Source organism: Rhodomicrobium sp. (genome assembly GCF_047605405.1).
In the GTDB taxonomy this organism is placed as follows: domain Bacteria; phylum Pseudomonadota; class Alphaproteobacteria; order Rhizobiales; family Rhodomicrobiaceae; genus Rhodomicrobium; species Rhodomicrobium lacus.
This window is the reverse complement of record NZ_JASGFR010000020.1, coordinates 1-57,468: the sequence shown is the minus strand read 5'-3', so window position 1 is coordinate 57,468 and position 57,468 is coordinate 1. Positions and strand designations below refer to the sequence as shown.

Below are 57,468 nucleotides of genomic sequence, written 5' to 3'. Positions count from 1 at the left end.
GAAACCTGATGACCGTGCGGCTCGCGCAGGATCTCGGCATGCCGATCGTGAGCGAATATGCGCGCCGTTTTGGCGTCTATGACGACCTTCCGCCCTTGCTTTCGATGGCGCTCGGCGCGGGCGAAACGTCGCTCATCCGGCTGACGACCGCCTATTGCATGTTCGTGAACGGCGGCAAGAAGATCAATTACACCTTTATCGACCGCATCCAGAACCGTATGGGTCAGACGATCTGGCGGCACGATAACCGCCCCTGCGACAAGTGTAACGCGGACTCGTGGAGAGGGCAGGACGAACCGCAGCTTGCCGACGAACGCGCACAGATCATCGACCCGATGACGGCCTATCAGATCACGTCGATGCTCGAAGGCGTCGTCGTGCGTGGCACCGGCTCCGTCGTCTGGAAGCGCGTGCAGAAACCGCTTGGCGGAAAGACCGGCACGACGAACGACGAGAAGGACGCGTGGTTCATCGGGTTCTCGCCCGACATCGCCATGGGCATCTTCATCGGATACGACAACCCGCAGCCGATGGGCCACGGCGAAACCGGCGGCGAACTGGCCGCGCCTATCTTTGCCGATTTCTTCAAGATGGCGCTGAAGGACAAGCCCGCGGTTCCGTTCCGCACGCCGGCGGACATCCGACAGGTTCGCGTCAACAAGCGGACCGGCCAGCGCACGGATCCAGCCGACCCCGACGCGATCACGGAATACTTCAAGCCGGGCACCGAGCCGCCGGAAGGCTACGCGACCGCCTCGGCCTCCTATCCCGCGGCGGGCGATCCGCAACCCGGCTATGGCGGCGGCCAGCCAGGAGGATACGGCCAACAGGGAGGCTATCCGGGCGAAAGCAGCGGAGGCTGGAGACAGCCGCCTCAGCCGCAGTCCGGCGGATGGGGCCAGCCGCAACCGACGCCTCCTGCCCAGCCGGGCACCGTGGGCGGCTATCCGCCTCCCTACGGCCGGACCGCGCCCAGCCCCGGAGGCTTGTACTAGCTTTTTGCCAACCCATCTCAGGTCGGTTCATTTTTCCTGACGCGTTTTTGCTCTCCCCTAGCGAATAGCGAAGATACGGATGCTCGGGAGCGCGCGGAACACTAGCGCCATGCAGGCTCAATCTTTACAGTTTTGAAATAGCGGAACCGGAGGCCCGTGGGGCACTCCGGCGCCAGCCCTCACAGACGGAACCTCTTCATGCGCCCTGAAACACAAGCCATCGTCGACGAAATCAAGCAGTCCCTCTCGCTCCTGCGGAGGTATCTTTGACTGGGATAAAGCGAAAGCCCGCCTCGCCAGCCTGAACGGGATCGTCGAAGACCCGACGCTGTGGGACAATCCGCAGCGCGCGCAGAAGCTCTTGCGCGAGCGGCAGCACCTCGACACCGCGCTCACCGCCTATTCGCAGCTCGCCGCGCGCCTCGACGACGCGGTCGGCCTCATCGAACTCGGCGAGGAGGAAGGCGACGAGGAGGTGGTCAAGGAAGCCGAGGCTTCACTCGCGGCGCTGCAAACCGAAGTGCAGAAGCGCGAAGTCGAAGCTCTGCTTTCGGGCGAAGCGGACGGCAACGACACCTTCCTCGAAGTCCATGCAGGCGCGGGCGGTACCGAGAGCCAGGACTGGACGGAGATGCTGCTGCGCATGTACATGCGCTGGGCCGAGGAGCAGGGCTACAAGGTCGAACTGATCGAAAGCGCGGCCGGCGAAGAAGCCGGGCTGAAATCCGCGACGATTCAGGTGAAGGGCTCCAACGCCTTCGGCTGGCTCAAGACCGAGTCCGGCGTGCATCGCCTCGTGCGCATCTCGCCCTACGACTCCAACGCGCGCCGCCATACGAGCTTCGCGTCGGTCTGGGTCTATCCGGTCGTGGATGACACCATCGACATCGCGGTGAACGAAAGCGACTGCCGCATCGACACCTATCGCGCGAGCGGCGCAGGCGGCCAGCACGTCAACACCACCGACAGCGCGGTGCGCATCACACACGTGCCCACCGGCATCGTGGTGCAGTGCCAGATGGAGCGTTCGCAGCACAAGAACCGCGCCACCGCGTGGAACATGCTGAAAGCGCGCCTCTACGAGATGGAACTGAAGAAGCGCGAGGATGCCGCGCATGCCGCCGCCGCGTCGAAGACCGACATCGGCTGGGGCCATCAGATCCGCTCCTATGTGCTTCAGCCCTATCAGATGGTGAAGGATCTGCGCACCGGCATCGTGAACACGAACCCGGCTGGTGTGCTCGACGGCGATCTTACGGCCTTCATCGAAGCGGCGCTGGCGCAGCGCGTCCATGGCGGCGGCCCCGCCAAGGTCGAGGATCTGGATTAGTGGCGGCGCAATCAACGCCGCGCCTCATCATCTTCGACTTCGACGGCGTCATCGCCGACAGCGAGGTGCTAGCCTGCGAGGCGCTCGCCGCCTACGCGGGCGACCTCGGCGCGCCCATGACATGGCAGGAGGCCGCGAAGCTGTTCGTCGGCAAGCGCGCTTCCGACGAAGTTGCCACCATGGAGGCGCTGGCAGGCCGCCCGCTGCCGGACTTCCTGCCCGAACTTGAACGCCGCACCTTCGCGCTGTTCGAGCGGTCGCTGCGCCCGATCCCGGGCGTTGCCGATTTCATCGCGCGCCATGCGGACGTGCGGCGCTGCATCGCGTCGTCGAGTTCGCCGCGCCGCATCGCCCTGTGCCTGCGCGTGATGGGCCTCGCCGACCGCTTTCCGTGCGGCATCTACAGCGCCGAGACCGTAGCGCGCGGCAAGCCGTTCCCCGATATATTCCTGAAGGCGGCAAGCGAGGAAGGCGTGGAGCCTTGCGACGCGCTTGTGATCGAGGACAGCGCGAGCGGCGTGCGCGCGGCGCTTGCCGCGGGCATGCGCGTGATCGGGCTTCTCGCCGCATCGCATCTGCCGCCGGATCATGGGGCGGCTCTCGTCGCGGCGGGCGCGACCTTCATCGCCCGCGACTACGACGAAGTTTCGAGCATCGTGGACGCGCTATAAAGCGCCCGCGATCTCCGCGACGATGGCGCGGGCGGCAGCATTCGGATCGGCGGCGCGGGTGATCGGGCGGCCGACGACGATATAATCCGCGCCCGCGGCGATGGCTTCGGCAGGTGTCGCTGTGCGCGCCTGATCGTCGCCCGCCACGCTCGCGCTTGCCGGGCGAATGCCGGGGGTCACGACCGCAAGCCGCGACCCGAACGCGTCTTTCAGCGCGCGCGCCTCCAGCGCAGACGAGACGATGCCGTGAAAACCCGCCTCTGCCGCAAAGCCTGCGCGCGTCAGCACGAGGTCGCTGGCGGATAGCGTTATCCCCTGATCGGCGAGACTTTCCGGCCTGGCGTTCGTAAGCAGGCTGATGCCGAGCAGCTTGAGCGGTGACCCCGCCGCTCCGCGCACTGCCGCCGCGACGGTCGCGTCGTCCTGCGCGTGCACGGTGAGAAACGCCGCGCCGAGCGCAGCAACGCGCGCTGTCGCACGCTCGACCGTGGCGGCGATGTCGTAAAGCTTCGCGTCGACGAATACGCTCGCGCCGCCTTCCGCAAGCCGCTTCACGAGCGCCACGCCGTCCGCCGTCATCAGAAGCTCAAGGCCGATTTTCGCCACCGCATGCGGCAGGGCAAGCCTGTGCCAGAAAGCTGCGGCTTCTTCCGCATACGGGAAATCCAGCGCTACGATCAGTTTCTTTTCGGCTTCGGTCTCGAACGACATCGGCATCCTCGCTTCGTTTTTCGCCAGCGTGCCGGAAAGGCGCGCACGAACCAAACGATTTCGAGCCCGATCATGGCAGCGATGAACGAAAGATGGAGGGCCGTTGCCTGCCACGACACCGCGCACTGCCCATCTCAAGTGCAATTCCTTTTTTTGAAGGACCGTGTCATCCTGAGGAAAAGGTGCTCGCCACCGTGAGAATAAAAGGGGGAAACCGCGATGCTTCTGACGCCGCAGCATGAGCAGTTGCGCGACCAGGTGGAGCGCTTCGTAAAGAACGAGATCAACCCGTTCGTGGATGAATGGGAGCGCGCGGAGGAATTCCCCTCGCACGAACTCTTCCGAAAACTCGGCGCGCTCGGCGTTCTCGGAACGAAATACGACGAAGCTTATGGCGGCTTGGGCCTCGACTTCTCCTATTCGGCGACGGTCGCGGAAGCGCTCGGCACCTGCGATTGCGGCGGCGTGCCGATGGCCATCGGCGTGCATTCCGACATGGCGACACCGGCACTGCATCGCTTCGGCAGCGACGAGTTGAAGCGCGCATGGCTTGCGCCAAGTATCGCGGGCGAGATGGTGTCCTGTCTCGGCGTGTCGGAACCGGGTGCGGGTTCGGATGTCGCGTCGATCAAGACGACGGCGCGGAAAGACGGCGGCGACTACGTCATCAACGGCTCGAAGATGTGGATCACCAACGGCATGAAGGCCGACTGGTGCTGCCTGCTCGCCAATACGTCCGACGACAAGCCGCATCGCAACAAGTCGCTCATCGTCGTGCCGATGGACGCGACGGGCATAACGCGGCAGAAGATCCGCAAGCTCGGCATGTTCTCGTCCGACACGGCGCAGCTTTTCTTCGACGATGTGCGCGTGCCGCAAACGAACGTCATCGGCGCGGAGGGCATGGGCTTCACCTTCCAGATGCTGCAATTCCAGGAGGAACGGCTCTGGGGCGCGGCGAACTCGCTCACGATGCTCGACCGGCTCATCGACGCCACCATCGACTACACGCGCCAGCGCAAGGCTTTCGGCAAGTCCATACTCGACAATCAGGTGGTGCATTTCCGGCTCGCGGAACTGCGAACGGAGGTGGAAGCGCTGCGCTCGCTGACGTGGCGCGCGGTGGAGGAATATGTCTCCGGCCGCGACGTGACGAAGCTCGCCTCGATGGCGAAGCTGAAATGCGGGCGGCTCATTCGCGAGGTGACGGATGCGTGCCTGCAGTACTGGGGCGGCATGGGCTTCACCTGGGACAATCCGCTGAGCCGCGCGATGCGCGACGGTCGGCTTGTCTCCATTGGCGGAGGCGCGGACGAGGTGATGCTCGGCATCATCTGCAAGCTCGAAGGCACGCTGCCGAGCGGGAAGAAGGACTGATGATGGCCGACGCTCCGACGACGCTCGCAATCGACCGCAAGGGGGGCGTGCTCACAATCCGGCTCAACCGGCCGGAAGTTCGCAACGCCATGTCGCAGGTTATGCTCGCCGAATTGCTCGCCGCGCTCGCGGACGCGGAAGCGACGGACGCGCGCGTGGTCGTGCTGCGCGGCTCGGACGGCCATTTCTGCGCGGGCGCCGACCTGCGCGACATGGCGGCGGCGCGCATGGCTCCCGTCGGCGAAACGGACCCGGTGGCAGCCTCGAACGCCGCGTTCGGTCATGTATGCGCCGCCTATGCCCGCTCGCCTCTGGCCGTCGTGGCGGTGCTGGAAGGCAGCGTCATGGGCGGCGGCTTCGGCCTCGCCTGCACGGCGGATGTGGCGCTTGCCTCGCGCGACGTGGATTTCCGATTGCCGGAAACGTCGCTCGGCGTGATCCCCGCGCAGATCGCCCCGTTCCTCGTCGAGCGGCTCGGCTATGGGCAAGCGAAGCGGCTGGCGGTGACGGGCGCCCGCTTCGGCGCCGATGAGGCGTATCGCATCGGGCTCGTGCATCGCGCCTGCGACACGGGTGCGGACCTTGACGCGGCACTCGCCGAAACGCTCCGTCAGATCCTCGCCTGCGCGCCGGGCGCGGTGGCCGAGACCAAAGCGCTCCTGCGGCGCGCGCGGTTCGAGGACGCGGGCGCGCTCGTGGACCATGCGGCCACCGTTTTCGCGAAGGCGGCGCGCGGCCCGGAAGGCGCGGAAGGGCTCGCCGCCTTTATCGAAAAGCGCAAGCCGAACTGGGCGGAGTAAAGACCGGCTAAACCTCGGCAGTCGCCGCGTCGAGCCACGCGCGGTCCGCGTCTTCGAGATGCGGCGAAAGCGCTTCGCGCACGCGCGCATGATACGCGTTTAGCCATTCGCGTTCGGCGGCCGACAGCAACGCCGCATCGATAAGCCGCCGGTCGAACGGCGCGAGCGTCAGCGTCTCGAAACCGAGCATTTCCGTTTCGCCGCCGTCGATCCCCTGCGGCAGCGTCACGGCCACGAGATTTTCCAGCCGGATGCCGTAATGCCCCTCGCGGTAATAGCCGGGCTCGTTTGACAGGATCATCCCCGGCTCAAGCGCCACAGTTCCGCGCGGCGAGATGTTCGCCGGGCCTTCGTGCACCGAAAGAAAGCTGCCGACCCCGTGGCCGGTGCCGTGGCCATAGTCCAGCCCCGCATCCCAAAGCGCGCGCCGTGCGAAACTGTCGATGCCCGCGCCCGTGGTTTTCGCCGGGAAGCGCGCCGCTGCGATACCGATATGCCCCTTCAGCACGAGCGTGTAATGGCGGCGCGCGTCCGCGCTCGGCTCGCCGATGGCCACGGTGCGCGTGATGTCGGTCGTGCCGTCGCGATACTGGCCGCCGGAATCGGTCAGATAAAGCGTACCCGGCAGAAGCGGCTTGTTCGTCTCGGGCGTCGCGCGATAATGCACGATGGCGCCGTTCGCCCCCGCGCCGGAAATGGTGTCGAAGCTGAGGTCGACGAGCTTGCCCGTGTCGCGGCGGAACGCTTCGAGCCTGTCCGATGCGGCGAGTTCATCGACTGCGCCTTGCGGCGCGTGCGCATCGAGCCATGCGAGGAAGCGCGCGACCGCCACACCGTCGCGCAGATGCGCCGCGCGCGCGCCTTCCAGCTCGGTTGCGTTTTTGGCTGCCTTGAAGCGGATGGTCGGGTCGTCGCCCTCGATGGCCTTCGCGCCGGCAACTTTCAGAATGTCGCCCACGTGAAGCGTCGTGTGGGCGGGATCGGCGATGACCTTCGCCGCCGCTCCCACGAGGCGCGGAAGGAGTTTCCAGAGGTCGCCGAGCGGATGCAACGCGGCCAGCGCTTCGAGGGCCGTCCGGTTCTCATCCGTCACGTGGCCCGGCGAGACGAATAGCGTCGGCTTGCCTTGAAGCGGCACATAGGCGCGAACGAGCGCAACCGGCGTATGCGCGACATCGCCGCCGCGAATGTTGAACAGCCATGCCACCGCGTCCGGCGCGCTCACGATGAGCCCCGTCGCCTTCCGCGCGGCGATTTCCTTTTGCACGCGCTCAAGCTTCGACGCCGTGCTTTCGCCCGCGAACGCCTCGTCATGGAAAACGATGGGTGCGAAGGACGGCGCGGGGCGATGCTCCCACAGCGCATCGATGGGGTTTGTCTTGATGGCGCGAAGCTCGAAACCGGCCTTTTCGGCCTCGGCCTTCAGCGGCTTGAAGCTCGCCTGCGTGAACAGCGACGGATCGTACCCCATCGCAGCGCCCTCGACCGCATGCTCGCCGAGCCACTTCGCGGGCGTCGTCTTCGGGAAAAGCTCGACCGCGTAAAGCGCCGCGTCCACCTGCGCCTTCGCCTGAAGCGTATAGCGGCTGTCGACGATGAGCGCGGCCTTGTCGGCGAGCACGACCGCCGTTCCGGCCGAGCCGGTGAAGCCCGTCAGCCAGGCGAGGCGATCCCAGCACGCGGGCACCGCCTCGTTCTGGAACTCGTCGCCTTTCGGGACGATGAAGCCGCTGAGCTTCTCGGCGACGAGAGCAGCGCGCAGCGCGGCGAGGCGGCTTTCGTGGGTGTGCGGCATGTGTGACCTTCGTGATAACGACCCATCTATTTAACGCAAACTTAATAAGTTAATTAGATGTTCTGCAGCTCAAACGCCATTCTTTTTCTATGGCTGCTAACTGCTCTTGCCACCACATCACAGCATCAAAAAATAAATCGCGACCATCTTCTCCTGTTTCGCAATGGGTAGGAATATCTTTCTCGCATATATTTGAAACACACTCATCACTGCTCGGCATGTGATCAGGCACTTGACCTACAAAAACACCTAATTTGAAAATTTTGAGAACGTTATTTCGCTCTTTTTCTATAAAATCCCAAAAAATCGCATTCTCTTGTCTATTTTCCTTCCACATGGCCCACTTAGAAGAAATAATACATCCCAACTCTGGGCTACCTACTGCATCCACCTTTTGAAGCACATGGCCCACCGTTCTTAAAAGCGCCACACCTCCAACCCAGAAAAGAACCCATTCGCGATGTTCGTCAAACTGATCATGATGATCAAGCAGTTCTAGCGCCGAATACGCGTATAGCAGGGGCTCGCGCGCCCGTAGTCGAAACTCGCATTCAGAAGACATTCGAAGAATCTCCCCGTCCATATAGAATCGACGCGCTAACCCACCCGCCGCAGCTTAAGCGTCGCCCAGCCTTCGAGGTCGCGGCGGCGCACGAGCACGAAGCCCGTGGCGCGATAGCGCGCCACGATCTCGCGGGCCTGCCCCGAGAGGAGCCCTGACAGGATCACCGCGCCGCCGATGCGGGTCAGTTCGCGGATGCGCGGCGCGAGATTCAACAGCGGCTTCGCGAGAATGTTCGCGACGACGACGTCGAACGGCGCCAGGGCATAGGCGTCGCGCGGCTCGTAGCCATCGCCGGTGAACAGCGCGATGTCGGCGCCCGCGCCATTGATGCGCACGTTTTCGCGCGCGACTTCCACCGCGATCGGATCGACATCCACGGCCACGACATGCGGCCCATGCGCCAGCGCCTTCGCCGCGCCGATGGCGAGCACGCCCGAGCCGGTGCCGAGGTCGAGCACGCGATGCACGCCAATGGGCGAAAGCCGCTCCAGCGCGAGCAGACAGCCTTTCGTGGTGCCGTGATGGGCGGTCCCGAAAGCGCGGCCCGCGTCGATCTCGATGGCCCATTGCGAGGCGATGCGCGCGCGGTCGTGGCTGCCGTGCACGATGAATCGGCCCGCGTGAACGGGCGGCAGCGCGCGCTGCGTCTCGCTCACCCAGTCGGCGTCGGGGATGGCCTCGACAGAGGCTGCGGGCGGTTCGATGCCCGCCTCCGCGAGCGCCGCCGTCGCCGCATCGCCCAGCGCGCCGTCGTCATAGATTTCGACCGACCAGCGCTTCCCGTCCTCGCTCTCAAGCGCAACGACAGGCGTTTCCTCGAAGGCGGGCAGTTCGCCGAGGATTTCGCTTGCGGCAACGGCCTCGCTCTCGGAGACGAAATTCAACACTGTCTTGTGGGTCAATCGCATGGGAAACCTGTTCGGATGGTTGGCGGCCTGCCGCGCCCTTCAGAAACGGGGAGCACCATTCGCCGAAGCTTTCAAGCGTCTCCGCCTTCCGCGCCCGCCAACAGCATCGAGCCGCAAACAGGACGTGGGTGCACGACGCATTTGATGCAGGCTGATCTAAGCCGATGTGGGGACGGCCCGCCAGAGGGTTTCGAGATGCTCGCGCGCGTCTTCCAGATCACGGATGCGGGGCGCTCCCGAGTCGTCGGCCACCAGCAGCCCGAGCTTGCGCAAATGGCGGCAGCCGTCTTCGATGTCGAAGTCGCAATTAAGGGAGAACTCGGTCTTCAGAAACCTTTCCGCCTCGGCCTTCGTGGCCTCAAGGCCGAGCTGGCCGTAGCGCAGGAGAAGGGCGTAGGTCAGAACGGCCTCCTTGATGTCCTCTTCTTCCGCGTCGTCATTCAGCGCGGCAAGAACGCTCTGATTGCTGGCGATGTTGTGGAAGTAAAGGCTCTGCGCGAGCTTCGCCATGTATCGCGTGCGCGTGTTGAGGAAGCTCGTAAAGCTGCGGATGATCGCACCCACGGCGCCGGCAATGGTGAAGATGACGAAGAAGACGCTGATCGCGACCGCTGCCAGGAATTTGAGCACGGCCATGGTGATGGCGAAGAGCGTGCTGCCGCCTGAGCCGACCCAGAGCCACAGCTTGTCCAGAAGGTTGAACTTGATCTTCGCGTTCGGAAACAGGATTTCGATGTCGCTTTTGGGGATGAGCCGGAAAACCTTGAGATGCAGCGTCTTGTCCGAAACGCCTTGCAGCATCTTCTGGTTACGGATCTTCCGGACGCGCTTTTCGGCCTTCCGGCGGGAGACTTTATCGACGCGCATGATCTCTGCGATGCGCGTCTCCTCCGGTTTCAGCTTCAAGCCGATGAACAGACGCCGGTAGGCCTCCACTTCGACCTCGCGCTCGACGAGCCACGCCGTCTTCCACGAGGTTGCCTTGACCTTGACCCGGACATCGCCACGATAAAAGAGAAGATGAAAGTCGAACTCCTTCAGGTCGACTTCAGCGGCGAAGCCCTGATGATATTCCTTGCCGAGAATGGCTTCCAGTTCGTCCTGATCGATCTGAATGTAATTGGCCGCCGTCGCCGACTCGATGATCTTCTTCCTGAGCTTGTCCAGTTGCTGCTTGATGGCCTCCGGACTCGGCTCGCCGATATTGACGGTTTCATCGTCGGGATTGAATGGGTCGTAAAGTTCGACGAGCGTGTCGAGCGACCGCGCCGATTCGACCTGCCTCAGCGCGCAGATATGCTGGAAAACGTCACCGGCAAGCACGCGCTGGCCCGTGTCGAAAAGTTTGTCGAGCGCGCGGTTGATGATCTGGCTGCGATCCACGGAGATGAACTTTTCGGCCACCACTGACGGGATGGCCTGCCCCGGCACGGTGTCGATGCCCGTTTCCGTCTCGATCTGAACGGGCGGAGCCTTCGTCGCCATGCGATCCGCCTCCAGTTGCCCGTCCATCCGCTGCCCTCCGGTTGCAACCATTTGTTTACCCTTTTTCACGGTCGTCAGCAACACGACCGGGGGAAACCGCGAACGATCAATTGGCTGGACGGGTCGGTGGCGCTTTCCCGGCGGAACTTGCCGGCTTGGCCGGTTCGGCCGCTTTCGAGTTGGAGGCTTGCGGGTTCTCGACCACGGCGGCTGACGGAGCGACAGCATCCACGATGATCCCTTCAATGCGCCAGACGTTGCCTATTTTCAGGAACAGGAGGTCGTATTGGATTTGCAGCGGCTTGGTCGGGAAATCGCCGACGAGGCGAAGCTGGTTCTGCGGCGTGAGTTCGGGGTTCCTGGAAAGATTGGGAGTGAGAACGAGCGCGGGGCTGAGGTTTACGCCGCGGTTCCGCAGGTTGGAGAAGATCGCCGTGAGCTGGGCCTGATCGAAGCGCTCGCGGAATACCGGCGATCCGAGGTCGCGAAGCACGGAATAATTGCCTGTCTGGTTCGCGTGTTGCAGCGCCGCGATGGTCGACTTGATGAGGATGACGACTTCGAGCGTATCGATCGTCATCTTGGGCTGCTCGGCCTGTACGGGCGGCTTTGCGGCGGGCGCGGGGGCCTTGGTCTGCGCCGATGCAGCCGCGACAAAACCTGTGAGGCACGCAAGGCTCAGGCAGAGACGAAACAGGCTCACTCGCATGAGTTCCCTCACAAACATAAAAAGGTTGCCGCAACGCGCGGCAACCTTAAACGGCTTTCGATCTTTGAAATCAACCTACCAGGTGAATTGCACGCCCGCGCGGCCACCGACATTGCTGCGCTCGGTGCTGACACCCACGCCGCCGGTCAGCGAAACGCGCTCCCCCGCGCCGAGAAGGTTGTTGCCGAGCACGCCCTGCAGACCGACGCCGAACGCATTCGCGCCCTCGAAGTTGCCCCAGTTCACGGACACGCCGAACTTTTCACCGGCGATGAGATCGGGCGTCTGGATCGCCAGCGCGATGGCAACGCCGTCGCGCACGTCCTTGATGCGGTTGTTCAGGACCGCGTCGTTGTAATCGACATACGCCTTGTTGGCAGCGTCGGTGCCGAGGATTGGGGCACCTACACCCTCGACTCGGTTCCCATTAAAGTTGGCACTTTCAGTCACATAGAGGTTTTTAGTGTTCACATCCTTGGCGTTGACTTCCTTGGCGTTGACTTTAACAGCATCAACTTCGAAAGCTTTAACTTTCTTGGCGTCGACTTCCTTGGCCTCGACTTTCACTGCGTTGACTTTAACAGCATCAACTTCGAAAGCGTTGACTTTCTTGGCGTCGACTTCCTTGGCCTCGACCTTCACTGCGTCAACTTTGAAAGCATCAACTTCGAAAGCGTTGACTTTCTTGGCGTCGACTTCCTTGGCCTCGACCTTCACTGCGTCAACTTTGAAAGCATCAACTTCGAAAGCATTGACTTTTTTGGCGTCGACTTCCTTGGCCTCGACTTTCACTGCGTCGACTTTGAAAGCATCAACTTCGAAAGCGTTGACTTTCTTGGCGTCGACTTCCTTGGCCTCGACCTTCACTGCGTCAACTTTGAAAGCATCAACTTCGAAAGCATTAACTTTCTTGGCGTCGACTTCCTTGGCCTCGACTTTGACGGCGTCGACTTTCACGGCGTCAACTTTAACAGCATCAACTTCGAAAGCGCTAACTTTCTTGGCGTCGACTTCCTTGGCGGTGACTGTTTGAGCAACCTCAAGCGAGCCGCCAACGCTCGCGTCATCCTGCACAGTGAGCGAACCAGTTTTGGTGTTGCCGCCAACCTTCAAGCTGCCGGTGGTTTCGATGCCACTGCCTTTGATTGAAGTTGTCTTGGCGTTGCCGCCGCTGCCGCTGCTGAAGGTCAGGCCGGTCACGTCCTGCTGTTGCCCTCCAAGTACGTTAGTAGCAACTAGTTTGCCGTTATCGAGCCGAACAAACCCCTGATCTCCTACGCCCTGAACCGAAACGCTATCGGCAAATGCGGCGCCGCTTAACAAAGCGGCCATGCTGACGCCAGCTACCAATGCGGTGAAACCACTTTTGTAAATCATTGGGATGCCCCTCCCTGAAAAAACTCGAGAATATGGATGTCGACTCGAAACGTCCCAATCCAACCCAGGGGCAACCTTGCGAAATAAGTCAGACTTGCGCAAGGTCGACAAAACGCCTTGCAATTGAATCAGCCCTCATGATGCAATACCGCAACATCCCTTCGGGTGAGGCGCGCACCCGCATCGCCGCCATTGCGATCTCGTCATTTGAACCGGACGCGCCGCGTTCTGTATGATCGGGCGATTCGCGCCGGCCCCCTCACCGCGCCGGCCCCCATCAGCGGAAGAGCGAGACACATGAAGTCCATCGAACAGCGGATTGCGGAAGAACTTGGCGTGCGCCCGGCGCAGGTGCAGGCGGCGGTCGATCTCCTCGACGGCGGCTCGACGGTGCCGTTCATCGCGCGCTACCGCAAGGAAGCGACCGGCATGCTCGACGACGCGCAACTCCGTACGTTGGAAGAGCGGCTGCGCTATCTGCGCGAGATGGAAGACCGCCGCAAGGCCATCCTCGACAGCGTCCGGGAGCAGGGCAAGCTCGACGATGCGCTCGAAGCGCAGATCATGGCGGCGGATTCGAAGGCGCGGCTCGAAGACATCTACCTGCCTTACAAGCCGAAGCGGCGCACCAAGGCCCAGATCGCGAAGGAGGCGGGGCTTGAGCCTTTGGCCGACGCGCTGCTGGCCGATCCATCGAAGCTGCCGGACGCCATCGCGGCCACGTTCGTCAATGCCGAGAAGGGCGTGGGGGACGTGGCCGCGGCACTCGACGGGGCGCGCGCGATCCTCGTCGAGCGCTTCGCGGAAGACGCGGACCTGATCGGCGGCCTGCGCGAAGAGATGTGGGGGCGCGGACGCCTCGCGGCCAAGGCGAAGGACGACAAGAAGGACACGCCCGAAGCCGCGAAGTTCGCGGATTACTTCGACAAGGCCGAGCCGCTCGCCAAGATGCCGTCGCATCGCATCCTCGCGATGTTCCGCGGCGAGAAGGAAGGCTTCCTCGAACTGAATTTCGAGCCGGAAGATCCGGCGCAGGCCGCGCCCTCCGGCCCGTCGCTGTACGAGGCGCGCATCGCGCGGCGCTTCAACATCGCCGACAAGGGCCGCCCCGCCGACAAGTGGCTTAACGACACGGTGCGCTGGGCGTGGCGCACGCGCATTCAGGGCCATCTGTCCGTGGATCTTCGCATGCGGCTCTGGCAGGCGGCGGAGGACGAGGCGGTGAAGGTGTTCGCGGGCAACCTCCGCGACCTGCTTCTCGCCGCGCCCGCCGGAACGCGCGCCACCATGGGCCTCGATCCGGGATTTCGCACGGGCGTGAAGGTGGCCGTCGTGGATTCGACCGGCAAGGTTGCCGCGACGGCCACGATCTATCCGCACGAGCCGAAACGGCAGTGGACGGAGTCGCTCGCGATCCTCGGCCGCCTCTGCAAGGAGCATAAGGTCGACCTGATCGCCATCGGCAACGGCACCGCCTCGCGCGAGACGAACAAGCTCGCGGGCGAACTCGTGGCGCTCGCGCCCGAACTGAAGCTCACCAAGGTGATGGTTTCGGAGGCGGGCGCGTCCGTCTATTCCGCCAGCGCCTATGCGAGCGCGGAATTGCCCGACCTCGATGTGTCGCTTCGCGGCGCCGTGTCCATCGCGCGCCGCCTGCAGGACCCGCTCGCCGAACTCGTGAAAATCGACCCGAAGTCCATCGGCGTCGGCCAGTATCAGCACGACCTGTCGGAAACGAAGCTGTCGCGCTCGCTCGACGCTGTGGTGGAAGACTGCGTGAACGGCGTGGGCGTGGATCTCAACACGGCGTCGGTGCCGCTTCTCGCGCGCGTGTCGGGCATCAGCGAGAGCCTTGCGAAGAACATCGTTGCTTATCGCGATCAGAAGGGCGCGTTCAAGCGCCGCGCCGAGCTTCAGGAGGTGCCGCGCCTCGGCCCGAAAGCGTTCGAGCAGGCGGCGGGCTTCCTGCGCATTCCGAATGGCGACGACCCGCTGGACGCGTCGTCCGTACACCCCGAATCCTATCCGGTGGTGCGCAAGATCGTGTCGGTGGCGAAGGTGGACATCAAGACGCTCATCGGCAACGCGCCGGTGCTGCGCGGCCTCCAGCCGAAACAGTTCGCGGATGAGAAATTCGGCCTGCCGACCGTGACCGACATCCTTCGCGAGCTTGAAAAGCCCGGCCGCGACCCGCGCCCCGCCTTCAAGACCGCGACCTTCCAGGAGGGCGTGGAGAAGATCTCCGACCTGAAGCCCGGAATGGTGCTCGAAGGCGTGGTGACGAATGTGGCCGCGTTCGGCGCATTCATCGACATCGGCGTGCATCAGGACGGGCTGGCGCATGTCTCCGCGCTGTCGAAGACCTTCGTGAAAGACCCGCGCGACGTGGTAAAGCCGGGCGACGTCGTGCGCGTGAAGGTCCTGGAGGTGGATGCGCCGAGGAAGCGCATTTCTCTGACGCTGCGCCTCGACGATCCGATCGGCGCCGAGGCCGCGCGCCCGCAGGGCGGCGGGCAGCGCCCCCCCGCGCCGAAGAAGATGACCGCCGCGCCGAAGGGCGGGCGGCCAGAAGCGGGCGGCGGCGCGTTCGCGGACGCCTTCCGCAAGGCCGGGCTTGCCGGGCGGAAGTAGCAAATTCCGGCGTCATCGCAACGGATCGAAGACTGATCTGAGCGGTGACGCCGTCGAAAGTTCGACGCCACAATCGGCCCCGATCGAGCCTCCTGGGCGGGAAATCAAGTCTAGTGGAGCGAATTTGACATTTGAGTCCCGGTGGCTGCGAGCTTTCGCTCAAATGTCAAATTCAAAAGCTCCACGAGAATCATGATGTTGCTAGTGGTCCTTTCGATTCCGACATTTGCTCGCAAGCGTGCTGCAAACGGATGCAAATGTCGGAATCGGACCACTAGCTGGCGCGCCTTGTTTGCGACCGGCGATACTGTCTCAAGGAAACGGCCGACAAGCCGGGTGCCTGATCCCGCTGTATCGCCACTTTCCAGGACGTATTTCCCCTGATCTCCTCGCATGGCAAAAGGTACTTCTGCCAGTCGGACGCGTGCTTTTTTTGATAGAACCCGGTTGGCGTCGGGCAAGTGAGTATCTTGTCGCCGGTGCGCAATTCTTTCACCAGCGCGCTCGGGGCGCCGACATCGATTGCGATCTCAAGCTGGGCGCGCATCCGATCCCGGCTGTTGATCCATGCGACGGTGACCTGACCCGTTTCGTCGACCAGCATCAGGCCCGGCGGCGATGGCAGGAGATAATGCTCGACCGCACCGATGCGCTCGGCGAACTTGCGGTACCAGTTCGCAATTGCCGGATCGTCGAGAAACGCCGTGTCCTCAAGCTTTGCGATAGGGTCCAGCGGCGCGGTGATGTCCTTGAAGTAGCGATGCTGAAGCTCTCCGATGATACGCCTCAGCTTCTCGGGCAGGTCTGGGTCTTGCTTGACCAAAAACAAGTTGATCAAGCCTTCGTTGAAGGCGGCGACCGCCGTCGAATCCCCGGTCTTGCCGGTAAGCAGCACCTTCTTGACCGGCAGGTGCTTGATCTTCCGGAGGAGTTCGACGCCTGTCATGCTCGGCATGGCAAAATCGACCACCACAACGGAAACACGTGAAAAGCGCGCGGGATCTCGCGCCATTGCGGCGATGCGCGATGCCGGCAGGCGAATGATGGGATCGGCAGTCTCCCCTTCGTCGACAGGGGCACGATTGGCTTCTTCGATGGTCAAGCCTGTCCGCTCCGCATCCTTCAGGAGGCGCTCAATGGCTTGCTCCAGACGATGCTCGGTTGCACACAGCGTAACATCGGCATAATTGTAGTCGAAGCTGTCGAGATAGAGCCGATCATCATCGATGACCAGGCATGTCGTCGGGTGGTAGAGCGGCAGCAAGGTGCTCATGAGTCCGGTCCTGATCCTGATGCCACGGCGCTCGCAATGTATTTTGCGCTGCTTGGAATAGGTCTTTATAATTTCCGCTCGCTATATCGTGCAAGTGAAAGTTCACACCGTGCGGCTTGGTATTATGATTAAACGCCTGAGGGGGCGGGCATTGCTCGTCAAATTGCGCTTCCTTGCGCGCCGTCTCCGTGTCGCTTATGTCGAGCATCATGCTGTTGCAGCGTACAAATTGCCCGCCACCGGGTTGCTCGGTGCTATTGCCTTCCCTTTTTATTATTGTATGTGGACGTATGTTTTTCCTCAACCTTACGAGAGCTTGCCGTTGAGGGCAGCAGGGGTGGCGCTTTGCATACCAATGGCTCTCCGAAGCTATTGGCCGCATCGCTTTATATCATATTACCTCGCCTATTGTTATTGGGCAATATTATTGGCGGGACCTGCATTCTTCACGCTGATGTTGCTCTTGAACGGCGTCAACAGCGTCTGGTTGATGTCGTACACCGCGATAATCGTATTCACGTTTTTGCTTTACGATCTTGCCAACGGTGTCTTTGTCTCCATTGTAGGTGCGCTGATCGGGCTGATCGGCTACTGGCTGATGTCAGGAGGAACTGAAGTCCCCACCGAATATCTGCTCGTCCTGCCTGTTTACGGCTTCATCCTGAGCGCGGTGGTCTTCCTCTCTCACAATGAACGAGTCATCTCTCGTGACAAGCTCATAGCGGCACGCGCTCTTGCGAGCAGCATCGCGCATGAAATGCGCACGCCACTTCTCGGCATCCGGCTCGACGCCAACAAGACCAGCGACCACCTCGGGCGGCTGAGCGCGGTCAATCAGTGGGCGAAAGAGCGCGGCTGCGACGACAGCCTGAGTGATCGCGAGATCGCTGCGCTGAGCAGTGCTCTGCAACGCATCGATAAACATGCCGTCGCCGCAAACCTTGTCATCGATATGCTTCTCACGAATCTGAAGGATGAGAGCTATTCACAAGAACGCATGAAATTCCATGCCGTCGCCAGCACCATCGACGAAGCGATCAACCGCTTTCAGTTCCGTCCCGGGGAACGCGAAATGATCAATATCAGCATCTGCGACAATTTCACGTATCGCGGTGTCGAGGTGCTGATGGTCCACGTCATCATCAACCTCATCAAGAATGCGCTCCGCGAGATCGCGTCATCGGGTGAAGGACAGATCGTCATAGAAGCAAAAACGACGCCTGCCGGTCATCTGCTTTCGATAAGCGACAACGGCCGCGGTCTCGACCCATCGATATTGCCTTATATCTTCGTACCGTTCGTGACCGGCCACGCTGAAACCGGCGGCACCGGCATCGGCTTATCCTTCTGCCGCCGCGTCGTCGAAGGTTTCGACGGCAGCATCCTCTGTTTATCAGAGCCCGGCAAAGGCACCACGTTCGAAATCAGGCTTCCCATCGTCGAAGCAAAAGCGCTGGACGCGGCTTATGCCGCGTCCAGCTTGTCACGCTGCGGTCAGGCCGCAAGTGCGACCGAAGGACGGGCCCCGCGAGCCTGACGGCCCCGGCGCCGTGTAGACGGCCACGATGCCAGCCCCACTTCGTCCCTGATTTCCGCGCACACTTCCAACACGCGATCAAGCTCCCCTTGGGTGAGGCTGCAATTCACCGTGAAGCGGATGATGCAGCGCTTCGTGGGCGTGGCCGGCGGCAGGAAGATCGCCCCGAAGACATCGCGTTTTTCCAAAGCATCGCGCAGCTTGACGGTCGGGAGGATCTCTCCCGCTTCAAGCGCTATGATCTGGGACTTGGACAGATCGACGTTGTAACCCAGGTCATCGAGGCCCTGGATGAGGTAACGATGATTGCTGTGGAGGAGACGCTGCCGCGAAGGTTCGTTGGCAAAAATGTCGAGGGCGGCATTATAGCCAGCCACCTCATGCGCCAGCACCTGGGTGCTGAAGATGACCGGTAGCGATTCGTAGCGCAGGAACTCGGCGTTGCGCTGCGAGCATATGACCAGGCCGCCGCGACTCGCCACGGCCTTGGACAAGCCAACAGTCCGAAAGTGAACGCGGTGGCTGAGACCGCGAGCCGCGACAAGACCGGCGCCGTCGGGTCCGTGCGTGCCGAAGGAATGCGTCTCGTCGACGATCAGCGCGCAGCCGCGCCGTTCGGCGACCTCGACGATGTCATCGAGCACGGCAATGTTGCCATCGATGCTGTAGAGGGCATCGATCGCGATGACGCCGGGGCCGAACTTTCTGATCAGGCGATCCAGATGCTCAGGATCGTTGTGGCGGAACGGCGTGGGCGTGGCCCCCGCGCTCTTCACCCCTTCCCAAAGCGACAAGTGCGCCTTGATGTCGAGATACACGGGCGTTTCCGGCCGGCAAATCGACTGGATCAGGCCGACATTGGCGCAATAGCCCGAATTCGCGAGAACCGCGGCTTCCGCCCCCATCAGCCGCGCCACGCGCTGTTCGAAGGCATTGAGACCGTCCGTTTCATGATGAACGAACGTTCGCGATACCGAGTCACCGTGACCGGCGGCTTGCAAGGCTCGGATTTCCGCCTCGATCACGCGGCGGTCGGAGGCGATGGACAGGTAGTCGTTGCTGCGCAGCTTGATCGCGGACCGCCCGGGGCTCATGCCCTTCAGCGGATGCACACCCTTCCAGGTCTCGCCGACACGGTCTCGATAATAGCATTCAACCCGATCAAACAAGAACTTGGGGTCAGCAGGAAGCCGCGTTTGCTGGAAATGAATCGTCATGTGTATGTTCCTTGTAAGCGTTACAGACAAGGAACAGAATAGCACTAAGCTGAGGTCAGGATTCGGCGGTCAAATCACATACCGACAACATCCAATGACATATCAACCGGCGTATAATTTTCTTGACTGATCGAGAAAAAAGCGGTTCGGCTTGGTCGATGGTCTACCACGGTAATTTATTCCTAACTATTGCAGGGGCTTCAGAAAATAATCACCGCGAGAACGCGTATGAAGCCGGTTGTGCAACTTCCCGGATCGACGTTCATCGGACTTCGCGCCGTTTCCGCCGATCTCGCGCGGGCTATTAGCGGCCTCGGTGTCCACGCGGCTTACGGCTCCGGCGCGTCTGCGCTTCTCTTTAACTCGCAAGTTCGCTCTCGCTCTTTTGTATTACTTCAATTCCAGGATGGGAGCGGTTCGCTCGCCCCGGAATTGCTTCAGGAAGCGCCCGTCTTCGCCAAAGCCTGCGGCGCAGCGGGAGCAGCGCTCCGCGTCGTCAGCAGCAACCCCGCTCCGATAATCGCGGCGCCGACGAAGGCGCGCGGTTCGAGCGGCGAGCCAAGCGCGATATTCGACAGGATCACCACCCAAAACGGGTTCAGCAGGTGATAGGACGCCGCGCTCGCCGCTCCGCTCCAGCGGATGAGGAGAAGCCAGAGCACCGTCCCGCCGATGCTCACGATGACGGTGAGATAGAGGATCGCAAGCGCCGCGGAGATCGTGATGGTCGGCGTCGGCACGCCTTTCACGGCAAGCACGGGCAGGAGCGCGAGCGCGCCCGCCGTCGATTGCCAGAAATTGAGTGGGAGCACGGGAAGCCCCGTCGCACGTCCGCGAAACATCACGGTGGCAATCGCGAAAGCGGTCGTGCCGCCGACCGCGAGCGCAACGCCGACGGCATCGCCCGAACTAATGTCGAAGCCGATGATGACGATCACGCCCGCAAAGCCGATCAGCACGCCCAGCGTCTTGATCGGGTCGAACCGCTCCTGCCTGAGCGCCGCGGAAAACAGGATCGCGAGGAACGGGGCGCAACTCACGATCACGCCCACCACGGCGGCCGAAGTGAAGGCGAGGGCGGAGAAATTCAGGCCGAGATAAACCGCGTTGTTCAGCAGGCCGAAGATGAGGCCCGTCTTCACGATGCGGGTGTTCCACGCCACCCCGTTCACGAGGCAGAACGGCGCCATGATCGCGGCGCTCAGCGCGAAGCGGATCACCAGCGTCAGCACGGGGTCTACATCGCGCACGGCAATTTTGCCCGCCACGAAGGCGGAACTCCAGATCAGGCTGAAAAGGAGCACGAAGGCGATGAGGGCAGGGCGCGATATCTGTGTCATGAGCGAAGGATCGCAGGCCAAATGCTCATTGCAAAATTAATAATGACGACGCAATAATAAGCGCAATTGATATGTGCTCGCGGCGTTGGGCCTTGCTTGAGCCAGGCGCGTCGGGAAACAGCGAAGGAATCGCACCTTGGCCAATATCGCCGATACCGCGGCAACCCTTACCGACCGCCGCATCACGCTCGAACAGCTGCGCGCCTTCGTGATGGTGGCGGAAGGCGGCAGCTTCGCCGGCGCGAGCCTCGATCTCGGGCGCACGCAATCCGCCGTGACGCAAAGCCTGAAGAAGCTGGAACAGATCCTCGATTGCGTGCTTCTGGAGCGTCGCCAGGGGCATTTCGCCGGGCTTACGCTTGAGGGCGCGCGGTTCCTGCCGATGGCGAAGGAAATTCTCGCCCGCCTCTCCGACGCGGTCGGCTCGTTTCAGCGTCCGCCGCTGGCCGGGCGCATCAGGCTTGGCGTGCCCGACGATTTCGACGTGCTGGACATCCACGGCGTCCTCTCGCGCTGCCTCGACATGAACCCGGACCTTCGTATCGAGGTGACGTCCGCCATGTCCGCCGCCGTCGTTGACATGTTCAATGCGGGCGAAATCGACGTCGCGCTGCTCAACCGCGCGCGCGGCGAAAGCCCGAATGTCGGCGGCGCGCCGCGAAAGGTGCTGCGCAGCGAGCCGCTGTTCTGGGTCGGCCGCGAGAAAACGCCGCTCGGCCAGTTGTCAACGGTGCCGCTGGTCGGCTTCCCCGACGGCTGCACCTACCGCAAGACGATGCTGCTCGCCATGCAGCGCGCGGGCAGACCTTGCTACCTCGCCTACACAAGCTCGTCTTACGAGAACATCCGCAAGGCGGTTTCGGCGGGGCTCGGCATCGCGGTGCTGCCGCGCGGCTCGGTCGGTCGCGATCACGCGATCCTCGGCGCGGAGGAGGGGTTTCCGCCGCTGCCGGAAGCGGAACTCGTCATGGTCGCGAACGCGCGCGACGAGCTTTACCGCAAGTTCGCGGCTTTCCTCGAACGCTCGCCGAGCGTCGCCGACGCCGTGCAGCGGCTTGGGATGGTAGCCTAGGTGGATGGCATTATTTTGTGTAGCTACGAAAGCTGTTGCCGCTTTGAAGTAGAGCACCCTTCTTTCATTTCTTTTTGTATCGAATCGATTTATTCTGGTTGTTATTCTGGAACATGTCTCCAGTGTAATCTTCCCAAGTATTATAGTTGCCGACGCACAGCCTCTCTGGATAATCCCTTGCTTCCAATTCCCTCTCCAACTCGTTATTACGCTTATAGGCCGCCGCAATCCCGTCTTCCAAGCTACTGATCTTTCTTGAAATTTTATTCAAGATTGATATATCTCGATGGCAAGTGGACCTAATTTGAATTATAATATCCTTATTTTTCTGACCTAATATACGCGTTATTATATCGACTAGTTCGATGAGATTTTTATATTTTCCAGCAAAAACTTTTACGGCTTCTGATAAATTATTTCTTTCCATGTTATTTGGAAGATTATTTTCAATTTTTTCTATAAATTTAGACGCTTCGTGCATTTCCGCTTTCGTCTTTAATAGTTCGTTTCCGATATGGACTCCGTCCTCTCCGGCCATCCGCTTAATAGAATTCAGTGATTCCAATATGCGCATCTCTAATACTTTTATCTCTTGCCGTAAACCTGCCTCAGTTAAAGATCCCTGTTTAAATAGATCGAATTGACGATCCTCAAATTTTTTGAATTCCTCGATGATGCGTTTTTCATCGAGTCGCTTTTCGATATCTTCAGCAACTGATACGTATCCCAAGGCATCCTCCTAAGGGGTAAAGTAGCTAATCATAAAATTTGATAATCGATAAACCATAAGCGAAGCTGATCGTGATCATACCGCTCAGCTCTGCAAATGGCCTCGTCGTCTCCCCACCCACCCCGAGCGAAACGCCGCAAGCGGCGTTATTCCCCTCCGCCGCGTCTCCTGATAAAACAGCCGCTTCATCTCCCGGATTGCGAGAGGAATGGCCTTGCTGGAACGCTGGTCGAGTTCAGCGCTGGAAACGTGGGCGCGCGCGCAGGACACCGCCGCCCAGATGTTCGCGCCGTCCGTGCGGCTCGGCGTGACCGGGCTGTCGCGCTCCGGCAAGACGGTGTTCATCACCTCGCTCGTGCATAATCTCATGGCGGGCAACGCCCTGCCGTTCTTCGAGCCGCTGGCGCAGAAGCGCATCCTGCGCACCTATCTCGAACCGCAGCCGGACGACGCGGTGCCGCGCTTCGATTACGAGGGCAATCTCGCGAAGCTCACCGCCGCCGAGCCGGAATGGCCGGAGGGCACGCGACAGATCAGCGAACTTCGCCTCACGTTCGAATATGCGCCGGGCGCGATGATGCGGCGCGCGCTTGGCGCAACGCGGCTGATGCATCTCGACATCGTGGATTACCCCGGCGAATGGCTGCTCGACTTGCCGCTGCTCGACCTCTCCTTTGAGGAATGGTCGCGGCAATCCATCGCCATGGCGCGCGAGGCGAGCCGCGAACCGGCGGCGAAGGAGTGGCTCGCCTTCCTCGGCAACACGAACCCGCTTCAGAAGAAGAACGAGCAGACCGCGAAACAGGGCGCGGAGATTTTCACGCAATATCTGCGCAAATGCCGCGACGACGCGCTGTCCTTCTCCAGCCTCACGCCGGGCCGCTTCCTCATGCCGGGCGATCTCGCGGGCTCGCCCGCCTTCACCTTCTTCCCGCTCCAAGCGCCGGACGGCTCGACGCCGCCCGACAACAGCCTTTGGGCGATGATGTCGCGGCGCTTCCGCTCCTACAAGCGGCACGTCATCCAGCCGTTCTACCGCGATCACTTCGCGCGGCTCGACCGCCAGATCGTGCTGGCCGACGTGCTGACGGTGGTCAACGCGGGCGCGGATGCCGTCGCCGACCTCGAACGCGCGATGACCGACATCCTCGGCTGCTTCCGTCACGGCCAGAACCCGTGGCATGCCATGTTCAGCGGGCGGCGGATCGACCGCATCGTGTTCGCCGCGACGAAGGCGGATCACCTGCACCACACGAACCACGACCGGCTTGAGGCGATCCTCGGCCTCATCGCGAAGAAAAGCGCTGCGCGGGCGAATTTCAGCGGCGCGGAGGTGAAGGCGTTCGCGCTCGCGAGCGTCCGCGCCACGGGCGAGGCGGAAGCGCGGCAGGGCAACGACCGGCTGCCATGCATCGTCGGCGTGCCGCTGAAAGGCGAGCGCCTCGGCGCCCGCGTCTTCGACGGCAAGGAGCAACTTGCGATCTTTCCCGGCGACCTGCCGGAAGATCCGGCGCTCGCGTTGTCGCCCGAATGGCTGAAGATGGGGCATTCGGCGGCGCATTTCGTGCGTTTCCGGCCGCAACGCCAGCGCGCGCTCGGCTTCGGCGAAAGCCCGGTGCTGTCTCACATCCGGCTCGACCGCGCGTTGAACTTCCTTATCGGCGATAAACTCTCATGACCGGCGAACCGAAAGGCCGCGCGCCCGCGGCATTCAATCTCGACGATCCCAGGCTCTCGGCGGATCTGCCGCTGCGGGATGAAGCGCCCGCGCCCGGGCCGGATGCGCCAAAAGCGCCGCATGCATCGTCGCGCGTGGAACCCGAACAGAACCGCCCCGCTGCCGCCGCCTCGCAGGGCGCACAGCCGGGCGCGAAGCCGCGCGTTGCCGGGCCGCAGCCGAACGCGGCGGCGCCCGCCCCGGCTCCCTTGGATCAGCCTTCCGCAACAACGGCGGAGCCGCCCGAGAAGGCAATCTCGCGTACGCGGAAGTGGGGCGGCCTCTTCCTGTCGGCTGTCGGCGGGCTCGTCGTGCTCGCCGTCCTCATCTGGGTGCAGGACACATTCCTGACGCTTCTCGGACGCCAAGACTGGATCGGCTGGGCAGCAACGATCCTGCTGGCGGTCGCCGTCTTCTCCTTCGCCATGATCCTCGCGCGCGAAATCGGGGGACTTGCCCGGCTGTCGGCCATGACGACGGTCCGCAAGCGCGCCGACTCAGCGCTCATGGTCGAAGACACGAAGCAGGCGCGCGTCGCGGCAGGCGAAATCCGCGCGATCTTCGCCGAACGGCGCGAACTCGCCGACGGCCTCGCGCGGCTCAAGAAGCACGAGCGCGACATCATGGACGCGAAGCAGGTTCTGAGCCTGACGGAGCGCGAGCTGCTGGTGCCGCTCGACAAGCTCGCGCGCGTCACCATCGGCTCGTCGGGCCGCCGCGTGCTGACCGTGACGACGCTGTCGCCCGCCGCGATCATCTCGGTCGGTTTCGTCGCCTACGAAAATTTCCGCATGCTCCGAAACCTCGCCTCGATCTATGGCGGCCGGCCCGGCTTCTTCGCGATCCTGAAACTGATGCGGCTGATCGCGGGGCACCTCGCGCTCACGGGCGGCATCGCGTTTACCGACGACATCCTGTCTCAGGTACTCGGCCACGGACTGACCGCGCGCGTCTCGAAGCGCCTTGGTGAGGGTCTCATCAACGGCGGCTTCACTATGCGCATCGGCCTCGCGGCGGTGGAGGTGCTGCGGCCGCTGCCCTATGTGGAGGCGAAGCAGCCGCGCTTCCGCGAGTTCGTGTCCGAGTTCCTGAAGGTCGGGCACCGCTTCGCGGGGGAGATCACGCCGGAAGGGAAAGAACGAGGGCGAGGCTGAATGCCGCGATGAAAACGCTCGCGCAGGCGGCCAAAGCCAGAGGGCGCAGACCCTTCGCCGCGAGCTTGCGGAAACTCGTTTCCAGCCCCATCGCGCCGAGCGCCATGGTCAGCAGTACCATCGTCAGCGTGGCGAAACCGCCCCGCACCTCCGCCGGAATATCCACTACGCTGTTGAAGAGCGTGAGGGCAACGAAGCCGAGCACGAACCAGGGCATCGGCACCGAGGCGCGCGCGCCATCTTCGCCCGCCGAGGCGCGCCGCGAGGCGATGAAACCGAGCGTCAGAACGAGAGGAGCCAGCATCATCACGCGGCTCAGCTTGGCTATGGTTCCATACTCGCCCGCTTGCTGGCCGGACTGGAACGTGGCGGCGACCACCTGGGCGATCTCGTGGATCGACGCGCCCGCCCATAGGCCATAGCCCTGAGGACCCAGGCCGAGCATCGCAGGCAGCATTGGATAAACGAACATTGCGATGGAGCCGAACAACGTGACGCAGGCGACCGCGTAGGCCACGTCTTCGTCATGCGCGTTCGTGACCGTGTTCGTGGCTATGACCGCCGAAGCGCCACAAATAGAAGTGCCCGCCGCGATCAGTTCGGCGAGCTTCCGCTCCACGCCGAGCATGCGGCCAAGCCATTTCGTGAAGACAAACGTCGCGACGAGCGATGCTGCTATGATCGCGACACCGGCACCGCCAACTGCCGCGAGCTGACCGACCGTGAGTTGAAGGCCGAGAAGCACGATGCCTATGCGCAGCAGCTTGCGCATGGAAAACAGCACACCTTCCCTTGCCCGCGATGGCGTACCGAACAGATTGTGAAACGCCATACCGAGCACGATGGCGAGAATCAGCGGGCTGAAGGTTTTGACGCCCGGAATTTCCCGCAGCGCAAAGGACGCGCCCGTGATCGTTCCGACGAGGAACAACCCCGGCCAGATGGTTTGACCGGCGTGATGCCGGAGGCTGCGGTGCAAGCGATGAAAGCGACGAGCTTTGCGCAAATCGCCTTCATCTTGAAATACAGTTTCGATATTCGCCACAATTGACCTCAGGAGTTTCCTTAATGGTCGCTCATGCGAAATGATCGTTCCAACAAATTGTTGGCGTCGTTTTGATCTGAAAATGAGAACGATCAGAGGAAAGGAGTCTCTACTCGACCAGATCCAGCAGCGCGCGTTCCGCCCGGCTGATACTCCGCTCCTTGTGCCGGGCGACGTAAAACGGGCGTTCCGGTAGCGGCAGAGATACGAGCGCGAGCGTGCCTGCGCTCAGGAGCGGCTCCGCCACAAGGTCGGATATCGCCGCCGCCCCGGCACCGGCACGAACCGCCGCACACACGGCTTCGTTCGATGGCAGTTCCATTGCCACCTTGAGAGACGTGGCCTCCACGCCAAGCCCCCGCAAAGCATCCAGAAAGATCGCGCGCGTGCCGGAGCCTGGCTCACGCATCACCCACGGACCTTGCATCAGTTCTTCCGCGGCCACGTTTCGACCGCTCCATTCGTGCCGGGGACTGACGACGACCACCAGCCTGTCACCCTTCACAGCCTTCAGCCGCAAGGCCGGATTGTCGATGTTGCCTTCCGCAAAGCCGATATCGGCAAATCCCTCGCTCACAGCCGCAGCCACCTCTTCCGTATTACCGATTGCAAGCTGGACCGAGACCCCTGGATACGCCACGCGAAAGCGGTGGAGTAACGGCGGCAGCCAGTAATTCGCAATGGTCTGGCTTGCAAACAATGACAAGGTGCCCGCCATGCACCCTGCAAGATCGTGCAGCACGCGTTCTGCTGCGGCGCTTCGCGCCAGCACTGCGCGCGCCTCGGAGAGGAAAAGACGCCCCGCGTCCGTCAGTTCGATGCGCCGTCCGATGCGATGGAAAAGCCGGGTATCATAGCGGGCCTCCAGCGCCGCGATGGCCGCGCTTGCCGCAGACTGGGTGATATGAATCGCCTCGGCTGCGCGCGTCATGTGCTCCCGCTCGGCCACGGCGACGAAAATGCGTAATTGCTCAAGTGTCATGTCAATGCCGCCGCTTTCCGTTGCCGGGCCATTGTATGGTGCTCCCGGAAACAGATACAGCGGCAACGGGGAACGAGGCTCAACCTCGCCTGTTAACTCTCCAAAATGCCGCTCGCGCGGTGAATCCAAGGAGAAATTTATGAAACGTTTCCTGATCGCCGTTGCGGCGGTAACCGCCACAATGTGTGCGGTTGCGCCCGGCGCAGACGCTCAGCAGCTCGAACGCGGCGTGCGCAATATGAGCGCTGAATCGTTTGCTCAGAACCTCGGCTCCGGCAACCAGTTCGAAATCCAATCCAGCATGATCGCGCTGCAAAAATCGAACAATGAGGCGGTGAAACAGTTTGCGCACAAGATGGTGGAGGATCATCAAGCGGCCGACCAAAAGCTGAAAGATACCTTGAAAGCGGCAAATCTCCCCGTTCCTTCCGTGGTCGTCGATGTGACGCACATGCAGAAGCTCGATAATCTGAAAGTGGCCGACATCGATTTCGATCGGCACTACATTCAGGCACAGCGCGAAGCGCATCGAGACACGGTAAAGCTTCTGGAAAATTACATACAGCGCGGCGACAACGCGCAATTGAAGCAGTTTGCGACCAATCTGCTGCCGACGATCAAGCATCATCTCGAAATGGCCGACACTCTGAGGCCCAGGGAGTCCGCGCGACGCTAGAGCCGGCCGTTGCCGCGCGAAAGACGCCACGCCACGAACAGGAAAAAGCCGCTCTCCGCGGCTTTTTCTATGCGCCGGAAGCCTTGCGTGCGATCAGTTGTTGAAAGCTGAAGCCGGATGTCTTGCCTTGGGGGGCGGGCATCGAGAGGGTAGCACTGACGGAAAGGGATTCGCGCCATGACCTCGCATCCATCCTATCGCCAATCGATCGAAGGCAGTCTCTCCACGAAGATCGGAGACGCCGGGTTGAGCCGGGGGCGCCTTACGCAGTGGCTGACGCTGCTCACGCCGCGTTTCAAGGCCCTTGAGGAGGCCGCTCAGGCCGACAGTTTCGCGCATTTCCGCATCCTGAAGGACACCGCCGACATCGAGGAAACCCGCGCGGCCTACGACAAGCTCGCTGCGGGCGCGGAAACCGTCGTTATTCTCGGCACGGGCGGTTCGAGCCTCGGCGGCCAGGCGCTTGCGCAGGTCGGCGGCTGGGGCATCCCCGGCGACGATGGCGATGCGGCGGGCAAATTGCCCGAGCTTCGCTTCTGCGACAACCTCGACTCGCGCTCCTTCACCCGCGGCCTTCTAAGCCTCGACATTCCCAAGACGCGCTTCATCGCGATCTCTAAATCAGGCACCACGGGCGAGACGCTGTCGCAGGTGCTGATCGCGTTCAAATTCATCGAGGATGCGGGCCACGCCGCGCTCATCCCGCAGATCTTCCTCGGCGTGACGGAGCCCGCGAAGCCGGGCGTCGCGAACGGCCTGCGCGAGCTTTTCTCCGCGCGCGGCATCCCGCTTCTGCCGCACCCGACCGACATCGGCGGGCGCTATTCGGCGTTCTCGGTCGTCGGCCTTCTGCCCGCGCTCGCGCGCGGTCTCGACGTGGCTGCCTTCCGCGCCGGTGCGCTCGACGTCGTGAAACAGCTCTCCGCCGCCACCATGCCGGAAGACCATCCCGCCGCTGTCGGCGCGGCGCTGTCCATCGGCCTCGCGAAGGATCTCGGCGTCACGAACTCCGTGCTCATGCCCTATTCGGACCGGCTCGAACGTTTCAGCGCGTGGTATGTGCAGCTCTGGGCCGAAAGCCTCGGCAAGAACGGAGAGGGCACGACCCCCATCGGCACGCTCGGCCCGGTGGATCAGCATAGCCAGCTTCAGCTCTTCATGGACGGCCCCGCGACGCACCTCATGACCATCGTGCGCGTAGCCGAGGCGGAAGGCGCGGATCGCGGCCTCACCATTCCGGCGGCACTCGCTGCCGAGGCGGGCGCGCCCTATCTCGCGGAAAAGAGCATAGGCGATCTCGTTGCCGCGCAGCAGAAGGCCATCGTCGACGCGCTCATCGAGGCAAAACGCCCTGTGCGCACCATCGACGTGCCGAAGCTCGACGAGCGGGCGCTCGGCGCGCTGATGATGCACTTCTTCATCGAGACGATCCTCGCAGGCGACCTCCTCGGCGTCGATCCGTTCGACCAGCCCGCCGTGGAACTCGCCAAGAAGCTCACGCGGCAATATCTCGCCGCCTGACAGGTCCGATGCACGGGGACGAAGGGTGACGATCCGCGAACTGAGCCAGGTCGAAATCAATCGCATCGCCGCGGGCGAGGTGATCGAGCGGCCGGCCAGCGCGGTGAAGGAGCTTGTCGAGAACGCCATCGACGCGGGCGCCACCGCCATCGAGGTGATTGCCGAGAATGGTGGGCTGTCGCTGATCCGCGTCTCCGACGACGGCGTCGGCATGGACGAGGCGGATCTCGCGCTGTGTGTTCGGCGCCACGCCACGTCGAAGCTGCCGACCGGCGATCTCATGGCGATCCGCACGCTCGGCTTTCGCGGCGAGGCGCTGCCGTCGCTCGGCTCGGTCGGCACGCTCTCCATCGTGACGCGCCCGCGCCCGTCGACGCGCGGCCATGAAATCGAAGTGCGCGCCGGGCAAACTTCGCCCGTACGCCCCGCCGCCGCGCGCCCCGGCACGTGCGTCGAGGTGCGCGACCTGTTCGCAGCCACACCCGCGCGCCTCAAATTCATGAAGTCGGAGCGCGCCGAAAACGCCGCCATCTCCGATGTCGTGAAGCGGCTCGCGCTCGCCTGCCCGCATGTCGGCTTTTCGCTGACGGTGGGCGAACGCGCTTCGCTTCAGCTCGCGCGCGCCGCCGAAGGGGATGAAAACGCGGTCCGCGCCCGTCTCGCGCGCATCATGGGACGCGAATTTGGCGAGGACGCCGAGCCGGTGCACCTCGAACGCGACGGACTGGCGCTGACGGGCTACGCCGGGAGGCCGACGCTCAACCGGCCCGACGCATCGCTGCAATATGTGTTCGTGAACGGCAGGCCGGTGAAGGATCGGCTGCTGTTTTCGGCCATTCGCGGCGCGTATGTGGATGTGGTGCCGCGCGGACGCTTTCCGCTGGCGGTGCTGTTCCTCAGCGTGCGCGTCGAGGATGTCGACGTGAACGTGCATCCGGCGAAGGCGGAGGTGCGGTTCCGCGAGGCGAGCCTCGTGCGCGCGCTCGTCGTCTCGGCGCTGCACGACGCGCTGCGGCGCGCGGGCGCGATGGCGGCGCGGCCAACCGGCGTGCTGACACCCGCTTCCTCTGCGCCGGAGCCGGTGCAATATCGCGCGCCGCTGCGCACCTGGCCGCAAACGCCGTTCTCCCCGGCATATCAGCAGCCGATAGCGGCGCCTCGGGGTGGCTTGGCTGAAGCCGCACTTGCGTTCGATGCCGAAGAGGCAAGCCGGTCATTCGCTGACGGAGCCGCGCGCGAAGCCTCGACCCCTGAACCAGACAATGCGAATTACGAACGCCTCGGCGTGGCGCGGGCGCAACTCCATAACACCTACATCCTCTCCGAGACGCCGCAGGGCGTGATCCTCATAGACCAGCACGCGGCGCATGAGCGTATCGTCTATGAGAAGCTCAAGGCAGCGCTTCTCGGCGGCCGGATCGCGCGGCAATTGCTGCTCATCCCCGAGATCGTGGAGATGTCTGAAGACGATGCCGCGCTCGTCGCCGAGCACGCGGAGGTGATCGCGGGAAGCGGCCTCGCGCTGGAGAGCTTCGGGCCGGGCGCGGTCATCGTTCGCGAAGTGCCCGCGCTTCTCGGGCAATGCGATTTGCAGACGCTCGTCCGGGACCTCGCCCTCGAACTCAAGGACAATGCGAACACGGTCGAGACGCGGCTTCACGCGATCTGCGCGACCATGGCCTGTCACGGAAGCGTCCGCGCCGGCCGCCCGATGCGGCCGGACGAGATGAATGCGCTTCTGCGCGAGATGGAAACCACGCCGAACGCAGCGCAGTGCAATCACGGTCGCCCGACCTATGTCGAGCTGTCGCGCGGCGACCTCGAACGGCTGTTCGAGCGGCGTTAGCGCCCGTCAAATCTGATCGAATCGCAGGTCCGGCTGCAAAGAGGCCGTCGCGCTTCGCGGGCCGCGATCAGCACGCGATTTGCCTCTTCGGTTGGCCGTTTTCGAACACGACCCGATTGAAGCTTGTGCACACGCAATCAAATCGATGGGAAACGCGGTCGCTGGCGCTGCGGGTGTGTTCTATAGCCGCGCGTGGCATTTGACGAAGGGCCAGCGTGACCTTAGATTTAGCAGGTTTGGAACAAGGACGCGAAGCATGTCGAAGCGGCAAGAGTTGCGCGCGCCCGCCCTCGAATTGAGTCAGGCAAACGGGCTGCGCGAATTGAATGAGCGCTACCGGGAAATCTTCCGGAGCATCGTTGAAACCTATCTCGAAACGGGCGAGCCTGTCGGATCGCGCCATCTGTCGCGCCAGCTGCCCATGACGCTGTCGCCCGCATCCGTGCGCAACGTGATGTCGGATCTTGAGGCTCAGGGGCTGATTTACGCGCCGCATGTCAGCGCGGGCCGCATTCCGACGCAGACGGGCTTGCGTCTGTTCGTCGACGGCCTGCTCGAAGTCGGCAGCATTGAGGAAACCGAGCGCGAGCAGCTCGAACGGCAGCTGTTGCGCGACTATCATCGTGAGCACGCGGTGACCTCTGAAGTTCTGGCCGAGGCAGGCGATCTTCTCTCGGGCCTTTCGCGCTGCGCGGGCGTGGTCCTTGCCGAGAAGCAGGTGAGCCGCCTCAAGCACATCGAATTTGTCAGCCTCGACTCGAAACGCGCGCTGCTTGTGCTGGCGGGCGACGACGGGAGCGTCGAAAACCGCGTGCTGAATTTGCCCGAGGGTCTGCCGCCGCAAGCGCTGGTCGAGGCGACGAACTATCTCAACGCGAAGATCCGCGGCGTGACGCTGCCCGAGGCGCGCGAAAAGATCGAAGGCGAACTCAAGGCGAGACAGGCAGAACTCGACGCGCTGACAGCGAAGCTGGTGCGGTCCGGCCTCGCGCAATGGTCCGGCGGCCGCGAGGACAATCGCAGCCTGATCGTGCGCGGACAGTCCCGCTTGCTGAACGATCTTCGCGCGGTGGAAGACCTCGAACGCATCCGCCTTCTTTTCGAGGATCTCGAATCGCAAAAGGCGCTGATCCATCTGCTCGACCTTGCGGAAAAGGCCGATGGCGTCCGCATTTTTATCGGTTCCGAGAATAATTTGTTCTCCCTGTCCGGATCTTCCCTGATCGTCGCACCTTTCCAGGATCATGAGCGCAAGATCGTGGGCGTTCTCGGCGTCATCGGTCCCACGCGGCTCAATTACGGCCGCATTATCCCCATGGTTGACTTTACGGCCAAGCTCGTCAGCCGCGTGCTCGCTTGATTATCCCGGCGAAACCGCCGATATAGCTTCAAAAATCGGCGCATCGCAGGTCGAGGATTGCGGCTGATCCTCATCGTAACGGAAACGGCAAAATACCATGAACGATACCCCGGACGGGCCCTCGGACGCGAACGGGCCGGAAAATAACGATTCTCTTGGCCGCGACCAGAACCCGCAAGCCACCGAAGAGCAAGTGAAGGCGCTGGCGCAGATGCTGGCCGAGGCGAGGGCCGAAAACGCGGATCTGCGCGACCGCCACCTGCGCGTCGTCGCCGAGATGGAAAACTACCGCAGGCGCAGCGAGCGCGAAAAGGCGGAAACCGCGAAATACGCCTCGTCCGAGTTTGGCAAGGATGCCATCGTCATCGCCGACAATCTTCGCCGGGCTATCGAAGCCGCGCAGAAGGAAGCGACGGACCAGACTCCGGCTCTCAACACGCTGCTTCAGGGCGTGGAAGTGACGGAACGCGAGCTTCTCAAGGTTTTCGAGCGCCACGGCATCACGCGCTTCGAGCCGCTCGGCGAAAAATTCGATCCGCATACATCGGAGGCGATGATCAAGGTGGACGTGCCCAACGTGCCCGCCGACGTTGTCGTGCAGGTGCTGCAAGCAGGCTACAAGATCGGGGAGCGGGTGCTGCGCCCTGCGGCCGTGATCGTCGCCAAGGGCGGCACGCCGGTCAAGCCGGAGCCTCCCCAGACCGAACATTCGGCTGAGCCCGCCGGCGAGGCGCCTTCAGCCGTGCATGCGGGGGCGCATCATGACCATAACGCCGTCGAGCCCGCGCACGAACACGATCCCGATGTTTTTCGCGATCCGACCGGCGCGCCCCTGCGGCGCGACAGGCACGGCGGCGAGAAGCGCTCGTCGTCCGTTACACAACCCGTGACGGAGAACAGCGGCCCGGCGGGCGTGGACGACCTTATTTCATCCTTCGGAAAGCGCCTCGAAAACGGAAACTGACACCGCGAGGCGCTGCCTCGCCCCGACGAACCGGCAAGGCGCGGCGATCAATCCGCGCCTTTTCCTTGTGCGGCGACCGCCAGAGCATCGCGCAGACGGCCGCCCGAGCGTTCGAGCAGCGCGCGGGCCTCGTCGAGCGCACATCCTTGAAGGACAAGTACCGCAAGCTTGATGTTGCCGCCGGTTTGCGAAAGCGCTCCCCGCACGGCGCCCAAGTCCTTGCCGGTTAGATGCACGAGCATCTTTTCGCGACGCCCGACAAGCTTCGCGTTCACGGCCTGCACCTCGACCATCAGCCCTTCGTAAACGCGGCCGAGCCGGATCATCACCAGCGACGAAAGCACAGCGAGCGTGACGCGTTGCGCGGTGCCCGCGTTCATGCGTGTCGACCCGGCGATGGGCTCCGACCCGGTTTCAAGACAGATCGGGCAATCGGCTTCGGCCAGCAGCGGCGTGTCGGGATTGTTCGCGATACCCACCGCAAGCGCGCCGAGCTTTTTCGCCTCGCGCAGCGCCGACAGCGTGAACGGCGTCTTGCCGCTGGCGGCAACCGCGACCAGCACATCGTTCGCGCAAATGCCATGCTCGACGCGGATGAGTTCGGCGGCGCGGTGGGTCTCGTCCTCCGCTCCTTCCACGGCCTGCACCATGGCCTCGTCGCCGCCCGCGAGCAGCAACACGAGCCGGTCCTTCGGCCAACTGAAGGTTGGCATGAGTTCCGCGCCGTCCTGCACAGCGAGGCGGCCGGACGTGCCCGCGCCCGCATAAACGAGCCGCCCTCCGCTGGCGAGGCGTTTCTCCATCGCAAGCACCGCGTGGAGGATGTCGCGCCGCGCCGCGCGCACGGCGGCGACCGCGGCAAGCTGGCCCTCGATCATCGCGTCGAGCGCATCGAGCGGCTCCCAGACATCGATACCGGAGAAGCGAGGGGATGGCCGTTCAGTATCCATAACAACCGAAAACGCGTTCAAGTGGCGCTGGACTTTGCATCATGCAACCTTAAATAAGCATGCGTAACAAGGGCATAAAGAGTGAACGTCGAAGTGTTGTTTCTCGCGGTGGACGGCGGCGGCACGAAATGTCTGGCGCGCCTCGCCGACGCGAAAGGCCAGACGCTGGGCGAAGGGCGCTCCGGTCCGGCAAATGTCCGGCGTGGCCTTCCGCAGGCATTCGCGGCCGTCATGGAGGCCACGGCTCAATGTTTCGAGCAAGCGGCGCTCGCGCCCGATTACCGCCGCGTCGTCGCCTGTCTCGCGCTTGCGGGAGCGGGCGAGCCGGACATGCAGGCCGAACTGTCCCGCTCCGCTCACCCCTTCAAGGCCGCGATTTTTACCACGGATTCGCATGCGGCTTGCGTCGGTGCACATCGTGGCGAGGATGGGGGGGTCATCATCGCCGGAACCGGCAGCATCGGTGAAGCCATCGTGCGCGGCGGGCGTCATCGCGTCGGCGGCTGGGGTTTCCCGGTCTCCGACGAAGGCAGCGGCGCATGGCTCGGCCTCGAAACCGTGCGGCGCACGCTTTGGGCGCTGGATGGCCGGGCGTCGGCATCACCCCTGCTCGATGAGGCGGCGAACCGCTTCGGCCATGACCCGAACGCCATCACGCGTTGGGCAAGCGAGGCCGCGCCCGCCGATTTCGGGACGTTCGCGCCGCTCGTATTCCGGCATGCCGGAGAGGGAGATACGGTCGCACGGAAACTTGTTACTTCGGCGGCGGGCCACGTGGAACGAATTGCCGAGGCGCTGCTTGTTTCAGGTGCGAGGAGGCTCGCTCTCATGGGCGGTCTCGCGCAGCCCTTCGAGCCGTGGCTGTCTGAGAACATGAAGCGATCGCTGGTTCGCCCCGCCGGCGATGCACTGGACGGCGGGCTGCAACTCGCTCGAAATTCGGTTTCGGGCAGGAGGATTCATGAAACATCCTGAGGCGCCCGACGTGCGCATGGCGCAGGAAATCCGGGAAGCACCGCATGCGGTGAGCCGCCAGCGCGATGCGCTCGCCCGGCCCGTAGAGGAGCTTGCCGCGCGGCTGAGGCGGAAGCCGCCCCGGGTGATCGTCACCTGCGCGCGCGGCAGTTCGGCCCACGCCGCCACCTTCGGCAAGCACCTGTTCGAGCGGTATCTGGGCATTCCCGTAGCTGCCGCCGCGCCGAGCATCGCGAGCGTCTACGGCGGCGAACTGAAGCTGAAGGATCAGCTCTTCCTCGCGATCTCGCAATCGGGAAGCAGCGCCGACATCGTCGCCATGACCGAGGCGGCGCAACGCTCAGGCGCGCTGGCGGTGGCAATCGTCAACGACACCGAGAGCGCGCTCGCCCGCGTAAGCGACATCGTGCTCCCCATGAGCGCCGGGCCGGAACTCTCGGTCGCCGCAACGAAAACCTTTGTCACGACGCTGGCGGCATTGGTTCGTCTTGCCGCGGCATGGAACGGACATTCGGCGCTCGATGCGGCCGTCGCCCGTCTGCCGGAACGTCTCGCCGCCGCTTCCGATCTGGACTGGAGCGCGGCGCTTCCCGCGCTGGCAGGCGCGCCGAGCCTCGTCACCATCGGGCGCGGGCCGACGCTTGCCATCGCCCGCGAGGCCGCGCTGAAGCTCAAGGAAACGGCCAACCTTCACGCTGAAGCCTTCAGCGGCGCCGAATTTCTGCACGGGCCGGTGGCGCTCGTCTCGCCTGAATATCCGATCCTGATGTTCAACCCGACGGATGAAGCCGCCCCCGGAATGGAAAAGCTCGCCGCCGACCTGCGCGGCAAGGGCACCGCGCTTTTCGCAACCGGCACCGCGGATGACGAAAATTTAATCGCCCTGCCGCCGGATCAACCCGAGACCGACGCGGTTTGCCTCATCCAGAGCTTCTACATGATGGCCGTCCGGCTCGCGGAGCGTCTCGGAACCGACGTGGACCGCCCCCGCCATCTCCGCAAAATCACAAGCACACGATAATGCTTCGCAAACGATACGCCATAGCTGCTTCCGTTATCTTCGATGGCTCGGAAGTTCACAAGGATCGCGCGGTCTTCATGCGAGGCGGGCGCATCCTGGACATCATGCACCCCGGAAATCTGCCCCACGGGGTGCCCGTGCGGGCTCTGCCGGAAGGTGCCTGGCTTGCTCCGGGCTTCATCGATTCGCAGGTGAACGGCGGCGGAGACGTGCTCCTGAACGACGAGCCGGGCGCCGGGGCAATGGCCGCCATCGCGGCGGCGCACCGGAAATACGGGACGACGGGCGTCATGCCGACGCTCATCACGGACGCCCGCCAGAAGATGGTCGATGCGCTCGAAGCCGTAGACCGCGCGGCCACGCTCAATCCGGGCGTGCTCGGGCTTCACCTCGAAGGACCGTTCATCTCGCCGGAAAAGCCGGGCATCCACTGCCGCGACTACATTCGCGAGCCGACGGCTGAGGATCTGGACCTCCTGACCGCGCCGCGCGAGACGGCGACGCTCGTCACACTCGCCCCGGAGCGCGTCGGGGCCGGGGTGATCGCCCGGCTCGCCGACGCGGGCGTGCGTGTCTCGCTCGGCCATTCGATGGCGACCTACGAGCAAACGAAGGCGGCGCTGGATGAAGGGCTGTCCGGCTTCACTCATCTTTTCAATGCGATGCGCCCTCTCGGTGCCCGCGATCCCGGCCCCGTGGCTGCGGCGCTCGAAGCGCCGAACGCATTTTTCGGCATGATCGCGGACGGCGAGCACGTCGCGCCTGCCATGCTGCGGCTCGCGCTTCGCGGTGCCGCGCATCCGATGCTCGTCACCGACGCTATGCCGCCCGTGGGTGGAAAAGAGACGAGTTTCTCGCTGAACGGACAGGACATCACGCTCAAGGACGGTCGCCTCACCAATGCGGCGGGCACGCTGGCGGGATCGGCGCTCGATATGGCGTCGGCGGTGCGGAACGCGGTGGAGATGCTCGGTACGCCTCTGACGGACGCGCTTCGCTTTGCGTCGACCGAACCGGCTGCATTCCTCGGCTTCGGCGACCGGTTGGGCCGCATTTCGCCTGACTTCCGCGCCGATCTCGTCGCGTTCGATCCGAACGACATGAAAATCCATGAGACGTGGGTGGATGGCCGCTCGACGGACATGCCGACACCCAACCCGCCAGCGTGACTTCTATTCGCTGACGCGGGGAAGCTCGTGCGCCAGTGCGTCGAGCATGTCGCTGACGGTGGCCTCGCTCGTGTTGAGGGTGAGCGAGATTCGCAGCCGTGCGGTCTTTTCCGGCACCGTCGGAGGCCGGATGGCGCGGATGTCGTAGCCGTAGCTGCGCATCGCTGCCGCAAGCGCCGTTGCGCGCGTGTCCGCCCCGACGATGACGGGCACGATCTGCGAGCCGCTGCCCTCAATCCCGCAGCGCTGCTTGAGGGCGGCGTTTGCGAAGGCGATCAGCCGTGTCAGCTTCTCCCGCCTTTCCGGCTCTTCCTTGCACAGGCGCAGCGCGGCGCGGACGGCGGCGGCGATCAGCGGCGACGGCGCGGTCGAGAAAATGAACGGTCGCGAGCAGTTGACCAGATAATTGCGGAGCGTGCGCGACAGGCACACGAGCGCGCCAGCCGAGCCGAGCGCCTTGCCGCAGGTGTGGAGCGAGACGACGTTCTCCCGGCCTTCGAGATGCGCGCCGAGGCCGGCGCCATCCGGTCCGAAGACGCCTGTCGCGTGCGCCTCGTCGATGACGAGCACGCCTTCGTTCCGCTCCGCGATAGCGGCGAGGTCGTCGAGCGGGGCGCGGTCGCCATCCATGCTGTAGAGGCTTTCGACCGCGATCCAGGCGCGCCCCTTGCCGCCCCCCGCCCGCCACGCGCGGATGCGATCTTCCACCGCGTTCGCGTCGTTATGCGCGGCTTTTGCGATTTCAGCCTTGCCCGCACGCATGCCGTCATGCGCGCTTGCATGGATCAGCGCATCGTAAACCACAAGGTCGCCGCGTTTGGGCAACGCCGCGAAGATCGCGTAATTCGCCTGAAAGCCGTTCGAGAAGAACAGCGCGCTTTCCGCGCCGAAGAACTTCGCCGCGTCGGCTTCGAGACTCTCATGTTCGGAGTAATTGCCGCGAAGAAGCCGCGACCCGCCCGCGCCGATGGCTATGCCGCGTTCGAGCGCGGCAAGCACGGCATCCTTCAGTTCATGCGATTCAGCCAGGCCCAGATAATCGTTTGACGTGAAATCGTAGCCGGACGGAAGGGTGAGCTGGCGAAGCCGCCCCCGCTCCTCCAACCGCGCCAGCGCGTCTTCATAGGGCCGCAGCATGAACCGTTTCCCGGCCAGCGCACGTTTCGGTGCGATCCTCTCGTTTCAGGTCCATCGGCGACAGGCCGAGCTTTGCAAACAGTTGCGCGTCCGAGCCTTCTTCCGTGTTCTCCGTGGTGAGCAGCGTGTCGCCCATGAAGATCGAGTTCGCGCCCGCAAAGAAGCACAGCGCCTGCGTTTCGTCGCTCATTTCCGCGCGGCCAGCCGAAAGCCGGACCATGGAGCGAGGCATCATGATGCGCGCGAGCGCTATCGTGCGAACGAAGGCGATCGGATCGACGGGCGGCACGTTTTCGAGCGGCGTTCCCTCGACGGGCACGAGCTGGTTGATCGGCACGCTCTCGGGTGGCTGCGGCAGGTTCGCAAGCGTAACGAGCATGTCGAAGCGGTCTTCCGGTTCCTCGCCCATGCCGAGAATGCCGCCGCAGCAGATCTTGATGCCCGCCGCGCGCACGCGGTCCAGCGTCTCAAGCCGATCCGCGAAGGTGCGCGTCGTTATGATTTCCTTGTAATAGCGCTCGGACGTATCGATGTTGTGGTTGTAATAGTCGAGCCCGACCGCGGCGAGGCGCTTCGCATGCGCGTCCGACAACATGCCGAGCGTCATGCAGGTTTCCATGCCGAGCGCCTTCACGCCCGTCACCATGGCGCAGATCATGTCGAGATCGCGCTCCTTCGGACTGCGGAAAGCCGCGCCCATGCAGTAGCGCGACGCACCCGCCGCCTTCGCCTTGCGCGCCTCTTCGATGACGCGCTCGACCTCCATGAGCTTCTCTGCCGAAAGCCCGGTCTTGTGATGCGCCGACTGGTTGCAGTAGGCGCAATCCTCGGGGCATCCGCCCGTCTTGATCGACAGAAGGCGACTTATCTGGACCTTGTTCGGCTCGAAATAGCGGCGGTGCAGGCTGTGAGCCTGAAAGATGAGATCGTTGAACGGCTGGTCGTAAATTTCCTGCGCTTGCGAGCGCGTCCAATCGTGCCGTTCGTCACTGGTGCGGGACACTTGAGGCGAACCCCCTTTTTTGAATTCCCGGCGTTTGTAGCCCTCCTGACCGTCCCGCGCAACAAACCGGGATGACGCGCCGCGCGATCAGGACGCGATCTTGACGGGAACCGTCTCGGCGAAGCGTTGCTTCGACACGCGCTTGTCGAAAACGACGCGCTTGGCGGGAAAGCGAATGGAGACCTCGGTACCTTCGCCGGGCGTGCTGTCGACCGTGAGCGTGCCGCCGTGCAGTTCGGTCAGCCGAACCGCGAGCGGAAGGCCGAGCCCCGCTCCCTCATAGCGGCGAGACAGTCCGTTTTCCACTTGCCGGAACAGCTCAAGCGCCTGCCGGATTTCGTCGCAGCTCATGCCGATGCCGGTGTCGCGGATCTTGATGCAAAGGCCTCCATCCCATTCGGGTGTCGCGGAAACCACAACGCGGCCGCCTTGAGCCGTAAACTTGATGGCGTTTGAAAGGAGGTTGACGAGGATCTGCTTCAGCTTGCCCTTGTCGCCCCTCAGCACGACGCCCAGATTGCGGGCGGGCGCGGCAAGGAGGACGCCTCCCGCCAGCGCCTGATTTTGCACAGCCAGAAGGCTGCGCTGAATGAGCGTGTCGAGGTCGATCTCATCCTCGTGCAGTTCGAGCTTGCCCGCCTCGATGCGGGTCACGTCGAGAATGTCGTTGACGATGTTGAGAAGGTGCGTGCCCGACTTGTGGATGTCGGCAGCATAGGACGCGTAGCGGTCGATATCGTTGCCGATCATCTTGTCGCGAATGATCTCCGAGAAGCCGAGGATGGCGTTCAGCGGCGTTCGCAGCTCGTGGCTCATATTCGCGAGAAAGGCCGATTTCGCTTCGTTCGCCTGTTCCGCGCGCCTTTTCGCGGCGACGAGTTCCGCATTGGTCCTGCGGAGCTTCACGCGTTCGTTCGCCAGTTCCTCGCTGATGGAAAGAAGCGCGGCGTGCTCCATCCGCACCTTGTCGCTTTCGCGGTCGAGGGCGCCTTCCTGGGCGACGCGCTTGTTGATCTCACGATTGAGCATGATCGCCATGAAGAACGGGAGGCACAGCGCCGCAAGGCCGAGGCCGACGAAAGTAAGCTCCTGTCGGCGCGCCGGCGCCAGAACCTCATCACGGCCGACCCCGGATACGATGGTCAGCGGAAGATCCGGAAACTTGCGAAAATGCTGGATGCGAACGACACCGTCAGGGGAGCCGTTTCCCACAAAGTAGCCGGTCCGCACGTCTGCCGAATGGGAGATAACATCAAGCGTCTCGGGGCTGAGCGGGGGAAAGGAGATGTCGAGGCCACCGGCTTTCGTATATCGCGCCAAACGCACGCCGTCGGCGCGGATGAGGCTGATGGCCGTCGTTTCGCCCATATGGATCTTGCGATGCAGCGTTGTGAGAAGACTTGGTGTCAGAGACGCAACCACCACGCCCGCAAATTTGCCATTCTTCTCAAGCCGCAGCGATAACGGGATGACGGCTCTTTCGGACAGTCTGCCGCGGACTGGGGCACCGATATAAAGGTCCGCATCGCCGTCTTTCTGCACTCGAAAATAGTCGCGGTCTGCCAAACTCGGCTCGACCTGACTGCGGGGAACGGTCGTCGACACGATGTTGCCCTCGGCATCCGTCACGGTCACGTCGATCGAAGGCGCGCCGTAAATGGGCGCGGCGGACCTTGTTTTTTCGAGATCGAGGGCGGTGCCCCGTTCAAAACTGCGCTTGACCTCGACTGCGGCATTCGCCGCGGCCTCGAAATTGGTGCGGATCTGCTCTTCGAAGCTCGCCGACATATTGGCGGCATCGACCTTGGCGCGCTTTAGCGCGGCGTGTCGTTCATTGATGATCGCCTCGCCGACGAGCACGCAGATCGCCACCATGATCGCAAGGCTGAAGGCTACGATCCGATGCTTGGCCTTTCTTGCCGCAGCCCAGCGAGACGCTTCACGCGGCGTAATGGGGCCCGGGTCTTGGGGAGTTGATCGCCATATCACGAAAGACGTCCCTGAACTGCCATAAAAATGGGTTAAGTCCGGTAATAGTTTCTCACGCGACAGGTATAGATCATAAAATACAACTTCGATGTGCAAAATCGGCCGGGCTATTACTACAACGTAAATGCCATATCGTGCTATTTAGACAAATAATACGTATCTCCGCCCTTGATTTCAAAGCGGCAGATCCACAAAACGGCTTTGATGGAAATGATTGAGGCGCGCGGTCTTGCGCGCCTCCTCAGATTACGCGGCGAGCTTGAGCGCCCCGGAGATCTCGGACAGCGTTGCCTTCTCGGCGTCGCTCACCTTGACGCCTCCGAAGCCGAGAAAGTTGCCGCCTTCGGAGGCCGCATCAGCGACTTTCTGGCTTATATGATAAAGCCACTCCTTCACCGCCGGGGCATCCTGCGGCGCTTTCGCTTCGAGGATCGCCGCGACTTCCCGAAGCGTCTCGATGGATTTCGCCTTGAGGACAGAGGCATCGACATTTGCGCCGAGCCGCGCCTTGAGAGCTTCACGCGCGTCGGTGCGACCTTGCGAAGTTTCGAAGTCCTCGACGATCGAGCGGATCAATTCATTCGTCCCCCGCCGCCCCTCGATCAGAGCCTGACTGGCGGCGAAGCTCTCCTTGACCAGGCCGATAATGCCGTTCGGTTCGGCAGCCGTGACCGCCAGCCCCGAAAGGACGGCGCCATCGAGCAGAGTTTTCCATTCTTCCGGCGTGAAGTCATTTTTCGTCGCCATGTCCGGTCTCTCTTTCCTGAGCGAATAGCGGGTTTGGCGAGACGAGAACACGTATTCTCTCGTCCCTCCGGTTATTTCAGGAAACGAGCTTAGCAAAAACAGACGTAGCATAAATAGCGCAGGAGTAGTTCGTTTAATATTCGGTATATTATTGCATACCGGTATAACTTATTTGATTGCGCTTTTGGATACAATAAGAGAGCAAGTCTTCGATCGATCAGGCGCCGCGCCTCTTGTCGATAAGCCCGGCCTCGATCGCCACCCGGATCAAGTCGGCGGTGGTTCTGACGTTAAGCCGCTTGAGCGCTCTCGCCCGATGTGCTTCCACCGTTTTCGTGCTGAGGCCAAGAATCCGCGCCACACCCTTGTTGGGCTGACCGGAAGCCAGAAGCCCGACGACCTCCCGCTCTCTCGCTGAAAGCTGATCCACGAGCGCCGTGGTCTGGGCCGCGCCAGCCTGCCTGGGCGGCTCCGGGCTCATCGCCCCGCCGGTCCGGATGATTTCGTCCGAAATTCGCCTCAGGCGCAGACTCCCTGCCAGTTTCTTTTCGGAATCGTCATGGGAGGGATAGCAATAGATCGTGTAAAGTCTCGATTCCGCATCCCAGGAAATCAGCAGTGACGATTTCTCAACCGGCGAAGCGTCGGTGACGACCGACACCGACGGAAGCGTCAGCTTGCCCGCCGCTTTTTTCTGAAGGGCGGCGATCTTGTGAGCCAGCCCCCTGAATGGAGAGAAGGTGTCGCAAACGGCCGTTCCTGCGGGCAGGCAACTCGCGAGCTTCCCCGTGGAGAAGATCACCGCCTGCCCCGCATCGGCGAGGGCCAATCCAAACCCGCTCTGCTCGAACATGGCCAACGTCGCCGTATCCGTATCGATTTCGGTCATAAGGCAAGCCCCCGCTCAACGCAGTGCCGCGCGATTTCGGCGAATGCGTCAAGCACCAGATATCCCGTCTTCGCGCTGGTCCAGACAAAATCAACGCCGATAGCCGCCGGCATCAGCGTGCCGGCGGGGCTTGTCAGAAGGTCGGCCTTGTTCATGACGATCTTGGCAGGACGTCCCGGAAACTCGCGCTCGAAGCCGCCCCAGAGATCGACCGCAGCCTTCTGGGTCAAGGGGCGCGACACATCGGACACGATGAGCGCGCCAGTGGCGCCTTCAGAATAGATGTGGCGATAGATATCCTGCGAATAGTCGCCGTCTATATCCCAGATGAGGAGATTAACGTCCACGAGCAGGCCGGAGACACGGGCCTTGAGGGTAAAATCGAAAATGTCGACCCCGATTGTCGCTTTGTAGCTTGAATCGAAGGTTCCAAACACGAGGCGCCTCGCGAGCGACGTTTTGCCAACCCCGACTTCGCCCAGCAGTAACAGCTTTATCGCCTGATTCTTCATGAGGCATGCTCGCGTTTAATTTTCCGATCGCGCGTACCACTTGGCGCGCCCTGAGGTGGAACCCTCACCGAACCCTTCATAAGATCGTTTAAAGTCAAGCAAGCGTTCAACATAATCCTTTGATTTTCTATGATGTTCCACAACCCTTCCCCTAACGCCCTTAATGTGACATCTAGGGAATTCTCCTTAGTCGACTTGGTAGTGACGGCATGCTCTTTAGGGATTTCCTTTTGCAGGAGCCCAGTCATGCGCAATAATACGCCGAGCTATATCGTACTAGCAGAATATCTTGTCGAAGACGAATATTCACGCATTTCTGCCGTGAAGCTGGCTCGGCTGCTTTCGTTTGCTATGGCAGATTTCGAGCAGCTCGGCATGGCGGATTGGAACGAAAAGATCGAGGAATGCATCAGAGCCTTGATGCTTAGATATAAGCTCAGCCCCGAGGAGCTTTTCCGCGACGCGCGCGATTCGCTTCAATAGCGGCCGATCCAAGCGCCCACAGCGACGGTAAGGTAAACAAACGATCTTTTTTTGACCCACGATTTTATGTGGTATTGAATCATATTGCATAGATGCCGGGCAGGTGGGTGACATGCTCTCAGATTCGACCGAGACCGCCGACGACGGGTCGGCGCCGGAAATACTTATCATAAAAGACATCATATTACGCGATCTACGCCGCGCGCACGAAACGCGCATGGCGGGCATCGAAGAACGCCTTTCGCTGTTTGAACAGGAGTGCCGCGCTCGGTTCCAGTCCATCGAAAAGCGGATCGACAGCCTTGCGGCGGCGTCCGAGCACTCGCAGAAAGAGGCCCTTTCCGATCTCAGCAAGGCAATCGGCGACATTGCCGGCCGCTTGCGGCTTGAGCGGGCGGCGGACGATGTCGGTTAAGAATGACTACCTCGCGCTCAAGGACGTCCTTTTCGGGCGGGAAAGCGCTGTCCTTGAAGACGTGCGAGCGCTCGTCGCTGCGCACGATCAGAGCATAGGCTCGCCCGAGCAACTTCGCGAAAGCGTTGCAGACGTCCTGGCGGGTGCAATGCGCTCCGCAGGGATCAGGGACCGTACCGGTCTCGCCACCTCGATGGCGCCTGTCATCATCGACGGCATCCGCAGCGAAATCCGCAACTCCCGCACCGAAATCGTCGACGCGCTTTATCCCATCCTCGGGCGGCTGACGTCAGCCTATGTGATGAGCGCCTTCCGCGATTTCATGGAGCAGACGAACCAGCGCCTGGAAGGAGGGCTATCGGGCCGCTTCATCTGGCTTCGGCTGTATTGCCTCGTCACCGGCAAGTCTTATGCGAAAGCGCTTCTGCGGCGGCGCACTGCTTTCCGCGTGCAGGAAATCCTGATGATCGATGCCGAAACCGGCGTGCTCGTCGACTCATGGCAGGCGCCCGATCTCGCCGTGACCGAGCCTATCGCCAATGACGGGCCGCGCGTCACCGGCATGCTTGCCGCCGTGAACAAGTTCGCGTCCGAGGCGCTGAAGGCGAAACGCCAGTCTCTGAAGTCCATCGATCTTGGCGAAGAGCAGCTCTATCTGCGCATGACGGCCAAGATGCTGTTCGTGCTTCGATGCGAGGGATATGCGAGGGCTTCGCTGCTGGATGTCTTGGACAAGACGATCGTCGATGTTCTCGACGTTCACGAATCGCGTCTCAGCTCGCCCGACCCGTATACCGCCGCGCATTCCGCCCGTGAGACGCTCGCCGCGCTTGCGGACAAGGTGCAGGAAACCCTGACCCGGCGACGGCGCAGGCCGGTATTCGCCATCGCGCTTTATAGCGCGCTCATCCTCGCGATCCTCGCATTTGCGGGCGTACGGTATTGGCAAAGCGAGCGCATGGAAGCGATCCGCGACAGAGCGGCAAGCATCGCGAGCGCGTTTCCGGGCGTGGCGGGCTTCCCCGTGGACGTACGCTTCGACGGCGACGGAAAATCCCTGATCTTGTCGGGTCTGGTGCCGAGCTACGCCATCAAGGAGGGGATCGAAAATCAGGTGTCGAGCCGTGTCACAGAACTGCCCGTCATAAGCCGGCTTCTCGTTCTCCCCGATGCGCACAAGGTCGACGATCTTCAGAACGCGGTCTCGGCCGTCATGGACAGACTGGCTGCCATCGAGGCGCGGATCGAAGTCGGAAATGCGAGCCTCGCCGACCTGAAAGCGAGCGTTGCCGAGCAGGGTGAGTCGCTGAAGACGGTGAGCGCGCAGGTGTTTTCGCCGCAGCAGCGCTTCACGGAATGGGCGCGCAGGAACGCCATCTTCTTCGGGGAAGGCACGAAATTCCGAAACCCGGAGATAGCGGGCAGGAAGATCGCGGAACTGGCCGACATCATGGCCAATTCGGATATCCGCCTGCTTGTCATAGGTTTTACGGACTCCCTTGGCCAGAGCGAACGAAACCAGGAACTCGGCATGGAGCGCGCAAAGGCGGTTGTCGACGAATTGGTCAAGCTCGGTATTGCCGAGGACCGTCTCGCCACGGTAAGCCGCAGAACGGAAACAATCGTCACGAGCGAGACGGGCACCACGAGCAAAAATCGCCGCGTGGAATTCCAGCTCGCTCTCGATGGCGAGTGAAGAAAGCGGCGTCTTGTTCTGCGCCGCCCTCCTGCCGCTGCCAGCTGTCGGGCGAAGAAGGCGCGACACGCTCGCCTGTCGAGCCACGCGCCAACCTCGCCGCGCGCCAGCTTCACCCCTTGATGAAGGCGAGCAGGTCCGCGTTGATTGTCTCGGCCTCGGTCGTGGGCATGCCGTGCGGAAAGCCCTGATAGGTCTTCAGCGTGCCGTTCTTCAGGAGCTTCGCCGAGAGCGGACCCGCGTCGGCATAGGGGACGATCTGGTCGTCCTCGCTGTGCATCACCAGAACCGGCACGGTAATCCTTTTCAGATCCTCGGTGAAATCGGTCTGCGAAAAGGCGACGACGCCGTCATAATGTGCCTTCGACCCGCCCATCATGCCTTGCCGCCACCAGTTCCAGATCACACCCTGCAACGGTTTCGCGCCTGGGCGATTGTAGCCGTAGAACGGTCCCGCCGGGATCTCATGGTAGAATTGCGCGCGATTGGCGGCGATCTGCGCCTGAAAACCGTCGAAGACTTCCTTCGGAAGACCGCCCGGATTGGCTTCCGTCTTCACCATGAGTGGCGGCACGGCGCTGATGAGCGCGGCTTTCGAGGCGCGGCTTTCGCCGTGGCGCGCAAGGTAGCGGACCACCTCGCCGCCCCCGGTGGAGTGCCCCACGTGGACGGCATCGCGCAGATCGAGATGCTCGGTCAACGCCGCGAGATCGTCGGCGTAATGATCCATGTCGTGACCTTCGCTCGTCTGGCTTGAACGGCCGTGGCCGCGCCTGTCGTGAGCGATCACCCGGAAGCCCTTGCCGAGAAAGAACAGCAACTGCGCGTCCCAGTCATCCGCAGAAAGCGGCCAGCCATGGCTGAAAACGATGGGCTGACCGGAACCCCAATCCTTGTAATAGATCTCGATGCCGTCTTTTGTTGTGATGGCAGGCATGTGCTTTGATCCCGATTGTGGACGTCCACCGGACATCACACAGCCCGGCTTTAAGTTCCCGCCGCTTGAACCTTGATGCGAAGAAGGGGCCGAAGCAGCGCTTCACAATCCGGTGGCCGCCTGCCTTCCCCGGTTGAGCCGGCCGTCGGAACGAGATGAGAGCGGGCGCATGAACCTTCAGCCGCCTCCCCGTGCTCGGGTGAAGATACAACCATTTTCTATTCCTGGTTGACGCCGCGTTAATTTCGCGCTTCCCTTGGCATACCTTGGGAAGGGCATGAGACATGGATTTTGTAGAAAAGTGCAAACTGCGCCAGGCCGCGCTACGCGATGCCGTGAAGGAAATGGATCAAATTCCGCTCTTCGGCGGCGACGAGTTGCAGGCCGCCCGTTTCAAGCAAAACGCGTTAAAGACGATCTCGCTCTACGAGAAGATCATCCACCTCTCCAAGGGCGACACGATCGGTCACGCCTGACGCACTGCGACGCGGACGGTGGCGTCACAGCACCGCGCTCGCTCTCGGCTCGACCTCGGATCAGCCTGCGTCAAAGTCCGCATCGATGCGCCGCAAGGACAATCGGATCGGCAGCACAATTCTGCAGCGTCGTCCGATCAGGCATAACGCGTCAGACTGGCTCTGGCGGTTTGCACCACGACGGTCGGCTTATCCGGGGCGGCACTTCCATCGAGCGTTTCTGACAGAAGTCTCAGAGACCAGCCTTGTCGAGGGCGGAAATCAGCCGTTCCCGATGCTGCGCCGCGGCGAACAGGATGGTGGCGACAAGCACCGGCCATCCCACGAAGGGCACATACCTCGCAGCGGTCGCGCTTAGGATGCCTCGGGTCGCCTCCGGGCCGATCGCCTCCTGGATGGCGGGGACCGCTTGCCAGACCGCCGCGAGCCGGGACAGGAGCGTTCTCAGCACCTGCGCTGCCAAGGCCCACTCGCCCGAACGGATCAGCGAACCAAGTTGTGCGAGCACGTCTTTAAGCGAAAACTGTGCTGCGAGGCTTGAAAGACCGGCTTCATTGATGTCCCGAAGCCCGAATGCGGTCTTGATCACCGCAGCCACGGCCGCGCTGAGGTCATCGCTGGGGGCATCGGAGTTGACGAGGGGGACGACGCCACTTGCCGAGGCTGGCACCAGCGGGATTCCCCGCTCGGTGATTTGCGTGGCGAGGACCGCCTGAGCGGGCTCGACGTAGACTTCCGCTTCGGCCGCGGGGACACCTCCCAGCAGGGCGAGCGAGGCGAAAATTCGCTCGTTCAGCCCTTCCAGAACCGACGCGTTCTCCGGCGATAATTTGGCGTATAACGCGAGCGACAGGAGGTTTTCCGCTGCTGCCTTCGCATCCGCCACGGACAGGATGACGTCTCGACTACGGTCGGAAGACTGCGCCCCCGCCTTGCCTGACAAGATCGGCAGGGTGCTCAGGGCGACACCGATACCAAGCACAGACCGACGATGAAGCATGAACCACCTCCTGCATGCTTTATGAGCCGGCGCACCATGGCAATGGCATGCGGGCAAGGCAAGCCTCAACAGAGGCGTTAACCAGCCTGCGCGGTGAACCCAGCCATCTGCGTCTTCATATTCGCTACGGCCGGACGACGCGCAATTCCGCTCTGACCAAGATCGCACCAGGCTTTTTCGATATCGCGCGCGGAAATCCGCTCCCCAAAAAAGACCATGACAATCGTCCGCAGCACGATTTCGATATCGAGACGCAAACTCGCGTTTTGCACGTACCAGACATCCAGCGCGGCCTTGTCGTCCGACGATATATCGCGCCCACCGATGACCTGAGCCCATCCGGTAAGACCTGGCCTGACCATCAGTCTGGCGCTCTGTGCCTCTGTTTGCTCCCAGTGCAATAGCGGCCTCGGCCCGACGATAGCCATGTCTCCCCGAATGATGTTGAACAATTGCGGAAACTCGTCGAAGCGCAGGCGCCGCATCAAGCTTCCGAGACGCGACACCCGTTCAGCGTCTGACAGCCGTGTGCCGTCTGGAGCGTGAGCGGCCTTCATGGTCCGAAATTTGTAGAGCCTTAGAGGCTTGCCGCCGAGACCGGGCCGCTGCTGCCAGAAAAGGACCGGGAATCCGATGCTCGCCGCCACGCACGCAGCCGATATGAGCAGAAAGGGAGAGAGGATAATGAGCGCCGAAAGGGCGAGAAGAAAATCGACGCCGCGCTTGAATTTCCAGTATCTGCGTCTGGCGATCTTCTCCAGCGTCTCCGGGGCGATATGGAAACTGACATTCTGGGAGCCCGAATCCGAGGGGCGCGGCGCCCGGTTCCTTTTGCCATGCGAAACCGCGCCAGGCTTTTCAAGACTGAAGCCGAGATCCTGGACGAGAAATTGCAGCCGAATGCCGCGAGACCGTTCAATGCGAAGCAGCGTTTCGCGTTCCGGGTCGCGCAGAGACTGGACGGGGGAGGCAACCACGATACGGTCGATGGTTATGCCGTGAACTTCCAGATCATCTAGGATGCTCTCCAGTTCCTCCGTTTCTCCCAGTACAGGGTGCGATGCCACGAGCCGACCGACATGCCGATCGGTGCTTCCCACGAGGCCGACTACCCTTACGCGCCCCGGAGCGAGTTCCGACACCGCCTGCAGATATGCCTCCGTCAGCTTGGAAATTCCCACGATCAGCAACGCGATCTGCGGCGACGGTGAAGCCGGTTGAAGAAAAGCGCCAAAAGCCTTGCGATGCTGCCGAAAGTCATGGCTGATTTTATGCAGGGCACGGGCGCCCACGAGCAACGCCACTCCGAAGATCAGTTGAATGAAGGGCAGTGACCGTGACGTTCCTTCAAGACGATTCCACGCAAAGGTCAAGGCAGTCGCGCCAACGACCGCGGCCGCGACAACCGTCATCACGCGCAGATAGTCTGGACCGCTACTGAACCGCCAGATGGTTCGGTTGACGCCACTGACGGAAAAGGCAACCAGAGAGGCGATCATCGTGGCAAGGAGATAGGGAACGAATTCAAGGAAACGCGGCACGGTAATCTCGAAATTCTCCCTCAGGATGAAAGCAAAAACGGTCGAAATGCAGAGAAGGCTGACATCCAGAATGAGCAAGAATGGGCGGCACATCGACATAGCTCCACAGATAAACCAAGCGATCACAAGAGCCCGCAAACTACTGAAGCGAATTTGGAATTTGAGCCCCGGCTGCAGGCTCTCGCTCAAATATCAAATTCGAAAACCCCACCTGCCTTTAGAGACTTGCACGTGTTTCTTGTTATTCCGACCTTTGCTCGCAGCGTGCGGCACCCTGGATGCGCATGTCGAAATCGGATCACGAGCTCGCCCCAGTCCTCCGCCAGTCTTCTGGCCAGGCAATCTCGCTGGCCCAAGCCTCTCGCTTCACCTCCCCGCGGGAATGGTGCCGCCCTCGCCGCGGCTTAGGCTGGGGCTGGACCTCGTACGTCGCCGGAACAGCAAGTATCCCGCAGAACAGCGCAAAGATGGCGGCAAGCGCTGTCGTTCTAAGGGGATAGTCCACAATCGAATGGGCGAGCAGCAAGGCGAGGATCACGACCGCAGTCCGGTTCAGCGCCGTCACATCCCGCGCCTCGCCAACCGGAGGCGCCTTCCAGACAGTCCAACTCCGATTCGAGAACCAAGCCAGGAAAGCCAGGATAACGAATGCGCCGATGACGCCGGTTTCAAGAAAGATCTCGGCGAAATCATTATGGGCGCGATTGGCGTACCCCGGATGGACGTCATCGCTCTTTTCGACCGCACTATACACCGGCACGAAAGAACCTAATCCCGTGCCGAAGGGCAGCGATTTGATCGCCGTTTGGAGCGTTGCACCGGCAAAACGGAGGCGAAGATCGTCGACGAAATCGCCTTCGAAGCGTGTCAGCAGGCGACCGATGCCGAACTGGACTGCAAAAAGCATCGCAATGATTGCGACAGTGGCAACGGCCCGAGACGAGGCCCGATTCTCCCGACCGCCCGTATCCTCTTGCGTTCGAGCAGCGAAAAAGATGGCCGCGCCGCCTCCGATCGCCAGCATGGCCAAAAAGAAGCCGGCGCGAGATCTCGCCAACATCACCCCGGTTACCAAAGCGACGAAAGTGAGCGCTATGACCGCCCAAAGGAGGAGGTTGGAAGCTGGGGGCCGCGCTCCCACCTTTGGCATCGTCGACCAATAGCCGACAAGCACCAGGCTCACCACTATGAGGGCCGCGAAGTGATTGCGGTTCGCGAAGAAACCGACGGCCTCCGTCAGATTTGTGTAACTGTAAAATCGAAGCCCGCTTCCAGGCCCCTGGGCCACTTGAAGGAAGCCAATCACGAGAGACAGGACGCCAAGCCCAAGCACGATCCAGCAGAGCATGCGTCTTTGCTGAAAATCCAGGCGAACCACCGCGGAAAATACCGCGAGTGGCACGAGGAGCGACACAGCGGCTGCCCAGGTTGCCTGCGGCGTCAGCGAAAATGTGTCCCAGGCTGTCGACGGCGCAATACCGGCTGTACCGCTCCGGCTCAGCAACTTTTCGCCGCCGGACCAGATATGGAACGGCAAAGGCAAAAGCTGCAGCGCGACAATCGCCAGGGCGGAAAGAAACACGACTGCAATCGCGCGGCGCTGCGCGTCCCAGCCGGATCTCTCCATCATCGGCCAAAGCGCTACACACAGTAGCGGAACCGCCGCTGCTTGTGCGGCCGCGTCCCCCAGAAAGCCGATACTCGTGCCGCCTCCAAAAAGAACCGCCAGCACCAAGACAGCGACGCAAGACCCGAACAACATCGGAGCACTCCGACGACGAATTACGGGCTGACCCCGCCGATGAACTCGTTACCGCTATCGTTGGTCGCCAATGCGACACCGACACCGATGCCGACGCCGAGCGTGGCGCCGATCAGCGGGAGGTTACTTGAAAAGCTTCCCTGTCCGGGAACGCCCCCGGCTGGCTGCCCATTCGAAAGGACCGCAACAGTCTGAGATTGCGCAACCTTCTGGATCATGCCGCTGTCGTAGACAATGTCCGCACTGCCCGAGACGGCGCGAACGCGGTCGCCCGCAACAACCGGCGACGTCACCGAGACCGGCTGGAACCCGCCTCCGCGATCAACCATCACGGAGCCCTGGATATTCGTCAAAATGGTCGCTTGAGCTGCCGTAACCATGAAGACAGTACCGGCAGTTACCACGGTTGACCATTCGACGAGCCTCTTCAGACCGCGCTTTTGGCACTTCATAGCATTCTCCAAGATATCGTTCGATGCACTGAAACACCGGCAAACGTTATAATGATCATAGGATTTTTACAATTTTATAAATTAGTGGATAAGCTCTTTTTCCAATCGGTGCAGCCAATTAACCACAGATTGCGATTCGGGCCGCGCGAGACAATTAAAGATTGTGGAAAACGCGCACTGTTGCGCACCGCGTCGCTTGCATAAGTTGCGCTGATTGATGCCATTCTCAGTTATGATCGGCACCAGAGCGTCCGAGGATTCAGTGCAAGTCTTTTGAAGAACGTAGCCGTGGCTTCGATCCGCGAATTGCGACCGGCGAATTTGGGTAGCGAGTCAAACTATGCAGGATAGCTTCCGGGGTGGAGCCGATGATCGTTCACGCGAGGCTCAGGCGCTCATCCGGGCCGATTCTCACGCAATAGCGACAGCAAGGCTCGGCTATGTCCCCCTTGGATACGGGGCCGAGCCGGAAGAAGAAGAGAAGCTGGCGGTTTCGCTGCGGCGTTACGTTCACCTCCTTCTCAAGCATAAGTTCCTCGTACTGGGAACCGCGTTCGTATTCTGCGTTCTCGGCACGATTCAGACCTTGATGAAGACGCCTCTTTACGCAGCAAATGTCAGTATTCAGATCGAGAGAGAGGGAGCCAAGATCGTCGAAAGCGGAACGACAAGCCCCACAGAAACTGGCAGCGTCGACTTCCTGCGTACGCAGCACGAGCTTTTAAGAAGCCGGTCCATGGCGGAACGAGTCGTATCCGCACTTAATCTTTACAAGGACGATACATTTTTCAAGCCTCGCGACGTTTCGGCGCTTGGGCTTATTACAGGCTACTTCTCAAAAACTCAGACGCTCTCCCCGGCGTCGAAGATAGCGAAGGCCAGCGATATCCTGATCAGCAACGTCACGGTCATGCCGGTTCCCGGCTCACGCCTCGTCGATATCCGCTACCTCGATCCTGATCCGCACCGTGCTCAGATGATCGCGAATGGATACGCAGACGCCTATGTGGCCTCCAATCTGAACCGGCGATTCGAGGCGAACGCCTACGCGAAGACGTTTCTTGATGATCAGATCAAGCAACTGCAGATAAGGCTGCAGGAATCCGAGCAGGCTTTGATCGATTTCGCCGAAAAGGAGCGGATGGTCGAGGTCAACGATAAAACGTCCATCGCGGAAAACAGTCTCGCCGCCGCGAACGCTGCCGCGGGCCAGCTGATTTCCGAGCGCATCAAGAACGAACAGCTTTGGCGTCAAGTCGAAAGTTCGACTGCCATCAATTTACCCCAGGTCCTTAGCAATCAGGTGATAGACACCCTGCGCGGTCAGCGGAAGGCCTTGGAAACCCAGTATCAGGAGAAGCTGGAAAACTTCAAGCCAAGCTATCCCGAGATGGTTCAAATCTCGAACAAGATCAAGGAGGTGGATCGACAAATCAATGCCGAGATAAAGACGATTCGGAACTCCTTGAAAGCAGGCTATCAATCATCGCTCGCCCAGGAAAATGAGATGAGGGCGAGAATTGAGGAACTCCGCACGGAAGTTCTCGATCTTCAGAAAAAAGGCATTCGCTATAATATATTAAAAAGGGAAGTCGACACCAATCGCAATCTGTACAATAGCCTTCTTCAACGCCTCAAGGAGGTCGACATTGCCAGCGGCGTTGGAAGCAACAATATTTTCATCGTAGACAGAGCAATCGTCCCGACCTCTCCTTCCGAGCCGAACCTGAGCCGCGCATTGTTTCTCGCCCTTGGTCTGGGGCTCGTTACCGGCATCGGAATTTCCTGCCTGCTCGAGATGATCGATGATCGCGTGCGTGCCCCCGAGGAGGTGGAACAAATTTCCGGGCTGCCGACCTTGGGCATCATTCCGCGCGATCAATCCGACATGGAATTGAGCGTCGTTATCAAAGACCACCGCTCCCATGTAGCGGAAGCCTACCGATCCTTCGCGACGGCGCTACAATTCTCCACGGATAGCGGACTGCCGCGCTCGATCGCAGTGACGAGCGCGGGCGCGGGCGAGGGGAAGTCGACGACAGCAATTGCGATGGCCCGTCATTTCGCGCAGATCGGTCTGAGAGTTCTGCTGATCGACGCGGATCTCAGGCGGCCATCTCTGCACATCAAGCTGAACCTCGATAATTCGATGGGCTTCAGCAACTATCTGACCGGCGCTTCCATGCCGCCAGATCTGGTGCAAAGGACCGATCACCCCAACCTCGCGTTCATGGCGTCGGGGCCGCTTCCGCCGAACGCCGCCGATCTCCTCAGCGGCCCCCGGGTTTATTCGCTCATATCGCTCGGGTCGGATGTGTTCAATGTCATCATTTTCGACTCGCCTCCGGTATTGGGGCTCGCGGACGCGCAGCTCCTGTCGGGCGCTGCGGCAGCAACCGTTTTCGTCGTGGGCGCCGGCGACAGCAGAAAAGGCGCGCTCCGCGCCGCGCTGCGCCGAATGTACATGGCCCGCGTCACCTTGCTCGGGACGCTGGTGACAAAGTTCGATCCGAAGACAGTGGGATACGCATACGGGCACGAATACGACTATCAGTACGGGTATCATATGGACACGGAAGACGCAGATCGCAGCACGCAAAAGCCGCAGCTAGCCCGGTATTGATCGATGCGAAGTCCCGATGCCATCGCCGCTGCTCTTGGCATGCTGTCTTATCCTCGCATGGCACATAAAGCGCGCCGGTTTCCCTTGCCGAAGGGCATCACGTTCCTTCTCGAAATTGCAGCTGCTGAGCCCGACGCCCTTCGGGACGCGGTCTCCATCACCGGGCGGTCAGAACCCACGCTCAGGAAAGCGGCCGGTTTCTTCATCGAGCAGGTCATGCTCGACGAAAAGGCCGATTACTACCGGATGCTCGGTGCGAGCCCTTCTGCCCCGGCCGAAGACATCCGACGGCATATGGCGCTCATCATGCGTTGGCTTCATCCCGACCTAGTGATGGATCACGAGCGGGACGGCGGTTTCAACCGAAGTCTTTACGCGAACCGGGTCATCGCCGCTTGGGACGCCCTCAAGTCGCAATCCCGCCGTTCTGCCTATGATTCGACCCGCCTCAGGGGCGAGCCCGACACCGCACCGCCGAAGCCGGGAGATCGCCAGCCGAGCCTCCAACCCCAGTCGAGTGTCCCGACCGGTTGGCAAGCAATGCGCCCCGATTCCCCGGCTCGTCGACGTCCCGCCGGTTTAAGCCAAATTCTTAATCTGTTCGGATTTCGCCTATGAGTAGAAACATCTCGAACTTCGGGCACGCAAAGGTATTTCGGGCCTCGATCAACAAACTGTCGCATGTCATCGCGAGTCCCGCCCGGTTTGCGTTTTTCAGCGCGCTCAGCCTTCTTCTCTTCTGGCTGATCGCCACAAAAAGCCTTCCCTATGCGCTGGCACTCAATGATCCCGATCTGGCGTTGCGTCTCAATGCTTCGAACCCCGCTGCCCTCATCGCGAAAGCGGAACGGCTGCGAGTGCAGTTTCTCAACTTGAACCAGGGCAGCAAGACAGGCTCTCGCCTTCCCGAAGCGTCCGAAGATACCATAGGAAAGCTTCCGCCTGCGCGGCAGGCAGGAGCGCCGGAAAGCGTCGATCGTCGCGGCCTGCGTGAGGAAATCCGTTCGCTGGCCTTGCGCACTCTGGAAAATGATCCGCTGAACGCGACGGCATACCGCTTGCTCGGTGAAATCGCCGATACGCCCGATCGCGCTCGCATTCTGATGCGGGAGGCCGTTCGACGCTCGCAACGCGAGGCAATTGCACAATTCTGGCTCCTGAACGACAGTTTCCTGCGCAGTGATTTCAAAAGTGCTCTCGGCCACGCGGAAATACTGCTGCAAACCCGTCCCGACCTGACCTTGTACGTCTTCAGCTATCTGACGCTTCTCGCTGACGAACCGGAAGGCAGGCGCTTCCTGACTGCCCGACTCGCGCGAAACCCGGCCTGGCGGCAAGGCTTCTTCGATGCCCTGCCAAAAAACGTGCGCAAGATGGACACACCGCTGCAGCTGATGGTCGCCCTGAAGGGAACGGCGAAACCGCTCACCAATCGTGAGATTGCTCCCTATCTGGATGTGCTGATCGAGAAAAACCTCGTCGACGTTGCTTACAATGCCTGGCTTCAATTTCTGCCACAAGCCGAACAGGATACGATTGGCCTTATAACGCACCCCAGTTTCGAGCGTGAGCCGAGTGGCGTTGCTTTCGACTGGATGATTACCCCAGGCACCAACGCGAGCGTCGAATTCGCGCCCCTGTCGCCCGATGCCGGGCACGCCTTGCATTTCAATATGGGAGAGGGGCGCATTCAGTTTCCTGTAGTCAGGCAGTTTGTTCTGTTCTCCGCCGGCAGTTACCGGATCGACGGGAAACTCAGGGGCCACATTACCGGCAAACGTGGCCTGCGCTGGCAGATCCGCTGCGCCCACGGCAACCAGCGCATCCTTGGCGAAACGGAACAATTGCTGGGGCGGTCGGAGCAATGGCGGAACTTCGCCTTTTCTTTCGATGTCCCGCGAAC

Annotated in this window: 51 protein-coding genes (1 of these 51 only partly in view); 27 read left to right on the top strand and 24 right to left on the bottom strand. The window is 62.0% G+C overall.

Translation table 11 applies throughout. The features are described from left to right. The 3 genes from QM659_RS09845 to QM659_RS09835 all read left to right on the top strand — a co-directional run. A protein-coding gene (locus tag QM659_RS09845; protein ID WP_415188305.1) for a penicillin-binding protein 1A crosses the window boundary here: on the top strand, positions 1 to 995 show its end. It extends 1,759 nt beyond the left edge of the window; 995 of the gene's 2,754 nt are visible here — the last part of the coding sequence; its start codon lies off the left edge, out of view; it ends in the stop codon at positions 993 to 995. Between the two features lie 198 nt (positions 996 to 1,193). Continuing rightward, positions 1,194 to 2,325 (top strand): peptide chain release factor 2 gene (gene prfB / locus QM659_RS09840; protein ID WP_303483001.1). Its coding sequence is split into 2 segments (ribosomal slippage): positions 1,194 to 1,262 and positions 1,264 to 2,325, totalling 1,131 coding nucleotides; the frame shifts between segments, so codons are not numbered across the junction. Beyond that, complete coding sequence (locus QM659_RS09835) at positions 2,325 to 2,996, top strand: HAD family hydrolase (RefSeq protein WP_415188291.1); 672 nt, start codon at positions 2,325 to 2,327, stop codon at positions 2,994 to 2,996. Before prfB ends, QM659_RS09835 begins: the two co-directional genes overlap by 1 nt. On the opposite strand, the gene pyrF is transcribed toward QM659_RS09835, so the two are convergent. Next, positions 2,991 to 3,707, bottom strand: a complete 717-nt coding sequence (gene pyrF / locus QM659_RS09830; RefSeq protein WP_415188290.1) for an orotidine-5'-phosphate decarboxylase — start codon at positions 3,705 to 3,707, stop codon at positions 2,991 to 2,993. The genes QM659_RS09835 and pyrF overlap by 6 nt on opposite strands. Positions 3,708 to 3,926: 219 nt before the next feature. On the opposite strand from pyrF, the gene QM659_RS09825 reads away from it, so the two are divergent. Both QM659_RS09825 and QM659_RS09820 read left to right on the top strand, forming a co-directional pair. Continuing rightward, a complete protein-coding gene (locus QM659_RS09825) occupies positions 3,927 to 5,084 on the top strand; it encodes an acyl-CoA dehydrogenase family protein (RefSeq protein ID WP_303483010.1) in 1,158 nt (385 codons plus the stop codon). Beyond that, positions 5,084 to 5,884, top strand: a complete 801-nt coding sequence (locus QM659_RS09820) for an enoyl-CoA hydratase/isomerase family protein (protein WP_415188289.1) — start codon at positions 5,084 to 5,086, stop codon at positions 5,882 to 5,884. The genes QM659_RS09825 and QM659_RS09820 overlap by 1 nt, the downstream gene beginning before the upstream one ends. Positions 5,885 to 5,891: 7 nt before the next feature. Here QM659_RS09820 and QM659_RS09815 read toward each other — a convergent pair whose 3' ends face one another. The 5 genes from QM659_RS09815 to QM659_RS09795 all read right to left on the bottom strand — a co-directional run bounded on the left by QM659_RS09815 (position 5,892) and on the right by QM659_RS09795 (position 11,346). Next, on the bottom strand, positions 5,892 to 7,679 hold the full coding sequence (locus tag QM659_RS09815; protein WP_415188288.1) for an aminopeptidase P family protein: 1,788 nt from the start codon (positions 7,677 to 7,679) through the stop codon (positions 5,892 to 5,894). A 49-nt stretch (positions 7,680 to 7,728) separates the two neighbouring features. Continuing rightward, positions 7,729 to 8,241 carry a hypothetical protein gene (locus tag QM659_RS09810; RefSeq protein ID WP_415188287.1) on the bottom strand — a complete coding sequence of 171 codons (513 nt, stop codon included), beginning with the start codon at positions 8,239 to 8,241 and terminating at the stop codon, positions 7,729 to 7,731. Positions 8,242 to 8,276: 35 nt separating this feature from the next. Continuing rightward, positions 8,277 to 9,152: a 50S ribosomal protein L11 methyltransferase gene (locus QM659_RS09805; RefSeq protein ID WP_415188286.1), complete on the bottom strand. Its 876-nt coding sequence runs from the start codon at positions 9,150 to 9,152 to the stop codon at positions 8,277 to 8,279. Between the two features lie 156 nt (positions 9,153 to 9,308). After that, complete coding sequence (locus tag QM659_RS09800) at positions 9,309 to 10,664, bottom strand: TMEM143 family protein (protein WP_303483020.1); 1,356 nt, start codon at positions 10,662 to 10,664, stop codon at positions 9,309 to 9,311. A gap of 79 nt (positions 10,665 to 10,743) precedes the next feature. Next, positions 10,744 to 11,346 carry a hypothetical protein gene (locus QM659_RS09795; RefSeq protein ID WP_303483022.1) on the bottom strand — a complete coding sequence of 201 codons (603 nt, stop codon included), beginning with the start codon at positions 11,344 to 11,346 and terminating at the stop codon, positions 10,744 to 10,746. 87 nt (positions 11,347 to 11,433) lie between these two features. Between QM659_RS09795 and QM659_RS09790 the strand changes: the two genes are divergently transcribed. Continuing rightward, on the top strand, positions 11,434 to 12,495 hold the full coding sequence (locus QM659_RS09790; RefSeq protein ID WP_415188285.1) for a pentapeptide repeat-containing protein: 1,062 nt from the start codon (positions 11,434 to 11,436) through the stop codon (positions 12,493 to 12,495). Positions 12,496 to 13,020: 525 nt separating this feature from the next. Beyond that, on the top strand, positions 13,021 to 15,354 hold the full coding sequence (locus QM659_RS09785) for a Tex family protein (RefSeq protein WP_415188284.1): 2,334 nt from the start codon (positions 13,021 to 13,023) through the stop codon (positions 15,352 to 15,354). A gap of 274 nt (positions 15,355 to 15,628) precedes the next feature. On the opposite strand, the gene QM659_RS09780 is transcribed toward QM659_RS09785, so the two are convergent. After that, positions 15,629 to 16,627 carry a response regulator gene (locus QM659_RS09780; protein WP_415188283.1) on the bottom strand — a complete coding sequence of 333 codons (999 nt, stop codon included), beginning with the start codon at positions 16,625 to 16,627 and terminating at the stop codon, positions 15,629 to 15,631. A gap of 124 nt (positions 16,628 to 16,751) precedes the next feature. On the opposite strand from QM659_RS09780, the gene QM659_RS09775 reads away from it, so the two are divergent. Further along, positions 16,752 to 18,164: a sensor histidine kinase gene (locus tag QM659_RS09775; protein WP_415188282.1), complete on the top strand. Its 1,413-nt coding sequence runs from the start codon at positions 16,752 to 16,754 to the stop codon at positions 18,162 to 18,164. Here the strand turns inward: QM659_RS09775 and cqsA are convergent. Beyond that, the gene (gene cqsA, locus QM659_RS09770) at positions 18,122 to 19,381 is read right to left on the bottom strand and encodes an alpha-hydroxyketone-type quorum-sensing autoinducer synthase (protein ID WP_415188281.1); all 1,260 of its coding nucleotides are present in this window, start codon (positions 19,379 to 19,381) and stop codon (positions 18,122 to 18,124) included. The two genes, QM659_RS09775 and cqsA, sit on opposite strands and share 43 nt — an antisense overlap. 437 nt (positions 19,382 to 19,818) lie before the next feature. Continuing rightward, positions 19,819 to 20,721, bottom strand: a complete 903-nt coding sequence (locus tag QM659_RS09765) for a DMT family transporter (protein WP_415188280.1) — start codon at positions 20,719 to 20,721, stop codon at positions 19,819 to 19,821. A gap of 136 nt (positions 20,722 to 20,857) precedes the next feature. On the opposite strand from QM659_RS09765, the gene QM659_RS09760 reads away from it, so the two are divergent. Further along, positions 20,858 to 21,793, top strand: coding sequence for a LysR substrate-binding domain-containing protein (locus tag QM659_RS09760; RefSeq protein WP_415188279.1), 936 nt, complete (start codon positions 20,858 to 20,860; stop codon positions 21,791 to 21,793). 64 nt (positions 21,794 to 21,857) lie between these two features. Here the strand turns inward: QM659_RS09760 and QM659_RS09755 are convergent, their stop codons facing one another. Beyond that, on the bottom strand, positions 21,858 to 22,523 hold the full coding sequence (locus QM659_RS09755) for a hypothetical protein (protein WP_415188278.1): 666 nt from the start codon (positions 22,521 to 22,523) through the stop codon (positions 21,858 to 21,860). 208 nt (positions 22,524 to 22,731) lie between these two features. On the opposite strand from QM659_RS09755, the gene QM659_RS09750 reads away from it, so the two are divergent. Next, on the top strand, positions 22,732 to 24,201 hold the full coding sequence (locus tag QM659_RS09750; RefSeq protein WP_415188277.1) for a YcjX family protein: 1,470 nt from the start codon (positions 22,732 to 22,734) through the stop codon (positions 24,199 to 24,201). Continuing rightward, a complete protein-coding gene (locus QM659_RS09745; RefSeq protein WP_415188276.1) occupies positions 24,198 to 25,394 on the top strand; it encodes a YcjF family protein in 1,197 nt (398 codons plus the stop codon). Before QM659_RS09750 ends, QM659_RS09745 begins: the two co-directional genes overlap by 4 nt. Here QM659_RS09745 and QM659_RS09740 read toward each other — a convergent pair. Further along, on the bottom strand, positions 25,360 to 26,325 hold the full coding sequence (locus QM659_RS09740; RefSeq protein ID WP_415188304.1) for a YeiH family protein: 966 nt from the start codon (positions 26,323 to 26,325) through the stop codon (positions 25,360 to 25,362). The two genes, QM659_RS09745 and QM659_RS09740, sit on opposite strands and share 35 nt — an antisense overlap. Here QM659_RS09740 and QM659_RS09735 point away from each other — a divergent pair. Then, the gene (locus tag QM659_RS09735; RefSeq protein WP_415188307.1) at positions 26,215 to 26,445 is read left to right on the top strand and encodes a hypothetical protein; all 231 of its coding nucleotides are present in this window, start codon (positions 26,215 to 26,217) and stop codon (positions 26,443 to 26,445) included. The genes QM659_RS09740 and QM659_RS09735 overlap by 111 nt on opposite strands. A 103-nt stretch (positions 26,446 to 26,548) precedes the next feature. Here the strand turns inward: QM659_RS09735 and QM659_RS09730 are convergent, their stop codons facing one another. Further along, positions 26,549 to 27,421 (bottom strand): LysR substrate-binding domain-containing protein, encoded by an 873-nt coding sequence (locus QM659_RS09730; RefSeq protein WP_415188275.1) that lies wholly within the window; start codon positions 27,419 to 27,421, stop codon positions 26,549 to 26,551. 4 nt (positions 27,422 to 27,425) lie between these two features. On the opposite strand from QM659_RS09730, the gene QM659_RS09725 reads away from it, so the two are divergent. From QM659_RS09725 to grpE, 5 genes are all read left to right on the top strand, one after another. Then, positions 27,426 to 28,097, top strand: a complete 672-nt coding sequence (locus QM659_RS09725) for a DUF4142 domain-containing protein (RefSeq protein ID WP_415188274.1) — start codon at positions 27,426 to 27,428, stop codon at positions 28,095 to 28,097. Positions 28,098 to 28,274: 177 nt separating this feature from the next. Continuing rightward, positions 28,275 to 29,618, top strand: a complete 1,344-nt coding sequence (locus QM659_RS09720) for a glucose-6-phosphate isomerase (protein ID WP_415188273.1) — start codon at positions 28,275 to 28,277, stop codon at positions 29,616 to 29,618. 25 nt (positions 29,619 to 29,643) lie between these two features. Beyond that, the gene (mutL, locus tag QM659_RS09715; protein ID WP_415188272.1) at positions 29,644 to 31,464 is read left to right on the top strand and encodes a DNA mismatch repair endonuclease MutL; all 1,821 of its coding nucleotides are present in this window, start codon (positions 29,644 to 29,646) and stop codon (positions 31,462 to 31,464) included. Positions 31,465 to 31,720: 256 nt separating this feature from the next. After that, positions 31,721 to 32,824, top strand: coding sequence for a heat-inducible transcriptional repressor HrcA (gene hrcA / locus QM659_RS09710; RefSeq protein WP_415188271.1), 1,104 nt, complete (start codon positions 31,721 to 31,723; stop codon positions 32,822 to 32,824). A 97-nt stretch (positions 32,825 to 32,921) separates the two neighbouring features. Then, positions 32,922 to 33,788 carry a nucleotide exchange factor GrpE gene (gene grpE, locus QM659_RS09705; RefSeq protein WP_415188270.1) on the top strand — a complete coding sequence of 289 codons (867 nt, stop codon included), beginning with the start codon at positions 32,922 to 32,924 and terminating at the stop codon, positions 33,786 to 33,788. Positions 33,789 to 33,835: 47 nt separating this feature from the next. Here the strand turns inward: grpE and QM659_RS09700 are convergent, their stop codons facing one another. Continuing rightward, a complete protein-coding gene (locus QM659_RS09700) occupies positions 33,836 to 34,738 on the bottom strand; it encodes an N-acetylmuramic acid 6-phosphate etherase (RefSeq protein ID WP_415188269.1) in 903 nt (300 codons plus the stop codon). 81 nt (positions 34,739 to 34,819) lie between these two features. On the opposite strand from QM659_RS09700, the gene QM659_RS09695 reads away from it, so the two are divergent. From QM659_RS09695 to nagA, 3 genes are read left to right on the top strand one after another with little or no spacing between them, the layout of a single operon-like run. Further along, a complete protein-coding gene (locus QM659_RS09695; protein WP_415188268.1) occupies positions 34,820 to 35,713 on the top strand; it encodes a BadF/BadG/BcrA/BcrD ATPase family protein in 894 nt (297 codons plus the stop codon). Next, on the top strand, positions 35,700 to 36,734 hold the full coding sequence (locus tag QM659_RS09690; RefSeq protein ID WP_415188267.1) for an SIS domain-containing protein: 1,035 nt from the start codon (positions 35,700 to 35,702) through the stop codon (positions 36,732 to 36,734). Before QM659_RS09695 ends, QM659_RS09690 begins: the two co-directional genes overlap by 14 nt. Then, positions 36,734 to 37,903 carry an N-acetylglucosamine-6-phosphate deacetylase gene (gene nagA / locus QM659_RS09685; RefSeq protein WP_415188266.1) on the top strand — a complete coding sequence of 390 codons (1,170 nt, stop codon included), beginning with the start codon at positions 36,734 to 36,736 and terminating at the stop codon, positions 37,901 to 37,903. Before QM659_RS09690 ends, nagA begins: the two co-directional genes overlap by 1 nt. Positions 37,904 to 37,906: 3 nt before the next feature. On the opposite strand, the gene QM659_RS09680 is transcribed toward nagA, so the two are convergent. The 6 genes from QM659_RS09680 to QM659_RS09655 all read right to left on the bottom strand — a co-directional run bounded on the left by QM659_RS09680 (position 37,907) and on the right by QM659_RS09655 (position 44,180). Further along, positions 37,907 to 39,040 carry an 8-amino-7-oxononanoate synthase gene (locus QM659_RS09680; RefSeq protein ID WP_415188265.1) on the bottom strand — a complete coding sequence of 378 codons (1,134 nt, stop codon included), beginning with the start codon at positions 39,038 to 39,040 and terminating at the stop codon, positions 37,907 to 37,909. Continuing rightward, complete coding sequence (gene bioB, locus QM659_RS09675) at positions 39,024 to 40,043, bottom strand: biotin synthase BioB (RefSeq protein WP_415188264.1); 1,020 nt, start codon at positions 40,041 to 40,043, stop codon at positions 39,024 to 39,026. Before bioB ends, QM659_RS09680 begins: the two co-directional genes overlap by 17 nt. 87 nt (positions 40,044 to 40,130) lie before the next feature. Next, positions 40,131 to 42,032, bottom strand: a complete 1,902-nt coding sequence (locus QM659_RS09670; RefSeq protein WP_415188263.1) for an ATP-binding protein — start codon at positions 42,030 to 42,032, stop codon at positions 40,131 to 40,133. A 246-nt stretch (positions 42,033 to 42,278) separates the two neighbouring features. After that, positions 42,279 to 42,779: a hypothetical protein gene (locus QM659_RS09665; protein ID WP_303483079.1), complete on the bottom strand. Its 501-nt coding sequence runs from the start codon at positions 42,777 to 42,779 to the stop codon at positions 42,279 to 42,281. 217 nt (positions 42,780 to 42,996) lie between these two features. Then, positions 42,997 to 43,668, bottom strand: a complete 672-nt coding sequence (locus QM659_RS09660; protein ID WP_415188262.1) for a response regulator transcription factor — start codon at positions 43,666 to 43,668, stop codon at positions 42,997 to 42,999. Continuing rightward, positions 43,665 to 44,180: a Rab family GTPase gene (locus tag QM659_RS09655; protein ID WP_415188261.1), complete on the bottom strand. Its 516-nt coding sequence runs from the start codon at positions 44,178 to 44,180 to the stop codon at positions 43,665 to 43,667. The genes QM659_RS09660 and QM659_RS09655 overlap by 4 nt, the downstream gene beginning before the upstream one ends. Positions 44,181 to 44,426: 246 nt before the next feature. On the opposite strand from QM659_RS09655, the gene QM659_RS09650 reads away from it, so the two are divergent. The 3 genes from QM659_RS09650 (at position 44,427) to QM659_RS09640 (ending at position 46,774) form a co-directional block, all read left to right on the top strand. Continuing rightward, positions 44,427 to 44,663: a hypothetical protein gene (locus QM659_RS09650; RefSeq protein WP_127078912.1), complete on the top strand. Its 237-nt coding sequence runs from the start codon at positions 44,427 to 44,429 to the stop codon at positions 44,661 to 44,663. A gap of 112 nt (positions 44,664 to 44,775) precedes the next feature. After that, positions 44,776 to 45,078 (top strand): hypothetical protein, encoded by a 303-nt coding sequence (locus QM659_RS09645; RefSeq protein WP_415188260.1) that lies wholly within the window; start codon positions 44,776 to 44,778, stop codon positions 45,076 to 45,078. Continuing rightward, positions 45,068 to 46,774: an OmpA family protein gene (locus QM659_RS09640; RefSeq protein WP_415188259.1), complete on the top strand. Its 1,707-nt coding sequence runs from the start codon at positions 45,068 to 45,070 to the stop codon at positions 46,772 to 46,774. The genes QM659_RS09645 and QM659_RS09640 overlap by 11 nt, the downstream gene beginning before the upstream one ends. Before the next feature lie 112 nt (positions 46,775 to 46,886). On the opposite strand, the gene QM659_RS09635 is transcribed toward QM659_RS09640, so the two are convergent. After that, positions 46,887 to 47,711, bottom strand: coding sequence for an alpha/beta fold hydrolase (locus QM659_RS09635; RefSeq protein ID WP_415188258.1), 825 nt, complete (start codon positions 47,709 to 47,711; stop codon positions 46,887 to 46,889). 284 nt (positions 47,712 to 47,995) lie between these two features. Here QM659_RS09635 and QM659_RS09630 point away from each other — a divergent pair, with 284 nt between their 5' ends. Continuing rightward, entirely contained in the window at positions 47,996 to 48,187 is a 192-nt protein-coding gene (locus QM659_RS09630) for a hypothetical protein (protein WP_127078920.1), read from the top strand. Positions 48,188 to 48,419: 232 nt separating this feature from the next. Here the strand turns inward: QM659_RS09630 and QM659_RS09625 are convergent, their stop codons facing one another. The 4 genes from QM659_RS09625 to QM659_RS09610 form a co-directional block, all read right to left on the bottom strand. After that, entirely contained in the window at positions 48,420 to 49,187 is a 768-nt protein-coding gene (locus QM659_RS09625; RefSeq protein ID WP_415188257.1) for a hypothetical protein, read from the bottom strand. A 77-nt stretch (positions 49,188 to 49,264) separates the two neighbouring features. Beyond that, a complete protein-coding gene (locus QM659_RS09620; RefSeq protein WP_415188256.1) occupies positions 49,265 to 50,917 on the bottom strand; it encodes a sugar transferase in 1,653 nt (550 codons plus the stop codon). Between the two features lie 109 nt (positions 50,918 to 51,026). Then, the gene (locus tag QM659_RS09615; protein WP_415188255.1) at positions 51,027 to 52,490 is read right to left on the bottom strand and encodes an O-antigen ligase family protein; all 1,464 of its coding nucleotides are present in this window, start codon (positions 52,488 to 52,490) and stop codon (positions 51,027 to 51,029) included. Between the two features lie 20 nt (positions 52,491 to 52,510). Next, a complete protein-coding gene (locus QM659_RS09610) occupies positions 52,511 to 52,942 on the bottom strand; it encodes a hypothetical protein (protein ID WP_415188254.1) in 432 nt (143 codons plus the stop codon). Between the two features lie 340 nt (positions 52,943 to 53,282). Here QM659_RS09610 and QM659_RS09605 point away from each other — a divergent pair, with 340 nt between their 5' ends. The 3 genes from QM659_RS09605 to QM659_RS09595 all read left to right on the top strand — a co-directional run. Then, positions 53,283 to 55,565, top strand: coding sequence for a GumC family protein (locus tag QM659_RS09605; RefSeq protein WP_415188253.1), 2,283 nt, complete (start codon positions 53,283 to 53,285; stop codon positions 55,563 to 55,565). Between the two features lie 3 nt (positions 55,566 to 55,568). Further along, positions 55,569 to 56,183, top strand: coding sequence for a J domain-containing protein (locus QM659_RS09600; protein ID WP_415188252.1), 615 nt, complete (start codon positions 55,569 to 55,571; stop codon positions 56,181 to 56,183). Continuing rightward, positions 56,180 to 57,468 (top strand): hypothetical protein (locus tag QM659_RS09595; RefSeq protein ID WP_415188251.1); only part of this gene is annotated, 1,289 nt, incomplete at its 3' end. The genes QM659_RS09600 and QM659_RS09595, both read left to right, overlap by 4 nt.

Excerpts from the sequence above, each read along its gene's own strand:
- QM659_RS09650 (WP_127078912.1), top strand. The coding sequence starts at position 44,427 with ATGCGCAATAATACGCCGAGCTATATCGTACTAGCAGAATATCTTGTC.
- QM659_RS09725 (WP_415188274.1), top strand. The coding sequence starts at position 27,426 with ATGCCGCCGCTTTCCGTTGCCGGGCCATTGTATGGTGCTCCCGGAAAC.
- QM659_RS09640 (WP_415188259.1), top strand. The coding sequence starts at position 45,068 with ATGTCGGTTAAGAATGACTACCTCGCGCTCAAGGACGTCCTTTTCGGG.
- QM659_RS09750 (WP_415188277.1), top strand. The coding sequence starts at position 22,732 with ATGGCCTTGCTGGAACGCTGGTCGAGTTCAGCGCTGGAAACGTGGGCG.
- QM659_RS09615 (WP_415188255.1), bottom strand. The coding sequence starts at position 52,490 with ATGTTGTTCGGGTCTTGCGTCGCTGTCTTGGTGCTGGCGGTTCTTTTT.
- QM659_RS09630 (WP_127078920.1), top strand. The coding sequence starts at position 47,996 with ATGGATTTTGTAGAAAAGTGCAAACTGCGCCAGGCCGCGCTACGCGAT.
- QM659_RS09610 (WP_415188254.1), bottom strand. The coding sequence starts at position 52,942 with ATGAAGTGCCAAAAGCGCGGTCTGAAGAGGCTCGTCGAATGGTCAACC.
- QM659_RS09825 (WP_303483010.1), top strand. The coding sequence starts at position 3,927 with ATGCTTCTGACGCCGCAGCATGAGCAGTTGCGCGACCAGGTGGAGCGC.
- QM659_RS09660 (WP_415188262.1), bottom strand. The coding sequence starts at position 43,668 with ATGACCGAAATCGATACGGATACGGCGACGTTGGCCATGTTCGAGCAG.
- QM659_RS09800 (WP_303483020.1), bottom strand. The coding sequence starts at position 10,664 with ATGGACGGGCAACTGGAGGCGGATCGCATGGCGACGAAGGCTCCGCCC.
- QM659_RS09635 (WP_415188258.1), bottom strand. The coding sequence starts at position 47,711 with ATGCCTGCCATCACAACAAAAGACGGCATCGAGATCTATTACAAGGAT.
- QM659_RS09655 (WP_415188261.1), bottom strand. The coding sequence starts at position 44,180 with ATGAAGAATCAGGCGATAAAGCTGTTACTGCTGGGCGAAGTCGGGGTT.
- QM659_RS09690 (WP_415188267.1), top strand. The coding sequence starts at position 35,700 with ATGAAACATCCTGAGGCGCCCGACGTGCGCATGGCGCAGGAAATCCGG.
- QM659_RS09605 (WP_415188253.1), top strand. The coding sequence starts at position 53,283 with ATGCAGGATAGCTTCCGGGGTGGAGCCGATGATCGTTCACGCGAGGCT.
- QM659_RS09680 (WP_415188265.1), bottom strand. The coding sequence starts at position 39,040 with ATGCTGCGGCCCTATGAAGACGCGCTGGCGCGGTTGGAGGAGCGGGGG.
- nagA (WP_415188266.1), top strand. The coding sequence starts at position 36,734 with ATGCTTCGCAAACGATACGCCATAGCTGCTTCCGTTATCTTCGATGGC.
- QM659_RS09765 (WP_415188280.1), bottom strand. The coding sequence starts at position 20,721 with ATGACACAGATATCGCGCCCTGCCCTCATCGCCTTCGTGCTCCTTTTC.
- QM659_RS09815 (WP_415188288.1), bottom strand. The coding sequence starts at position 7,679 with ATGCCGCACACCCACGAAAGCCGCCTCGCCGCGCTGCGCGCTGCTCTC.
- QM659_RS09820 (WP_415188289.1), top strand. The coding sequence starts at position 5,084 with ATGATGGCCGACGCTCCGACGACGCTCGCAATCGACCGCAAGGGGGGC.
- QM659_RS09810 (WP_415188287.1), bottom strand. The coding sequence starts at position 8,241 with ATGTCTTCTGAATGCGAGTTTCGACTACGGGCGCGCGAGCCCCTGCTA.
- QM659_RS09600 (WP_415188252.1), top strand. The coding sequence starts at position 55,569 with ATGCGAAGTCCCGATGCCATCGCCGCTGCTCTTGGCATGCTGTCTTAT.
- cqsA (WP_415188281.1), bottom strand. The coding sequence starts at position 19,381 with ATGACGATTCATTTCCAGCAAACGCGGCTTCCTGCTGACCCCAAGTTC.
- QM659_RS09665 (WP_303483079.1), bottom strand. The coding sequence starts at position 42,779 with ATGGCGACGAAAAATGACTTCACGCCGGAAGAATGGAAAACTCTGCTC.
- QM659_RS09720 (WP_415188273.1), top strand. The coding sequence starts at position 28,275 with ATGACCTCGCATCCATCCTATCGCCAATCGATCGAAGGCAGTCTCTCC.
- QM659_RS09645 (WP_415188260.1), top strand. The coding sequence starts at position 44,776 with ATGCTCTCAGATTCGACCGAGACCGCCGACGACGGGTCGGCGCCGGAA.
- QM659_RS09745 (WP_415188276.1), top strand. The coding sequence starts at position 24,198 with ATGACCGGCGAACCGAAAGGCCGCGCGCCCGCGGCATTCAATCTCGAC.
- hrcA (WP_415188271.1), top strand. The coding sequence starts at position 31,721 with ATGTCGAAGCGGCAAGAGTTGCGCGCGCCCGCCCTCGAATTGAGTCAG.
- QM659_RS09775 (WP_415188282.1), top strand. The coding sequence starts at position 16,752 with ATGATTAAACGCCTGAGGGGGCGGGCATTGCTCGTCAAATTGCGCTTC.
- QM659_RS09780 (WP_415188283.1), bottom strand. The coding sequence starts at position 16,627 with ATGAGCACCTTGCTGCCGCTCTACCACCCGACGACATGCCTGGTCATC.
- pyrF (WP_415188290.1), bottom strand. The coding sequence starts at position 3,707 with ATGTCGTTCGAGACCGAAGCCGAAAAGAAACTGATCGTAGCGCTGGAT.
- grpE (WP_415188270.1), top strand. The coding sequence starts at position 32,922 with ATGAACGATACCCCGGACGGGCCCTCGGACGCGAACGGGCCGGAAAAT.
- QM659_RS09805 (WP_415188286.1), bottom strand. The coding sequence starts at position 9,152 with ATGCGATTGACCCACAAGACAGTGTTGAATTTCGTCTCCGAGAGCGAG.
- QM659_RS09700 (WP_415188269.1), bottom strand. The coding sequence starts at position 34,738 with ATGGATACTGAACGGCCATCCCCTCGCTTCTCCGGTATCGATGTCTGG.
- QM659_RS09795 (WP_303483022.1), bottom strand. The coding sequence starts at position 11,346 with ATGCGAGTGAGCCTGTTTCGTCTCTGCCTGAGCCTTGCGTGCCTCACA.
- QM659_RS09625 (WP_415188257.1), bottom strand. The coding sequence starts at position 49,187 with ATGCTTCATCGTCGGTCTGTGCTTGGTATCGGTGTCGCCCTGAGCACC.
- QM659_RS09785 (WP_415188284.1), top strand. The coding sequence starts at position 13,021 with ATGAAGTCCATCGAACAGCGGATTGCGGAAGAACTTGGCGTGCGCCCG.
- QM659_RS09730 (WP_415188275.1), bottom strand. The coding sequence starts at position 27,421 with ATGACACTTGAGCAATTACGCATTTTCGTCGCCGTGGCCGAGCGGGAG.